The 57,411-nt window shown below is 71.9% G+C and carries 47 protein-coding genes and 3 pseudogenes (1 of these 50 cut by a window edge); 28 read left to right on the top strand and 22 right to left on the bottom strand.

The annotated features are described in order from the left end of the window. Window positions 1-1,256 carry the 3' portion of a flavin-containing monooxygenase gene (locus IE277_RS22860; protein ID WP_189955265.1) on the top strand. The gene continues 280 nt to the left of window position 1, outside the view, so the window shows 1,256 of its 1,536 coding nt (coding positions 281-1,536); its start codon lies beyond the left edge, outside the window; its stop codon occupies window positions 1,254-1,256. A 156-nt stretch (window positions 1,257-1,412) separates the two neighbouring features. On the opposite strand, the gene IE277_RS22855 is transcribed toward IE277_RS22860, so the two are convergent. Beyond that, on the bottom strand, window positions 1,413-2,027 hold the full coding sequence (locus tag IE277_RS22855; RefSeq protein ID WP_373310851.1) for a TetR/AcrR family transcriptional regulator: 615 nt from the start codon (window positions 2,025-2,027) through the stop codon (window positions 1,413-1,415). 86 nt (window positions 2,028-2,113) lie between these two features. On the opposite strand from IE277_RS22855, the gene IE277_RS22850 reads away from it, so the two are divergent. Further along, window positions 2,114-2,935, top strand: a complete 822-nt coding sequence (locus tag IE277_RS22850; RefSeq protein WP_189955261.1) for an NAD(P)H-binding protein — start codon at window positions 2,114-2,116, stop codon at window positions 2,933-2,935. A gap of 115 nt (window positions 2,936-3,050) precedes the next feature. After that, window positions 3,051-3,602 carry a universal stress protein gene (locus tag IE277_RS22845; protein WP_189955259.1) on the top strand — a complete coding sequence of 184 codons (552 nt, stop codon included), beginning with the start codon at window positions 3,051-3,053 and terminating at the stop codon, window positions 3,600-3,602. Between the two features lie 45 nt (window positions 3,603-3,647). Here the strand turns inward: IE277_RS22845 and IE277_RS22840 are convergent, their stop codons facing one another. Together IE277_RS22840 and IE277_RS22835 are read right to left on the bottom strand one after the other, a co-directional pair. Further along, window positions 3,648-4,037 carry a RidA family protein gene (locus tag IE277_RS22840; RefSeq protein ID WP_189955257.1) on the bottom strand — a complete coding sequence of 130 codons (390 nt, stop codon included), beginning with the start codon at window positions 4,035-4,037 and terminating at the stop codon, window positions 3,648-3,650. A gap of 188 nt (window positions 4,038-4,225) precedes the next feature. Beyond that, on the bottom strand, window positions 4,226-5,392 hold the full coding sequence (locus IE277_RS22835) for an acyl-CoA dehydrogenase family protein (RefSeq protein WP_189955256.1): 1,167 nt from the start codon (window positions 5,390-5,392) through the stop codon (window positions 4,226-4,228). 340 nt (window positions 5,393-5,732) lie between these two features. Here IE277_RS22835 and IE277_RS49595 point away from each other — a divergent pair. Continuing rightward, window positions 5,733-5,825: pseudogene (locus tag IE277_RS49595) on the top strand (sugar ABC transporter permease); the annotation flags it as partial. Window positions 5,826-5,857: 32 nt separating this feature from the next. Here IE277_RS49595 and IE277_RS22830 read toward each other — a convergent pair. Next, on the bottom strand, window positions 5,858-6,640 hold the full coding sequence (locus IE277_RS22830) for a VOC family protein (protein ID WP_189955254.1): 783 nt from the start codon (window positions 6,638-6,640) through the stop codon (window positions 5,858-5,860). 371 nt (window positions 6,641-7,011) lie between these two features. Here IE277_RS22830 and IE277_RS47365 point away from each other — a divergent pair. Continuing rightward, window positions 7,012-7,242 (top strand): annotated as a pseudogene (locus IE277_RS47365) (hypothetical protein); the annotation flags it as partial. On the opposite strand, the gene IE277_RS22820 reads toward IE277_RS47365, so the two are convergent. Continuing rightward, window positions 7,216-7,836 carry a hypothetical protein gene (locus tag IE277_RS22820; RefSeq protein ID WP_189955252.1) on the bottom strand — a complete coding sequence of 207 codons (621 nt, stop codon included), beginning with the start codon at window positions 7,834-7,836 and terminating at the stop codon, window positions 7,216-7,218. The pseudogene IE277_RS47365 and the gene IE277_RS22820 sit on opposite strands and share 27 nt — an antisense overlap. 230 nt (window positions 7,837-8,066) lie before the next feature. Here IE277_RS22820 and IE277_RS22815 point away from each other — a divergent pair, with 230 nt between their 5' ends. The 4 genes from IE277_RS22815 (at window position 8,067) to IE277_RS22800 (ending at window position 14,424) form a co-directional block, all read left to right on the top strand. Beyond that, window positions 8,067-10,061 carry a glycoside hydrolase gene (locus tag IE277_RS22815; RefSeq protein WP_229881913.1) on the top strand — a complete coding sequence of 665 codons (1,995 nt, stop codon included), beginning with the start codon at window positions 8,067-8,069 and terminating at the stop codon, window positions 10,059-10,061. A gap of 83 nt (window positions 10,062-10,144) precedes the next feature. After that, window positions 10,145-11,443: an alpha/beta hydrolase family protein gene (locus tag IE277_RS22810; protein ID WP_189955250.1), complete on the top strand. Its 1,299-nt coding sequence runs from the start codon at window positions 10,145-10,147 to the stop codon at window positions 11,441-11,443. Window positions 11,444-11,706: 263 nt separating this feature from the next. Continuing rightward, on the top strand, window positions 11,707-12,675 hold the full coding sequence (locus IE277_RS22805; RefSeq protein WP_229881912.1) for a trypsin-like serine peptidase: 969 nt from the start codon (window positions 11,707-11,709) through the stop codon (window positions 12,673-12,675). Window positions 12,676-12,777: 102 nt separating this feature from the next. After that, window positions 12,778-14,424 carry an APC family permease gene (locus IE277_RS22800; protein WP_189955246.1) on the top strand — a complete coding sequence of 549 codons (1,647 nt, stop codon included), beginning with the start codon at window positions 12,778-12,780 and terminating at the stop codon, window positions 14,422-14,424. A gap of 25 nt (window positions 14,425-14,449) precedes the next feature. Here the strand turns inward: IE277_RS22800 and IE277_RS22795 are convergent, their stop codons facing one another. After that, on the bottom strand, window positions 14,450-15,448 hold the full coding sequence (locus IE277_RS22795; protein WP_189955312.1) for an SDR family NAD(P)-dependent oxidoreductase: 999 nt from the start codon (window positions 15,446-15,448) through the stop codon (window positions 14,450-14,452). A gap of 98 nt (window positions 15,449-15,546) precedes the next feature. Beyond that, window positions 15,547-16,713, bottom strand: coding sequence for a UDP-N-acetylglucosamine--N-acetylmuramyl-(pentapeptide) pyrophosphoryl-undecaprenol N-acetylglucosamine transferase (locus IE277_RS22790; RefSeq protein WP_189955244.1), 1,167 nt, complete (start codon window positions 16,711-16,713; stop codon window positions 15,547-15,549). Between the two features lie 64 nt (window positions 16,714-16,777). On the opposite strand from IE277_RS22790, the gene IE277_RS22785 reads away from it, so the two are divergent. From IE277_RS22785 to IE277_RS22770, 4 genes are all read left to right on the top strand, one after another. After that, complete coding sequence (locus tag IE277_RS22785; RefSeq protein WP_189955242.1) at window positions 16,778-17,497, top strand: response regulator transcription factor; 720 nt, start codon at window positions 16,778-16,780, stop codon at window positions 17,495-17,497. Further along, complete coding sequence (locus IE277_RS22780; RefSeq protein ID WP_229881911.1) at window positions 17,494-18,927, top strand: HAMP domain-containing sensor histidine kinase; 1,434 nt, start codon at window positions 17,494-17,496, stop codon at window positions 18,925-18,927. The genes IE277_RS22785 and IE277_RS22780 overlap by 4 nt, the downstream gene beginning before the upstream one ends. Before the next feature lie 260 nt (window positions 18,928-19,187). Beyond that, window positions 19,188-22,100: a lectin gene (locus IE277_RS22775; protein WP_229881910.1), complete on the top strand. Its 2,913-nt coding sequence runs from the start codon at window positions 19,188-19,190 to the stop codon at window positions 22,098-22,100. A gap of 67 nt (window positions 22,101-22,167) precedes the next feature. Continuing rightward, window positions 22,168-23,340 (top strand): PP2C family protein-serine/threonine phosphatase, encoded by a 1,173-nt coding sequence (locus IE277_RS22770; protein WP_229881909.1) that lies wholly within the window; start codon window positions 22,168-22,170, stop codon window positions 23,338-23,340. A 25-nt stretch (window positions 23,341-23,365) separates the two neighbouring features. On the opposite strand, the gene IE277_RS22765 is transcribed toward IE277_RS22770, so the two are convergent. Both IE277_RS22765 and IE277_RS22760 read right to left on the bottom strand, forming a co-directional pair. Beyond that, window positions 23,366-24,181: a maleylpyruvate isomerase family mycothiol-dependent enzyme gene (locus IE277_RS22765; RefSeq protein ID WP_189955240.1), complete on the bottom strand. Its 816-nt coding sequence runs from the start codon at window positions 24,179-24,181 to the stop codon at window positions 23,366-23,368. Between the two features lie 84 nt (window positions 24,182-24,265). Continuing rightward, the gene (locus IE277_RS22760; protein WP_189955304.1) at window positions 24,266-26,725 is read right to left on the bottom strand and encodes a SpoIIE family protein phosphatase; all 2,460 of its coding nucleotides are present in this window, start codon (window positions 26,723-26,725) and stop codon (window positions 24,266-24,268) included. A gap of 182 nt (window positions 26,726-26,907) precedes the next feature. Here IE277_RS22760 and IE277_RS22755 point away from each other — a divergent pair, with 182 nt between their 5' ends. Together IE277_RS22755 and IE277_RS22750 are read left to right on the top strand one after the other, a co-directional pair. After that, on the top strand, window positions 26,908-28,974 hold the full coding sequence (locus IE277_RS22755) for a SpoIIE family protein phosphatase (protein WP_189955238.1): 2,067 nt from the start codon (window positions 26,908-26,910) through the stop codon (window positions 28,972-28,974). Window positions 28,975-29,085: 111 nt separating this feature from the next. Next, complete coding sequence (locus IE277_RS22750; RefSeq protein WP_189955236.1) at window positions 29,086-31,029, top strand: glycoside hydrolase family 5 protein; 1,944 nt, start codon at window positions 29,086-29,088, stop codon at window positions 31,027-31,029. Here IE277_RS22750 and IE277_RS22745 read toward each other — a convergent pair. Further along, on the bottom strand, window positions 31,006-31,617 hold the full coding sequence (locus IE277_RS22745; protein ID WP_189955234.1) for a TetR/AcrR family transcriptional regulator: 612 nt from the start codon (window positions 31,615-31,617) through the stop codon (window positions 31,006-31,008). The two genes, IE277_RS22750 and IE277_RS22745, sit on opposite strands and share 24 nt — an antisense overlap. Window positions 31,618-31,709: 92 nt before the next feature. Between IE277_RS22745 and IE277_RS22740 the strand changes: the two genes are divergently transcribed. Continuing rightward, on the top strand, window positions 31,710-32,501 hold the full coding sequence (locus IE277_RS22740) for an SDR family NAD(P)-dependent oxidoreductase (RefSeq protein WP_189955232.1): 792 nt from the start codon (window positions 31,710-31,712) through the stop codon (window positions 32,499-32,501). 6 nt (window positions 32,502-32,507) lie between these two features. On the opposite strand, the gene IE277_RS22735 is transcribed toward IE277_RS22740, so the two are convergent. After that, a complete protein-coding gene (locus IE277_RS22735) occupies window positions 32,508-33,074 on the bottom strand; it encodes a dihydrofolate reductase family protein (protein WP_189955230.1) in 567 nt (188 codons plus the stop codon). 426 nt (window positions 33,075-33,500) lie between these two features. Between IE277_RS22735 and IE277_RS22730 the strand changes: the two genes are divergently transcribed. Further along, window positions 33,501-34,256 (top strand): GNAT family N-acetyltransferase, encoded by a 756-nt coding sequence (locus IE277_RS22730; RefSeq protein WP_189955229.1) that lies wholly within the window; start codon window positions 33,501-33,503, stop codon window positions 34,254-34,256. Between the two features lie 51 nt (window positions 34,257-34,307). Here the strand turns inward: IE277_RS22730 and IE277_RS22725 are convergent, their stop codons facing one another. Beyond that, window positions 34,308-35,156, bottom strand: a complete 849-nt coding sequence (locus IE277_RS22725; RefSeq protein WP_189955227.1) for an alpha/beta fold hydrolase — start codon at window positions 35,154-35,156, stop codon at window positions 34,308-34,310. A gap of 133 nt (window positions 35,157-35,289) precedes the next feature. Between IE277_RS22725 and IE277_RS22720 the strand changes: the two genes are divergently transcribed. Continuing rightward, window positions 35,290-35,889 carry a TetR/AcrR family transcriptional regulator gene (locus IE277_RS22720; RefSeq protein WP_229881908.1) on the top strand — a complete coding sequence of 200 codons (600 nt, stop codon included), beginning with the start codon at window positions 35,290-35,292 and terminating at the stop codon, window positions 35,887-35,889. Between the two features lie 18 nt (window positions 35,890-35,907). Here IE277_RS22720 and IE277_RS22715 read toward each other — a convergent pair whose 3' ends face one another. Continuing rightward, window positions 35,908-36,534 (bottom strand): DinB family protein, encoded by a 627-nt coding sequence (locus tag IE277_RS22715; protein WP_189955225.1) that lies wholly within the window; start codon window positions 36,532-36,534, stop codon window positions 35,908-35,910. 120 nt (window positions 36,535-36,654) lie between these two features. Then, entirely contained in the window at window positions 36,655-37,620 is a 966-nt protein-coding gene (pip, locus tag IE277_RS22710) for a prolyl aminopeptidase (RefSeq protein WP_189955223.1), read from the bottom strand. A gap of 211 nt (window positions 37,621-37,831) precedes the next feature. On the opposite strand from pip, the gene IE277_RS22705 reads away from it, so the two are divergent. The 6 genes from IE277_RS22705 (at window position 37,832) to IE277_RS22680 (ending at window position 45,481) form a co-directional block, all read left to right on the top strand. Continuing rightward, window positions 37,832-38,626 (top strand): polysaccharide deacetylase family protein, encoded by a 795-nt coding sequence (locus tag IE277_RS22705; protein WP_189955221.1) that lies wholly within the window; start codon window positions 37,832-37,834, stop codon window positions 38,624-38,626. A gap of 187 nt (window positions 38,627-38,813) precedes the next feature. Further along, a complete protein-coding gene (locus IE277_RS22700; RefSeq protein WP_189955220.1) occupies window positions 38,814-40,022 on the top strand; it encodes an EfeM/EfeO family lipoprotein in 1,209 nt (402 codons plus the stop codon). Beyond that, window positions 40,019-41,254, top strand: coding sequence for an iron uptake transporter deferrochelatase/peroxidase subunit (efeB, locus tag IE277_RS22695; RefSeq protein ID WP_189955218.1), 1,236 nt, complete (start codon window positions 40,019-40,021; stop codon window positions 41,252-41,254). The genes IE277_RS22700 and efeB overlap by 4 nt, the downstream gene beginning before the upstream one ends. 176 nt (window positions 41,255-41,430) lie before the next feature. Then, on the top strand, window positions 41,431-43,257 hold the full coding sequence (locus IE277_RS22690) for a phospholipase C (protein ID WP_189955217.1): 1,827 nt from the start codon (window positions 41,431-41,433) through the stop codon (window positions 43,255-43,257). A gap of 119 nt (window positions 43,258-43,376) precedes the next feature. Continuing rightward, a complete protein-coding gene (locus IE277_RS22685; protein WP_189955216.1) occupies window positions 43,377-44,378 on the top strand; it encodes a phosphotransferase in 1,002 nt (333 codons plus the stop codon). Window positions 44,379-44,464: 86 nt separating this feature from the next. Continuing rightward, entirely contained in the window at window positions 44,465-45,481 is a 1,017-nt protein-coding gene (locus IE277_RS22680; RefSeq protein ID WP_229881906.1) for a hypothetical protein, read from the top strand. Window positions 45,482-45,486: 5 nt separating this feature from the next. Here the strand turns inward: IE277_RS22680 and IE277_RS22675 are convergent, their stop codons facing one another. Next, on the bottom strand, window positions 45,487-45,669 hold the full coding sequence (locus IE277_RS22675) for a hypothetical protein (protein ID WP_189955215.1): 183 nt from the start codon (window positions 45,667-45,669) through the stop codon (window positions 45,487-45,489). Between the two features lie 190 nt (window positions 45,670-45,859). On the opposite strand from IE277_RS22675, the gene IE277_RS22670 reads away from it, so the two are divergent. Then, complete coding sequence (locus IE277_RS22670) at window positions 45,860-46,249, top strand: VOC family protein (protein WP_189955214.1); 390 nt, start codon at window positions 45,860-45,862, stop codon at window positions 46,247-46,249. Window positions 46,250-46,354: 105 nt separating this feature from the next. On the opposite strand, the pseudogene IE277_RS22665 reads toward IE277_RS22670, so the two are convergent. Together IE277_RS22665 and bla are read right to left on the bottom strand one after the other, a co-directional pair. Continuing rightward, window positions 46,355-47,335, bottom strand: a pseudogene (locus tag IE277_RS22665) (right-handed parallel beta-helix repeat-containing protein); the annotation flags it as partial. A 125-nt stretch (window positions 47,336-47,460) separates the two neighbouring features. Next, a complete protein-coding gene (gene bla, locus IE277_RS22660) occupies window positions 47,461-48,387 on the bottom strand; it encodes a class A beta-lactamase (protein WP_189955213.1) in 927 nt (308 codons plus the stop codon). Window positions 48,388-48,516: 129 nt separating this feature from the next. On the opposite strand from bla, the gene IE277_RS22655 reads away from it, so the two are divergent. Beyond that, window positions 48,517-49,509 (top strand): LysR family transcriptional regulator, encoded by a 993-nt coding sequence (locus tag IE277_RS22655; RefSeq protein WP_189955212.1) that lies wholly within the window; start codon window positions 48,517-48,519, stop codon window positions 49,507-49,509. Continuing rightward, window positions 49,506-50,441, top strand: coding sequence for a serine hydrolase (locus IE277_RS22650; RefSeq protein WP_189955211.1), 936 nt, complete (start codon window positions 49,506-49,508; stop codon window positions 50,439-50,441). Before IE277_RS22655 ends, IE277_RS22650 begins: the two co-directional genes overlap by 4 nt. Before the next feature lie 123 nt (window positions 50,442-50,564). On the opposite strand, the gene IE277_RS22645 is transcribed toward IE277_RS22650, so the two are convergent. After that, window positions 50,565-51,218, bottom strand: a complete 654-nt coding sequence (locus IE277_RS22645) for a response regulator (RefSeq protein ID WP_189955210.1) — start codon at window positions 51,216-51,218, stop codon at window positions 50,565-50,567. Beyond that, entirely contained in the window at window positions 51,215-52,411 is a 1,197-nt protein-coding gene (locus IE277_RS22640; RefSeq protein WP_189955208.1) for a sensor histidine kinase, read from the bottom strand. Before IE277_RS22640 ends, IE277_RS22645 begins: the two co-directional genes overlap by 4 nt. Window positions 52,412-52,624: 213 nt before the next feature. Between IE277_RS22640 and IE277_RS22635 the strand changes: the two genes are divergently transcribed. Continuing rightward, window positions 52,625-53,209, top strand: coding sequence for a GlcG/HbpS family heme-binding protein (locus IE277_RS22635; RefSeq protein WP_189955206.1), 585 nt, complete (start codon window positions 52,625-52,627; stop codon window positions 53,207-53,209). A 227-nt stretch (window positions 53,210-53,436) separates the two neighbouring features. Here the strand turns inward: IE277_RS22635 and IE277_RS22630 are convergent, their stop codons facing one another. The 3 genes from IE277_RS22630 to IE277_RS22620 form a co-directional block, all read right to left on the bottom strand. Beyond that, the gene (locus tag IE277_RS22630; protein WP_229881905.1) at window positions 53,437-54,228 is read right to left on the bottom strand and encodes a DUF4232 domain-containing protein; all 792 of its coding nucleotides are present in this window, start codon (window positions 54,226-54,228) and stop codon (window positions 53,437-53,439) included. A 190-nt stretch (window positions 54,229-54,418) separates the two neighbouring features. Beyond that, on the bottom strand, window positions 54,419-56,638 hold the full coding sequence (gene katG, locus IE277_RS22625) for a catalase/peroxidase HPI (RefSeq protein WP_189955204.1): 2,220 nt from the start codon (window positions 56,636-56,638) through the stop codon (window positions 54,419-54,421). 44 nt (window positions 56,639-56,682) lie between these two features. Beyond that, window positions 56,683-57,120, bottom strand: a complete 438-nt coding sequence (locus IE277_RS22620) for a Fur family transcriptional regulator (protein WP_189955202.1) — start codon at window positions 57,118-57,120, stop codon at window positions 56,683-56,685. Window positions 57,121-57,411: the final 291 nt, after the last annotated feature.

Raw genomic sequence — 57,411 nt, 5'->3', positions numbered from 1 at the left:
CGACCGCGGCAACGCACGGCGCTGACAAGGTCATCCGCTACGACACCGAGGTGCTGAGCAGCCGCTGGGATCGGGAAACGCACCGCTGGAGCCTGAAGACCACGTCGGGCACCTACACCACCCGCGCCGTGATCGTCGCCACCGGCCCTTGGCATCGGCCCCGCCATCCCGACGTGCCCGGCCTGGGCACCTTCCCCGGCACCGTCTTCCATTCCGCGCGTTGGAACCACGAAGTCGACCTGACCGGACAGCGTGTCGCAGTGGTAGGCACCGGAGCGTCCACCGTCCAGTTCCTGCCCGAGATCCAGCCGAAGGCGGCGCATGTCGCCGTCTTCCAGAGCACACCACAGTGGGTACTTCCGAAACCTGACTACCCCCTCCCTTCAGGTCTCCACGACTTCTTCGCACACCACCCGGCAGCACGCCGTGCACTACGCGGCCTGCATCGCTGGACCCAGGAAGCCATCGGAGTACCGCTGCGTCACCCCCACCTGCTGGGGCCCCTGGAGGCTCTGGCCCGCTTCCATCTGCGTACCTCGGTACGGGACCGCGTCCTGCGCCGGGCTCTTACTCCTGAGTACCGCTTCGGCGGCCGCCGTCTGATCACCTCCAGCACCTACTACCCCACCCTCACCCAGCCCAACGTGCGGCTGCATCCCACCCGTGTGACGGCCGTGAAGGGCTCCGACGTCATCGGCGCCGACGGCACCCGCACCCGCGCCGACATCATCGTCCTCGCGACCGGGTACCACATCGGCGACCTCCCCCTGGCCCCCCATCTGCACGGCACCGACGGAACACTGGCTCAGACCTGGGCCGACAACCGCAGGGCCTACCTGGGCACCAGTGTCAGCGGATACCCCAACCTCTTCCTGCTCCTCGGGCCGAACCTGCTCACCGGCACCACGGCCGTCCCCACCGTCCTCGAGGCCCAACTCCGCTACATCACCGCCGCCCTCAACCACCTGCGCGCCAGCGGGGCATCCGCGCTGGACGTCAAGCCCGAGGCCGAAGCGGCCCATCAACGGGCCCTGCACGAGGCACTGCGCACCACCGTCTACAACGCCACCGGCACCAGCTACTATTTCGGCCTCCCGGGCATCAACACCTTCTGCTGGCCCTGGTCGACCGCCAGGCTCATCAAGCGCCTGACCGCCTTCAACCCGGACATCTACGCCTGGACAATGCCACTACCGACCCAGACCGGCACTGAACGGGACGCCCTGCCGACCCGCCCGTCGAGCCGACCCGGGTAAATCCCGGTCACGCACCCGTCGGCGACGCGATGGTGATGGCTTCGCCCGCCACCTGCCCAAGATCCGGACCATACTCGGACCCGATGTCGGCCAGTCCACCAATGTCGGCCAGTTCCTGGCGTGAACTACCGGAGACCGGATCCGCATGGTCCGGCTCTACTGTTCCGCGATCCCGTCGATCCAGGACGTGAGGCGTGCGCCCTGGGCGGCCATCAGGCCGGGGTCGCGCAGGGTGTTGGTGAGGAGGGACATGCCCTGGTAGGCGGCGACGAGTTCGACGGCGAGGTCGGCGGCGTCGGGACGGCCGAGCTGGGCGAACTGGGACTCCACCCAGTCGAGCAGCGCCCTCATGACCTTCGCGGCGTCCCGGTCAAGCCCGTCGTCACGCTTGTCCAGCTCGGTGACGAGAGTGCCGAAGGGGCAGCCGAAGCGGGCCGCGGTCTCGCGCTGGTCCACCCAGCCGGCGACGAGCGCCTTCAACCGCGCCGCCGGATCCGGGACAGTGTCCAACCGGGCGGTGAGTGTGTCGAGTTGCTCGCAGTGGGCGTCCACCGCGGCCTCGACGAGTTGGTCCTTGGCCTTGAAGTAGTAGTAGACGTTGCCGAGCGGCACCTCGGCGGCACGCGCGATGTCCCCGAGTGTGGTCTTCTCGACGCCCTGCTCATGGAAGACCTGGACGGCCGCCCGCACCAGGCGCTCACGCTTGCCACCCCGGCCGGATCGGCTCGGCCGCGCGCCCTCGGCCGTCACCCCGGCATCTGAGTCAGTCACCTGACTAAGGATAGACATCGAACGCCGCGTTGGACTAATGTCTCGACTTAGTTAGTCAACTAACTCATACGGGGAGAGCTGCTGCCATGATCGTTGTCACGGGTGCCACGGGGAACGTCGGCCGGGCCCTGGTCGCCGGATTGACGCAGGCCGGGGAAACGGTGAGGGCCGTCGCCCGGCACATCGGGACGGAGGACGTGCCGCCGGGTGTGCGGGCCGTCCCTGCCGATCTCGCCCGGCCGCACAGCCTCGCGCCCGCACTGGAGGGCGCCACATCCCTGTTCCTGCTGGTCGCCGGCGAGGATCCGGCCGGCATCCTGCGCCAGGCAGCCGCGGCCGGGGTCGCGAAGGTGGTGCTGCTGTCCTCGCAAGGTGCGGGGACCCGGCCGGAGACGTACGCGCACGCGGCGGGTTTCGAGGCTGCCGTGGCCGCGTCGGGACTGTCCTTCACCGTGCTGCGCTCGGGCGGGCTGGCCTCCAACGCGCTGGCCTGGGCGGAGCCGATCCGGCTGCACCGCACCGCGGCGGCGCCGTTCGCCGATGTGGCGCTGCCGTTCGTCGACCCGGACGACGTCGCCGCGGTGGCGGCGGTCGTCCTGCGCGGGGACGGACACGACGGTGCCACCTACACGCTGACCGGCCCGGAGGCGACCACCCCTCGCCTGCGGGCCGCCGCGATCGCCGACGTACTCGGCGAGCCGGTGACGTTCGTCGAGCAGAGCCGCGAGGAGGCCCACGCGCAGATGGTCCGGTTCATGCCCGCGGCCGTCGCCGAGGGCACGCTCGCCGTCCTCGGCACTCCCGCCCCGGAGGAACAGGCGGTCGGCACGGACGTCGAGCGGCTGCTCGGCCGCCCCGCGGGTCCCTTCTCCACCTGGGCGGCACGGAACGTGGCGGCGTTCCGCTGAGTGTCCCTCTCTCTCCCCCCGGCGGACGACTCCGCAGATCAAGGCCACATTTCAAGGCCACTTTTCTTCGATTGGACTTTGTCCGGGCGGGGTTGCCGTTCCTAGCGTGGGCGACATGACCGCACGTGGGGTGTCAGGTGGCAGGCCGGTCGGAGCCGTGGTCGTCGGGGTGAGCGATTCACTCGCCGGGTTGGCCGCGCTGCGCCGCGGCATCGTGGAGGCCCGCCGCGGCGCGCGCACGCTGGTGGCCGTCCGGGCCTGGGAACCACCGGAGGGCGAGACCCTCTTCCGCCGCTGGCCCGAGCCCTCGTGGGCCCGGCTGTGGGCCGACGAGGCATGGCAGCGGCTGGAGCGGGCCTTCGAGCTGGCGGCCGGCGGGCCGCCCACGGATCTGCGGATCGTACGACGGGTCGTCGAAGGCCCCACGGGGCCGGTGCTGTGCTCGATCGCGTCGTCCCCGGACGACCTGCTGGTCATCGGGATGGCCCGACCGCGCGGCCTGGCGGCCCTGCTGCACCGTCGGCCGGTGCACCGGCACATCCCGGCGCGGGCCGCGTGCGAGGTCCTCGTCGTGGCCGGCCCCCGGCTGCTGCCACGCGAGACACGGATCCTGCGGCGCGGTGAACTCGTGGACGGGCCGGGCCGGTTGACCGGCCTGATGCCGTGAACTCGTGGTGACACCACGGGACCCACGGCGGCGTCCTCGGCCGGATCAGCGCGCCCCGCGGCGGGCGTACACCTCGATCTCGATCTTCATACGAGGGTCGGCCAGGCCGCACTGCATCATGGTGGCGGCCGGCCGGATCTCCCCGAAGCAGCGTCGCAGCACGGGCCAGCAGGGCTCGAAGTCCGCGCGGTCCGGGAGGAGATAGCGCACCCGCACCACGTCGGCGAAGGTGCACTGTGCCTCGGCGAGCGCGGCCTCGATGGTGCGCAGGCACTGCTCGGCCTGCTCCACCACGTCGTCCGAGATCGTCATGGTCGCGTAGTCGAACCCGGTGGTCCCGGACACATGCACCCAGTCGCCGTCGACCACGGCACGGGCGTACCCGATCTGCTCCTCGAAGGTCGAGCCACTGAGGATCGCGCGTCGCTCTGTCATGCGCGGAAACCTAGGTGACCAGCGGCGATACGTCCAATGCGCGCAGGGGCAGGGAGTGGTGCTCGGGGACGGGGCGGTTGACCAGCTCCACCAGGATGAAGACGCGCCTCGTGGCGCCGGCTGGGGGCGGCAGGCCGGCCTTCCCCCGGCGTCGGGCACGCGGATGCCTGTGTCCCGCACGCGGATGCTCACACGTCGAGTCCGCCACGCTTGACCAACTGCCGTGCGATGACGTTCCGCTGGATCTCGTTGGTGCCCTCTCCGACGATCATCAGCGGGGCGTCACGGAAGTACCGCTCCACGTCGAACTCGGTCGAATAGCCGTAACCCCCGTGGATGCGGACCGCGTTGAGGACGATCTGCATCGCGGTCTCGGAGGCGAACAGCTTCGCCATGCCCGCCTCCATGTCCACCCGGCGCCCGGCCTGAGCCTCCCGGGCCGCGTACAGGGTCAGCTGACGGGCCGCGGTCAGCGATGTCGCCATGTCGGCAAGGTAGTTACCGATGGACTGGTGCTGCCAGATCGGCTTGCCGAACGACTCGCGCTCCTGGGCGTAGGCGAGCGCGTCCTCCAGCGCCGCCCGGCCCACTCCCAACGCCCGGGCGGCGACCTGCAGCCGGCCCGTCTCCAGACCCTTCATGATCTGCGCGAACCCCTTGCCCTCGACCCCGCCGAGGATGGCGTCCGCCGGAGCCCGGTAGTCGTCGAACGACACCTCGCAACTCTCGACGCCCTTGTAGCCGAGCTTGGGCAGATCGCGGGAGACCGTCAGCCCCGGTCCGTGCTCGGCCAGGAGGACGGAGATGCCCCGGTGCGCCGGGCTCGCGTCCGGGTCGGTCTTGCACAGCAGCGCGATCAGCTGGGAGCGCCGGGAGTTGGTGATCCAGGTCTTGGCGCCGTTCACCAGATATCCGTCGGCGTCCTTGCCGGCCACCGTGCGTATCGCCTGCAGATCCGAGCCGCCGCCCGGCTCGGTCAGGGCCATGGTCGCGCGGATCTCACCGGTGGCCATCCTCGGCAGGTACCGGCGCTTCTGCGCCTGGGTACCGAAGCGCAGCAGGAGTGTGGCGACGACCGTGTGGCCGCCCATCGCACCGGCCAGGCTCATCCAGCCGCGGGCCAGTTCCTCGGTGATCAGTACGTAGCAGGGCATCGAGACGGAGGTGCCGCCGTACTCCCCGGGGACGGCGAGGCCGAAGATGCCGAGCTGCTTCATCCGCCCGATCAGGGCCTCGGGATAGGTGTCGCTGTGTTCCAGCTCCCGGACGACGGGTTTGACCTCCCTGTCCACGAAGTCGCGCACCGTGCGGACGATGAACTGCTCCTCCGCGGACAGGATGCCGAGTGTGCTCATGCCGTGCCTCTCTTCCTCAACATGGATGAGGTGCGCGTCTCGTCGACATGGATATGGCCATGGAGATGGACCTGGACACGGACATCGACGTGGCGCGCGACGAAGACTCTGCCCCTCCCCAGGGACACGATGCCCATGCCCGCCTCCCTCGCCTCCTGTGTGGAGTCATGACAGGTACGGCCGCACCTGCGTGGTCGAGGAGCGGGACATCGTCTACCGCTCGGGCGCCGGTGCCGGCTCGCGGCATCCGGACGAGCCGGACTACACGGCCGCAGCCACGCCCGAAGGGCCCTGGCAGCTGCGTCTGCGGCCGGCCGAGAGCTTGCTGTTCCGGTTCAGCGCGCTCATCGGGTACGGGACGGCCGTGGCGCTGATGCTGTTGCTGGTGGGGGCGGGGTTCTCGACCGGCTACCTGCGGTTGATGCGGGAGAGACCTGAGGGGCACCCGCCCCCGGGGTCAGGCGGCTACTGCTGCGGCGGCTCCGGCTTGAGCACGGCGAACGGCGCCCCGAACGGATCCGCCAGCCAGCACATCCGCCCCACACCCGGGATGTCGGACGCCGGCATCAGGACCGAACCCCCGGACTCCTGCGTCCTGGTGACGGTCTCGTCCACGTCGTCCACCGAGAAGTACGGGATCCAGCGCGTCTCCTCCGCATCGCCCTGCAGCCCGGCGACGCCGCCGAAGGATGCGTCCTGCTGGTCCCCCTCGCCCGTGGAGAGCACCGTGTACGTCATGCCCGGCATGTCCATCGCCTGCGAGCGCCAGCCGAACACCGCCTTGTAGAAGCCGAAGGCGCCCGCCGGGTCCCCGGTGTGGAGTTCCGCCCAGCACAGGGCATCGGACTCGGAGGCCTTCTCCAGGCCCTTGACCGCGGCCGGCTGCCAGACGGCGAAGTCCGCGCCACCGGGGTCGGTGAGCTGGGCCATCCGCCCTGCCTCGAAGACGTCGAACGGCGCGCTGCGCACCCGCCCGCCGTGCTGCTCCACGGCTTTGGCCGTGGCGTCCGCGTCCGGCGTCTGGAAGTACACCGTCCAGGCCGAGCTCGCGCCCTCCTCCATGAGGGGGCCGAGCGCCGCGACGGTCTTGCCGTCCTTCTGGAAGAACCCGTAACCACCGGAGTCGGGACCCGCGGACTGGAACTCCCAGCCGAAGACCGCGGCGTAGAAGGCAGCGGCCGCATCGGTGTCGGGGCTGCCCAGGTCGAGCCAGTTCGGCGAGCCGGTGACAAAGTCTGTGGTGAGCATGGTGGAGTGCTCCTTCGACTGATTCGCGCCGGTTCCCCCGGCGTGAATCAGTCTGGCATCTGCCACTGACACTCGGGCGGCGCGCACGAGGCAGGCAGGGGACGGCCGGGCAATCCATCCGAACGGGCTAGAGCCTTTCCCGACCCATCGACACCCGGCCGATCGCGTCCCGGGTTCTGCCGGGTTCGTCGCAGGAGACCGGCGGGCGGGTGAGCGGGGGACCGTGGCGGGGTCGCGGCCGATCTCCGTGAAGCAGCAGTCCGGCAGCGCGCTGCGGCGGGCGAGGTCGTCGATGTCGGCGCCCCCGGGGACGTTCCACAGGTCGGCGTGCTCGGAGTCGTGGAAGGGCAGGCCGTGTGCCGCGTACTCGCGCCGGCGGCGAGATCCACCCCGATCCACATCTGCATCTGCATCTGCATGCCTACCAGCTCATGCGCGGTGTCGGGAACCCGTGCATCGGCGCGGACAGCAACCCCCGGTACGACGCCCGCCGACTGGTCGAGCTCCTGGTCGCGGGCCTGCGTGCCGACCACGCCGACAGCGTCGCCCGTCGGCCCGGCAACCGCAGCTGCCGGTCAGAACCAGATGCGGCAGGACAGTAGCCCCAGGCCCGCTGCCGCGGCCTGTCTCCACACCCGCAGCGGGTGGTCGAGGATGCCGACGGGTTCCTTGTCCCCGGGCCAGTCCTCGATGCGCCGGAGGACCAGCTTCCGCTCCGCTCCGGACAGCGCGAGCACGGACTCGACGGCCTCCAGATGGTGACGCACCTCGGCGGCGGTCAGTACCGCGTCGCCCGCCCAGCCCGGCAGCACTCGGGCTCGCCGCGGACCCAGGCCGTGGAACAGCGCTGCCACCGGATTGTCCTTGCGTACAGAGGTTATGGACGGCTCGACATCCTCGTCGAACCGCTCCCACCACTCCATGATGTGCAGTGCGCAGGAACCGTCCAGGGCGTCGAAGGCCGAGGCGTTGACCATGTCGTACAGATGCAACGCCTCTTCGGTGTTGTAGCCGTCCGGCCGCCAGACCGGCACCGCCCCGTCGCCCCGGGCCGCATCGCGCTCCCACCGCGACCAGGCGTCCCGTGCCGACGTGCTCTCCCCCATCTCCCTGATCACCGGGCCCGCGACCGGAGCCAGCTCCGCCACCTCCTCGTCGCTCAGCGCTCCCACCGCCCACCAGCTGGACAGACCCATACCGCTCGCCCTTCCCCCGTGTCCGACCGCACCGATCCCGGCTCCGCCAAGCCACGGCCATGGCCGGGCTAGGGAGCCGTACACACATGATGGCAACCGGCACTGACAACGCCCGGACCGGGTGCCCGCCCGACAGCGGACATGAACGGCACCGGCCGTGCGGCACCGGTGCCGTGACGCGGGGTCGGCTCTCACATCTTTCTTAGATTCGGTCGTAAGAGTCCGTGGCCGTGAAGGCGAGGAAGCTCAAGAAGACGAAATCGCAGACGAAGTTCATCGCCGCGGGCGGTGCGCTCCTGATGGTCGGCGCGATCGGTACGACCGCCGCGTTCGGCACCGGTACGGCCGAGCCCCGGCACATCGAGGCGCACGGGACCCAGCTCTCCGTGCCGGTCACCGGTGGCCGCGCCACGGTGGACATGACCTCCCTGGCGGTGCGGGCCCGAGCGGACGACGGCAGCAGCTGGCAGCTCTCGGCACCGGCCTCCGGCGATCTGGGCACACCGGGAAAGGTCACCATCCATGAGGGCAAGGCCAGTTGGCGCTATGACGACAAGGGGCTGACGGTGACGGCGTCCGCGCGGGACGGGCGCCTGGCCGTCACCGTGCGCTCGGCCCGGCAGTCCAGTCTGACCTGGCCGGTCTCCGGCACGGACCGAATGACCGCCGAGTTGCAGGTCCCGCGCGGCGAGGGCCTGGCCGTTCCGGTCGCCGACCGCTGGTGGAACTCCGCCTCGGCAGGCCTGGCCGGCACCGAAGCCGACATGGCCGAGGGCCTGACCATGCCGTTCTGGGGCATCAGCCGGTCCGGACGGCACGGGGCGAGCTACATCGTCGAGTCCGACATCGGCACGACCCTCGCATTCGTCTCCGCCGGCGGACGTCTGCACACCGAGGCCAAGCACATGTTCGCCCCGCAACAGGGCACGGGGAACTACACCGTGACGTTCGCGCTCACCGACGGATCGCCCGTCGCCGCGGCGCGCGACTACCGCGCTTGGCTCCAGGGCCACGGCGGCATCACCACGCTGCGCCAGAAGATCGCCCGCAATCCCGAAGCCGCCAGGCTCGTCGGTGCCTTCCACGCCTACACATGGGGCCAGGCACGTACCGCCGAAGGCGTACGCCGCCTGCGGGAGCTGGGGATCGACCGGATGTGGCTCGGGTACGACGCCGACGGCAACCCCATGGCTCGCAAGGCGACACACCTTGCCCAGCAGGCCGGTTATCTCGTCGGGCCCTACGACTCCTGGGCCAACGCGCAGGACCCGGCATCGGCGGACACCCCGGTGTCCGCCTGGCCCGCCCCGGTGTGGCAGGACGCCTGTGTGCGTCATGCGGACGGCACGATCGTCACCGGTTTCGGCGACCGCGGCTGCTATGTGAGTTCCGAGGCGCTCCGGCGCACCGAAGCCTCCCGGCACTACCTGGCCGACCGCACCCGGACGATGACCGCCAACGGCGCCACGAGCTACTTCCTGGACGTCGACGCGGCGGGCGAACTGTTCACCGATCACTCTCCGGCGCATCCCATGACCAAGGCGCAGGACCGGCGCAATCGGCTCCAGCGCATGGCCTGGCTGTCCGGCGACCGTCACCTGGTACTCGGTTCGGAGAGCGCGGGTTCCTGGGCGAACGGTGTACTGTCCTTCAGTCATGGCTCGGGCACACCCGTGGACGACCGGCTGTGGAAACTGGAGAAGGACCGCCCGACCTGGGGCGGCTACGCTCCCTACAACGCGCCGGCGGTCTACTTCAAGCCCGTCCGTCTGCCGGCCGACCTCGCGAGGACGATGTACGACCCGAGGTACCGGGTGCCGCTCTATCAGACGGTCCTGCACGACTCGGTGATCAGCACCGAGCGCTGGGAGCTGTCGTGGTCGAAGCTCCCGGACCAGAGCCGTACCCGGGCCCTGCTCGCGATGCTGTACAACGTGCCCCTCAACCTGGTCCTCGACCGGGACGAACTGGACCGGCACGGCAAGCAGATCGCCCGGTTGCAGAGGTATTTCGAGCCACTGCACAAGGCGGCGGCGACCCAGCCGATGACCGGCTTCCGCAGGCTGACGGGCGACGGTCTCGTGCAGCGGACCACGTTCGGCAAGGGTGTGCTGACCGTGACGGCCAACTTCTCCGCCAGGACTCATGACGGACTGCCTGCCGGATGTGTCGACGCGGTGATCAAGGGCGGTGCCAGGCAGCGGCTGTGCCCGACGGGTCTGTGACGAGCCCCTAGGGATACCCTGAGGCGCAATATCGGGGGCGTCCCCGGATGTGCGGAGAGGCGACGAGTCGTCAGCCTTGATCCATGACGCACCCTCTTCCGCACGACCGCGGCAGGAGCACCCGTCGGCGAGCCCTCGCCGTATGTGCCGTTGCCGCGCTCTGCACGCTGACCGCCGCTTTCCCCGCCGGCGCGGCCGCGGATACCGCCCGCGACGCCCTCACCCGTTCGTCCCCGCCGTCCGCTCGCTCCCTCTCCCTTCCCGACCCGACCGGCCCGTACCGGGTCGGGGAGGTGGGGTTGCATCTGGTGGACCGCTCACGGCACGACCCATGGCATCCCGGGCAGGACCGGCGCGAGCTGATGGTCAGTGTGTACTACCCCACGACGCACACGGCCGGCCGACCGGCGGCCCCGTACATGCTGTCCAAGGCGGCCGAGCACTTCGACGCGGTCACAGCGAACCAGTACCTCTCGATGCACATCCCGGCCGGCCGTACGGACTGGTCCCGCACCGTCACTCACGTGGCCCAGGGCGCCCCGGTCGCCGCCGGTCACCGTGGGCGGCTCCCCGTGGTCCTCTATTCACCGGGGCTGGGCGAACCGCGCACCTGGGGCACGAAGGCGGCAGCCGATCTGGCCAGCCGCGGCTACGCGGTCGTCACCATCGACAACACCTACGAGTCACCCGAGGTCCAGTTCCCGAACGGCTCGCTCGCCACCGTGTCCCTGCCCTCCGAGCCCCCGGACCACGGCGACGCCTTCGTACGCAAGGCACTGGCCGTCAGGGTCACCGACGCCGGCTTCGTCCTGGACCAGCTCCAGAAGCTGGACAGCGGCCGGAATCCCGACGCGGACCGACAGCCGCTGCCGCACGGACTGGCCGGGGCGCTGAATCTCTCTGAAGTGGGCATGTTCGGCCCCTCCATGGGCGGCACGGCCGCAGCGCTGGCGATGGACGCCGACCACCGGATCATCGCGGGCATCAACATGGACGGCAATCTGACCTACGTAGACGGTTCGCTGATGCCGGTCGCCCGGCACGGCCTCGACCGGCCCTTCCTGCTCATGGGCAAGGACGGCAAGACCGACACCGGACCGGGCTGGCAGGCCTTCCGCGCCCACACTCCGGGCTGGAACCGTCAGCTCACCCTGCTCGGTTCGGAGCACGCCTCGTTCACCGACGCGGAGGCTCTGGTGCCGCAACTGCATCTGAAGCCCCGCGTGCAGCGCAAGGACATCGGCTCCATCGACCCGGCCACCGCGATACGCACCAACGAGGCCTACGTTTCGGCCTACTTCGACCACTGGCTGCGCGGCGGCAGCGGCCGACTCCTGGAAGGACCGTCCCCCGAGTACCCGGACATGGCGTTCGAGAAGTAGGCACACCCCACTCTCGCCCCGGGCGACCCGAGGGCTTCCGGCTGACCGAGGACGGCCTCGCGAACGCCGACGAGATGCCGACCGTACCCCGCTGCGTCCAACGATGTGACGAGACGTCATACCTCAGATGTAGCCCGGAGTTTGCCGGTGGCTCGTAGAGCCGGTACGGCCGCGTGCGCTGTGCTGGTCGCGGTCGGCGGCTTATGGTGAGCCGTCACTTGCGTCCGTTCTGAGGGGAACCGATGGAGCCCAGGACCAGGATCGTGAGATACGCCGCCGTCTGTGCGGCAGCCCTTCTGCTCTGTGCCGGACCGACCGCCACCGCAAGCGCCGAGAGCACGCCCTCCCCGGACCCGCTCGCCGGCCGGCTCGACGCCTACTGGACCCCGGCCCGTATGGCGGCCGCGCTGCCCGCCGACACGCTCAAAGGCACCGAGACGGGTACGCCGGCATCCAGCGCGGCTCCCGCGGTGGACGGCCCCCGGCCGGGCGAGTACATCCCGCCGAGCCGGAGCTTCGACGGCATTCCCCAGGCAGGCACGTTCTTCTGGACGGACGCCGCCGGCACCGGCCGTACCTGCAGCGGCTCCGTGGTGCACAGTCCCGGCCGCGACCTGGTCCTGAGCGCGGGTCACTGTCTGAAGGGGTACGCGGGCACCTCGCCCAAGCGTCATCTGGCTTTCGTCCCGCAGTACCACGACTCCCTCAAACCGTTCGGGATCTTCCCGGTGCGGACCGACGGCGTCTATGTCCCGCAGGAGTACTACGACCTGGGCGAGCACGCGGGCGCCGCGTACGACTTCGCCTTCGCGGTCACCGACCCCAACCAGGACGGAACGCGTCTGGAGGACGCGGTCGGTGGAGTGCGCCTGCTCACCGGGACGGGCTACTACCATGTCCCGGTCCGGATGATGGGCTATCCGGCGGGGGCGGAGAAGCCCCTGGAGTGCTGGAGCTGGACCACGCGGTGGGACAGTGACGACCCGGCCGACCCGGGCACGTTCCCGCGCATCGCCTGCGACGCCTTCGTGGGCGGCACCAGCGGTGGCCCCATGCTCGTACCGTGGCCGGGAGGATGGGCGGTCATCGGAGTGATCGGCGGCTATCACACCGGCGGCAACACCCCGCAGGTCTCCTACAGCGCGTACTTCGGCTCGGCCACCCGGAGCCTGTACGACGCGGCGGTGGGCGGAGCCCCGCCCGCCGGTCCCCATCCCTCCGACGGCTTCTGAGCGAGCGGACGCCCGGGAAACTGCTCCGGCACGAGCACTGCCAAGGCCGCGTCGGCGTGGCACGATAGTGATGCACATCACCCAACTGAGGGGGTGTCGGCCATGGCCGTGTCAGAGGCTGAACCCGGTCCCAAGACTCACAGACCTGGGCTTCGTCGTGAGATCGGCTTCATCGGGCTCATCTGGGCCTCGGAAGGGTCGATCATCGGATCCGGGTGGCTCTTCGGCGCCCAGGGCGCCCTGGCGGCCGCGGGGCCCGCGGCGATCATCTCCTGGGCCGTCGGCGGCCTGGCCATTCTCATCCTGGCGCTGGTGCACGCCGAACTCGGCGGCATGTACCCGGTCTCGGGCGGCACCGCCCGCTTCCCGCACTATGCCTTCGGCGGCGCCGCCGGTGCGTCCTTCGGCTGGTTCTCCTGGCTGCAGGCGGCCACGGTGGCGCCCATCGAGGTGCTGGCGATGATCACATACGGCCAGCACTACTCCTGGGCGAGCGGCTGGGAGAAGGTGAGCGGCGGCGAGCACATCCTGACGCCGCCCGGTATCGCCGTCGCCGTCGGGCTGATGGCCGTCATCACGGCCATCAACTTCCTCAGCATCCGGCTGCTGGCCCGCACCAACAGCGCCGCCACCTGGTGGAAGGTCGGCATCCCACTGCTGACGATCTTCGTGTTCGCCCTCGCCCAGTTCCACACGAGCAACTTCACGGCGGCCGACGGCTTCGACCCGTACGGGGCGAAGGGCATTCTGTCCGCCGTCTCCACCAGTGGCATCATCTTCGCGCTGCTGGGCTTCGAGCAGGCCGACCAGCTCGCGGGCGAGAGCGCCAACCCCAAGCGGGACATCCCGCGCGCGGTCATCGGATCGATCATCATCGGCATCCTGATCTACATCCTGCTGCAGGTCGCCTTCCTCGCTGCGCTGCCCGCCTCCCAGATCGGCAGCCACTGGGCGAACTCCGCGTTCACCACGCTGAGCGGGCCTTTCGCCCAGGTCGCCACGCTCATCAGCCTGGGCTGGCTGGCCACGGTCCTCTATCTCGACGCCGTGATCTCCCCGGCCGGCACCGGTCTGATCTACATCACCGGCTCCTCCCGCGTGTCCTACGGCCTGAGCCGCAACGGCTATGTGCCCTCGGCGTTCGAGGCCACCAACCGGCGCGGTGTGCCCTGGGTCGGTCTGATCACCGCCTTCGTCATCGGCTGCGTCTGCTTCCTGCCCTTCCCGAGCTGGCGCTCGCTGGTCGGCCTGATCACCAGCGCCAGTGTGCTGATGTACGCCGGCGCCCCACTGTCCCTCGGGGTGTTCCGCAGCCGGCTGCCCGACGCCCACCGCCCCTACCGGCTGCCGGGCGCCGTCTGGCTGTCGCCGCTCGCCTTCATCGTCGCCAACCTGCTGATCCTGTGGTCGGGTTGGACCACCGACTGGAAGCTGGGCGTGGCCATCCTTATCGGCTATGTCATCCTCGTCGCCAACCGGTTGTTCAAGATGAATCCCATCACCCCCCAGCTCGACCTGCGCGCCGCGCAGTGGCTGCCGGTCTATCTGGTGGGCATGGGCCTCATCGTCTACCTCAGTGACTTCGGGCCGCTCAAGCACCCCTGGTTCCCGCTGTGGTGGGACATCGGGGTCGTGGCCGTCTTCAGCCTCGTCATCTACTACTGGGCCTTGGCGGTCGCCCTGCCCACGGACCGGATCCAGCATCTGATCGACCAGGTCGTGGTGCCGGAGGAGGAGAGCATCCTCTGACATTCCCTGACGTGCTGACGCTCCGTCAGACGGCGTATCGGCCCGGCGCGAACAGGCGGAGGTTGGCGCGGATCCAGTCCGAGGTGCGGCTCAGGCCTTCGTCCAGGGTGACCTCGGGCTTCCAGGAGGCCCAGGTACGGGCGCGGGAGTTGTCGGACAGCAGCCGGTGCACCTCGCTCGCCGCCGGGCGCAGCCGGGCCTCGTCGACGACGATCTCCGCGTCCTGTCCCGAGACGGCGATCAGCCTGCGGGCCAGGTCGCCGATGGCGATCTCCTCGCCGGCGCCGAGGTTGACGACCTCGCCGAGCGCCCGGTCGCACTGGGCCACGGCGAGGAATCCCCGGGTGGTGTCGGTGACATAGGTGAAGTCGCGGGTGGGGGTCAGCGAGCCGAGACGTATCTCACGGGCGCCGGAGTGCAGTTGGGCGAGGATCGTGGGGATCACGGCGCGGGCGGACTGGCGGGGGCCGTAGGTGTTGAAGGGGCGGACGACCGTCACGGGCAGGTCGAAGGCGTGGTGGTGGGAGAGGGCCATCATGTCGGCGCCGATCTTCGACGCCGAGTACGGCGACTGCGGCTGGAGTGGGTGGTCCTCGGCGATCGGGACGGTCAGGGCGGTGCCGTAGACCTCGCTGGTGGAGGTGTGTACGAGACGGCGGACGTGGTGACGCCGGCAGGCTTCGGCGATGTTCTCGGTGCCGGTCACGTTCACGGCGACGTAGGCGCCCGGCGAGTCGTAGCTGTAGGGGATGCCGATGAGGGCGGCGAGGTGGAAGACGGTGTCGCAGCCGGCGACGGCGTCCAGCACGCGGCCCGGATCACGCACGTCGCCCGCGATCACCTGCACCTGGGGGTGGTCCAGGAGGTGGGCGAGATTGCCCTTCTCCGCGTAGGGCTTGTAGTGGACCAGGGCGCGGACCGTGGCGCCCTCGCGGACGAGCAGATCCACAAGCGTCGAGCCGATGAACCCCTCGGCTCCGGTGACGAGGACGGTACGGCCGTGGAAGAAGCCGGGTGCGTGCATGGCGGTGCCTTTCTGGAAAGTGGAACTCTCGGTGCCGGTCGCTTGGGCGTAGGTCGGTTCGGTGCCGGGCGATTCGGCGTGGGTCGGTTCGGTGTGGGTCACCGTGGGCCGGGGACGGTGGTGCGCATGGGTTGTCCGGCCAGTTGGAGCACCTTGACGGCCAGCCGGTCCGCGGCGCCGCGGTGGTGGGTGCCGACGCCCGCCGCCGCGGCGGCGCCGGACATCGCGCGCAGCCGGACCGCGTCGTCGAGCAGGGAGCCGGCCATGGCTTCGAGGGAACCGGCGGTGGTCTCCTCGTCGCGCAGCAGGACCCCCGCGCCGATCCCGGTGAGGGCGCGGGCGTTGTGGGTCTGGTGATCGCCGGGCGCGTGCGGATACGGCACGAGCACGGCGGGCAGCCCGATGGTGGCCAGTTCGGCGACGGTCGCCGAGCCGGCACGGCACACCACCAGGTCGGCCGCGGCATAGGTCTGGTCGATACGGTCCAGGTAGGCCACCGCGTCGGCGACCCGGTCGGCGCCGGTGGCGCTCAGCCGGGCGCGGGCCGCGTCCAGCCCCGCCGGCCCGGTCTTGATCAGGAGTCGTACGTCGGTGCGGTCCCGCCAGCGTTCGGCCAGGCCGAGGGCCGCCTCGGTGAGCCGGGCCGCGCCGAGACTGCCTCCGTTGACGAGCAGCAGCCTGGTGTGCGACGGGACGCCCAGCGCGTGGCGGGCGTCGGCGCGTTCGGTGTCGCGTTCGAGGGCGGCAAGCGGCCCGGACAGCGGCATGCCGACGAGTTCGGGCCGGCAGGACCCGGGCAGATGGGCGCCGCCCTCGGCGAAGGCGAGCGCGACATGCGGGGTGAGCCGGGCAGCGAAGACGTTGGCCCGGCCGGGTACGGCGTTGGACTCGTGGACGAGGCTGGGCAGCCCGGCGAGCCGGGCGCCGAGGATGACGGGGGCGCTCGGGTAGCCGCCCATGCCGACGGCGATGTGCGCACGCTGTTCGCGCAGGATGGTCCGGCACTGGCCGGCGGACTTCAGCAGGGCGGCGGGCAGGGTGAAACGCCGGGCGCCGAGGGAGCGGTCGAAGGGGATCATGTCGACGGTGTGCAGGCGGTATCCGGCCTCGGGGATGAGTCTGGTCTCCAGGCCGCGCTCGGTGCCGACGAACGAGATCACCGCGTCGGGCACCCGGCGGCGCAGCGCGTCGGCGAGCGCCAGTCCGGGGTAGATATGGCCGCCGGTGCCCCCGGCACCGATCACGACGGAGAGCGGAATGTCCATGCCGAGCACGGTCCCGGTCTGTTCTAAGAGGTCTTTAAGAGCGCCGTTTGGCAGGCTTGGCCCCATGAACGATGCAGGTCAGGACCTATCCCCCGGCGGCGCTGCGCGTGTGCTGGTCGTGGACGACGATCCCGAGGTACGCGCCGCCCTGGAGGACGGGCTGGCCCTGGAGGGTTTCACCGTCCTGGGCGCGGCGGACGGGCATGCGGCGCTGTCGGCCGTGGCGGACTGGGAGCCGGACGCGCTGGTGCTGGATGTGATGATGCCGGTGGTGGACGGGCTCGCGGTGTGCCGGCAGTTGCGGGCCCTCGGCGACCGCACCCCGATCCTGGTGCTGACCGCGCTCGACGCGGTCAGCGACCGGGTGGACGGCCTGGACGCGGGGGCGGACGACTACCTGGTCAAGCCGTTCGCGCTGGACGAGCTGGCGGCGCGGCTGCGGGCCCTACTGCGTCGTGCCGGGCCCGGCGAGCCGGTCCCGTCCGCGCAGGTGCGCTTCGCCGATCTGGTCGTGGATCCGCAGACCCGCACGGCGCGCCGCGGCGGGCGGCGGCTGGAGTTCACCCGCACCGAGTGGAGCCTGCTGGATCTGCTGCTGCGCCATCCCGGCCAGGTGCTGGAACGGGAGACGATCATGCGCTGGGTGTGGGGCCGGGACCTCGGGCCGGACTCCAACTCCCTGGCCGTCTACATCGGATATCTGCGCCGCAAGCTGGAGGCGGGCGGCGATGCGCGGCTCGTCCACACCGTGCACGGCGTGGGCTACCGGCTGGACGAGCGGTGACCCGGCGTCGGCCACCGGCCGGCCGGGTGCCCCGGCCGCGCCGGCACCGGCGCCCTCCGCTGCGCCGCCGGCTCGCGCTGACCGCGTCGGCCGCGGTGGCGGGGGTGGCGCTGGCGGTGTGCGCGGGCGCGTACGCCGTCACCGTCTACACGCTGCACCGGCAGTTCGACCTGCAGCTGACGCAGGCGGCCACGCTGGCCGTGCAGCAGCACCAGGACGAGGGTCCGGGCGTACAGGCCGGCGAGTGCCGGTATCTGGCCGCACCCGCCTGCGCCCAACTGGTTCCCGAGTCCTCGGCGAACGACCCGCGCCAGCCCTATCTGCTGCCCGTCACCGACGCGGTGCGCGAGGTCGCCGGCCGCCATCGGTCGCCGTACTACAGCACGGCCTCGGTGGCCGGGCATCCGGTGCGGGTGCTGACCACGCCGGCGCGCAAGGGGCTGGCGATGCAGGTGGCGCTGCGCTCGGACGGGGTGCGACGGGCCGAGCGGCAGGCGGCCTGGCTGCTGGCCTTGATCGGTGGGGCGGGTGTGCCGGTCGCGGCGCTGCTGGGCTACTGGGTGTCGCGTTCGGGGCTGGCTCCCGTGACACGGCTGACCTCGACCGCGGAACGCATCACGGCGACGCGGGACGCCGGGCTCCGTATCGAGCTGCCCACGGAGCCCAGGGGCAGCGAGGACGAGATCACCCGGCTCGCCGTCACCTTCAACACCATGCTGGACGCCCTGGAGGAGTCGCTGGCCGCGCAGCGCCGGCTGGTGGCCGACGCCTCGCACGAACTGCGCACCCCGCTGACGGCGTTGCGGGCGAACGCGGAGATCCTGCTGCGTGCCGAGCAGCTGACGCCGCGCCAGCGGGAGCGGGCGACGGGGGCGCTCACCCGTCAGCTGCGGGAAGTGACCACGCTGGTCAACGATCTGATCGACCTGGCCCGTGACGAAGAGCCACAGCAGGCGCTGGAGTCGGTCCCGCCGGTTGTGCTGCTGGAGCACGTGGTGGCGGCCGCCCGCGATCACTGGCCGAACGTCCCGTTCGTTCTCGACACCGACCCCTCGGCCGCGTCCGCCCTGACCGCGGCGGTGCCGAGCCGGCTGACGCGGCTGTTCTCCAACCTGCTGGACAACGCGGCGAAGTTCTCCCCGCCCGGCGGCCGGGTCGAGGTGGCGGCGCACCGGTCACCGGACGGCACGCGTGTGGAGATCACCGTCCGCGACCACGGTCCCGGCATCGACGCGGCCGACCTGCCTCATGTCTTCGACCGCTTCTACCGGGCCCGAGCCGCTCGTGCCCTGCCCGGCTCGGGCCTCGGTCTGGCCATGGCCCGGCAGATCGCCCATACCCATCACGCCGAACTCACCGCCCACCAGGCCCCGGGTGGCGGGGCCCTGTTCCGGCTGATACTGCCCGTGGACTCACCGGCAGGCGCATGACACCTCACCCCAAGGGGAACGTCCGGGCCGCCGACTCGTAGCCGGTGCACGGCGCGAAGTAGCAGGCGGTGGCGAGGCCGACCGCGTCCATGTGCCCGTTGCCGCCATGTGTCCGTTGCCGGTGTCGGCCGCTGTGTTCTCGGCGTTGCCGTGTGTACGAGATATGACGTTACGTCAGTCGGGCGGCTGGTTCTGCACCGCGTGTCCTTGACAGCAGGGGTCGAAGGGACCACTTTTCGGGACATCGTTGTCGAAGGGACATGGTCACGATGGTGCCGTTCCGACTTCTGTCCGTGCTGGCCGCGGGCGCCCTGGCCCTGGGCGCCGCCTCGATCCCCGTCCACGCCGATCCCGTCACGCTCGCGCCGGTCACCGATCCGGCCTCGCTCGTGAACCCGTTCATCGGAACCACACACGCCGCCGACGACTTCCCGGGCGCCGACACCCCGTTCGGGATGGTCCAGTGGAGCCCCGACACCAGCCCCCACCGGCCGGACGGCGGTGGCTACGAGTACACCGATTCGGCCATCACCGGATTCGGTCTGACCCACATCGCGGGACCGGGCTGCCGGGCCGCCGGCGACATCCCGGTGCTGCCGACCGTCGGCGCCGTGGACACGGCCGCCACGGACACCTTCTCGCACGACAACGAGTCCGCCTCGCCCGGCTCGTACACGGTCTCGCTGGACAACGGGGTGAAGACGGAGCTGACCGCCACCACCCGCAGCGGCATGGCGCGCTTCACCTTCCCGTCCACCGGCCAGGCCAACCTGCTCTTCAAGCTGACGGCCAGTGAGAACGGCGACACGGCAGCCGAGTTCGACGTGGTGAACGACACGGAGGTGCGAGGCAAGATCACCAGCGGCAACTTCTGCGGCGAGGGCAACTCCTACACCGTCTACTACGACATGGTCTTCGACCAGCCGTTCCGGCACAGCGGTACCGCGCTGGCCGCCGCCACGCCCTCCACGCCCAGGACCGACGCCTCGCCCAACGCCCCCGAGGCGCCCAACAGACCCGTGCTGCACGGTGCCATGCCGCGCACGCCCCGCGCCTTCGGTCCCCGGGCCAGCGGCTCCGACGGCTACGTCACCTTCGACACCACCACCCACCAGGCCGTTCAAGCCAAGGTCGGGATCTCCTATGTCTCGGCCGCGGGCGCCGTGGCCAACCGCCGTGCGGAGAACCCCGGCTGGAATCTGGCCAAGGTGCAGGGCGCGGCGCGCGCCACCTGGACGTCCCTGCTCGGCCGGGTGCGGATCGCAGGCGGCACACCCGACCGGCAGACCGTCTTCTACACGGCGCTCTACCACTCGCTGCTGCATCCGAACGTGATCAGCGACACCGACCGCCGCTATCCCGGCTTCGACGGCAGGATCCACACCGTCGACAAGGGCCACGGCGCCGCCTACGCCAACTACTCGGGCTGGGACGTCTACCGCTCGCAGGCCCAGCTCGAAGGTCTCCTCGCCCCGCAGGTCGCCTCCGACACCGCCCAGTCGATGGTCGACGACTACCGGCAGACCGGCCTGTTCCCCAAGTGGTCGGAGAACAACGGCGAGACCCATGTCATGGTGGGCGACCCGGCGGACGAGATCATCGCCGACTACCACGCCTTCGGGGCCCGGAACTTCGACACCGCCGCCGCGCTCAAAGGCATGATCGCGGGCGCCACCGTCCCCAACGACAACCGACCCGGCCTCGCCTACATGCAGCAGCTCGGCCGGCTGCCCAGCAACGGCAAGTACGGCTGCTGCAACTTCTACGGCCCGGCCTCCACCACGCTTGAATACAACTCGGCGGACTTCGCGATCTCGGCCTTCGCCGGCGCGCTCGGCCACACCGCTGATCAGCAGCGGTTCGCGAACCGGGCGCAGGACTGGCAGAACCTGTTCCACTACAGCAGCGGTTTCGTCCAGCCGCGCGACGCCTCGGGCACGTGGACGGGCGGGTTCTCACCCACCTCGGGCAGGAACTTCGTGGAGGGCGACTCCTGGCAGTACACGCCGATGGTGCCGTTCAACCTGCACGGACTGGCCACCGCCATGGGCGGCGACGCGGCCATGGCCACGTTCCTTGACACGGACCTGTCCTCCCTGACCGGCGCCGGCGGATACACCGACCTCGGCAACGAGCCCAGTCTCAACATCCCCTGGGAGTACGACTACATCGGCCGCCCGTACCAGACGCAGAAGGTCGTCCGGCAGGTCCAGGACCAGATCTGGACCGACGGTCCGGCCGGGCTGGCCGGCAACGACGACCTGGGCGAGATGAGCTCGTGGTACGTGTGGTCCGCACTCGGCATGTACCCCGAGACCCCCGGCACCGCCGATCTGGCGCTGGGCAGCCCGCTCTTCCCGCAGGCCGTGCTCACCCTGCCCTCCGGCCGCACCCTGACGATCGACGGCACGGGTGCGGCGGACGACGCCCCCTACGTCCAGTCCGCCACCTGGAACGGCGCCGCGTGGAACGCGGCCCACGCTCCCGACGGCGCCCTCAGCGGCGGCGGCACCCTCACCTACGTCCTCGGCACCTCCCCCAACACGTCCTGGGCGTCGGATGCGGCCGCCGCACCGCGCTCCTACCCGGGCGCGCCCACCTACAGCGGCGTCGGCACGTCCGGCGACACCGCCGCGGCCTCGGCCAACTTCGACGGCGCCGGCTTCAGCTACTCCGCGCACGCCCTGGCCACCGCCGGAGTCACTCCCGGTGCCGAGGTCACCGTCGGCGGGGCGGCGTTCACCTGGCCGGACGTGGCGCCCGGCGCCCGGGACAACTACGAGGCGAACGGGCAGACGGTACGGACCTCCGGCTCCGGCAGCATCTCCTTCCTGGGCGCCGCCAACAACGGCCCGGTCTCCGGCACCGCCACCGTCACCTACACGGACGGCACCACCCAGCCGGTCACGCTCGGCCTGTCCGACTGGACGCTGAGCGCGGGCGCCGGCTCACCGCTCGCCGACAACACCGTCGCGGTGACCCTGCCGTACCGCAATCACGCGGGCACCGCGTCCGACCCCACCACCACCTATGTGTTCGCCACCACTCCCGTGGCACTGACCCCGGGCAAGACGGTCAGCGGGGTGCGCCTGCCGTCCGACGTCGCGTCCGGGGGCCTGCATGTCTTCGCGATCGGCTTCGGCGGCACGGCCTCGGCACGGGGCCACCGCTGACCGGCGGAACATGCCGTTGAGTGGAGCAATACCGGGGTAAGGCGGCGCGGCGCACCAGGCTGGTCGGGTGAAGGACGAAAGGACCGGCCCGGAGCCGGAGGACGCCGCGCTCCGGCACCGGCTGCCGGCGCCGCCACTGTGGCTGCGCTGGCTCCCGGTCCTCTATGTCGCGGCCGTGCTGCTGCTGGAGCCGGCCACACCGGTGGACTGGCCGGTGAGCTTCGCGCTGATCTGCGTGCCCGTACTGGCCGCGTTCGCGCTCGGGCCACTGGGCGTCGCCGCCGCCACGGTGTTCGCCGTCACCCTCGAAGGGGTGCTGGCGGGTACGCCGTGCTGCGCGGGCCGGTCCGTCGGCTATCTGTGGGACCGTCACTACGTCGCTTCCTACATCTGTACGGCCCTGGTGGGCGGCCTCGGCGCGATCCTGGCCGCCCACCGGATCCGGCGGGAACGCACCCTCGCCGATGTGCGGTTCGTGGCCGAGACCGCGCAGCGCGTCCTGCTGCGGCCCGTGCCGCACCGCATCGGCCATCTCCGCCTGGAGAGCCTCTATCTCTCGGCCAGCGCGGAGGCGCGCATCGGCGGTGATCTGTACGAGGCGGTCCCGACCCGCTTCGGGGTCCGCCTCCTCATCGGCGACGTCCGCGGCAAGGGGCTGCTGGCGGTCGAGACCGCCGCCACGCTGCTGGGCGCGTTCCGCGAGGCGGCGTACGACGAGCCCGACCTGCTGGCGCTGGCCGGCCGGGCGGACACGAGCATGAGCCGCAGGGCGGCCCAGCTCGGCGGGACGGAGACGGGCGAACGGTTCGTCACCGCGGTGTTCGCCGAGATCCCCGCCGACGGCCGTCTCGTCCGCATCGTCAACTGCGGCCATCCGCCGCCGATCTCGCTGCGCGCCGGCGAGGTGTGCGAACTGGACAGCGGACGGCCGAGGCCGCCGCTGAACCTCGGCATGCTGGTCGAGGACCCGTACCACGTCGACGAGTACCCCTTCCGTCCCGGCGATCAGCTGCTGCTGTACACGGATGGTGTCACGGAGACACGGGACGCGGCGGGCGTCTTCTATCCGCTGCTGCAGCGCCTGAGCACCTGGGGCCCGCTCCCGCCGAAGGAACTGCTCCGCCGGCTCCACGACGACCTGCTCGCCTACAGCCACGACAGCCTGCAGGACGACACCGCGGCGCTCGTGGTCTGCCTGGTCCCCGAGCAGCCGCCGTCGGCCGCGTCACCGGCGGGGTGAGCGCGGCCCCCGGGCCGGCGGCGGGTCAGAAGGCCGTGTGCGCGAACCAGTTGTCCAGGACCGCGGCCTCGCCCGAGACCTCGAAGACCGGGTCCTGGTACGACCGGCGGCCGTACAGGAGCAGCAGGAGGTCTCCCGCGTCGCCGTGCACCGCCGCCGTGACCGGCGCGGAGGCGTCGGCCTCGATCTCTGCCTGCGGAACCGGGCGGAAGCCGTCCGGCTCCAGCCGTACCCGCCACTCCTCGGCCCTCGCGTCGGCGGCGTCCCGGCACCGGAAGGCGAGGGTCTCGCCGTCGCCGCGCAGCTTCGTCACGCCGGGCGCGAAGAGACCCGCGTAGGGCAGGTTGACGAGGAACTCGTCCACGCCGTCCGCCGCGAGCACGGGGTCGATGTCCGAGGGCAGGCCCACGGCACGCTCGGCGTCCACCCGGTGCACCAGCGTCTCGAAGAGCATCCGGCGGGCCCAGAACCGCGCGTGCCGGTCCTCGCCCCAGACCCACATCGCCGCGTCGGGATCCGTGTCCCGCAGCACGGCCGCGACCTCGGGCACGCCCGCCGCCACCCAGTCGGGGTACTCCTCCGCGGTCTCCGGCAGTCCCAGCTCGATGTCGCGGCTGCGCGGAGGCTCCTGCACCAGCTGCGTCAGCAGGGTGGAGAACCAGCGCTGCAGCGCGCCCACGTGCCGGGTGAGGTCGGCCAGGGTCCAGCCGGGACAGGAGGGCACGGCGCCCGCCGGGTCGGCGCCCTTGACCACCTCGGTGAGGCGCAGGGTCTCGCGCGCGACGGCCTCGCGGTAGGTGTCGTACGGCAGGGGGTGCCCCGCCCCGTTCGTCGATGCCATCGGCCCTCGTCCTGTTCTGTGTCCGCCTCGGAATCCGTTGTCGCCAGTCTGGCTGCTGGAGTCCACTCGAAGGCAAATCGGGACTCAGGGTATCTCCTGCTCGGCCCAGATGATCTTGCCCTCGGCGGTGTACCGGGAGCCCCAGCGGTGGGCGAGCTGGGCCACCAGGAAGAGCCCACGGCCGCCCTCGTCCATGCTCCTGGCGTGTCTGAGCCGGGGGGCCGTGCTGCTGGCGTCGGAGACCTCGCAGGTGAGGCGGGCGTCGCGGAGGAGTCGTAGCCGCAGGGGCGGTGTGCCGTAGCGGACGGCGTTGGTGACGAGTTCGCTCACGATGAGTTCCGTGGTCATGGCCGCTTCCGCGCCGAGGCCCCAGTCCTCGACCTGGCGGGTGGCGCGGGCGCGCACGGCGCCGACGGCGGCCGGGTCGGGCGGTACGTCCCAGGAGGCGACCCGGTCGGCGCCGAGCGCGCGGGTGCGGGTCAGGAGCAGGGCGATGTCGTCGGACTGCGGGACGGGTACGAGCGTGCGCACGGCGGAGGAGCACAGCTCTTCCAGGTCCTGGCCGGTGCGGGTGAGGGCCTCGGCGAGCCGGGACATGCCTTGCTCGACATCGTGGTCGAGCCCCTGGATGAGGCCGTTGGTGTAGAGGCCGAAGAGGCTGTTCTCGGCCAGTTCGATCTCGGTGGCCTCGAAGGCCATTCCGCCGAGCCCGAGCGGGGGCCCGGCCGGGATCGCCGGGAAGGAGGGGCGTCCGCGCGGTGAGACGACGACGGGCGGCGGGTGTCCGGCGCGGGCCATCGCGCAGCGCCTGGTGACCGGGTCGTAGACGGCGTAGAGGCAGGTCGCGCCGATGAAGGTGCTCCGGGCGGCCGTGCCGGCCGCGGCCTCCTCGTCGCTCAGCCGGAGCACGAGGTCGTCGAGATGGGCGAGCAGCTCGTCGGGCGGCATCTCCATGGCGGCGAGGGTCTGCACCGCCGTGCGCAGCCGGCCCATGCCGGCCGCCGCCGTGATGCCGCGGCCCACCACGTCGCCGACGACGAGGGCCACGCGGGCACCGGACAGCGGGATCACGTCGAACCAGTCGCCGCCGACACCGCCGGAGGGGTCCGCCGGCCGGTAGGAGGAGGACACCTCCAGGGCGGTGCCGCCGGTCAGGACCGGGGGCAGCAGGCTGCGCTGGAGGGTGACCGCCGCCGTGTGCTCCCTGGTGTAGCGGCGGGCGTTGTCCACGCACACCGCCGCGCGTGCCACGAGTTCCCGGGCCAGCAGGACGTCGTCGGTGCCGAAGGAGGAGGGGTTGCGGGAGCGGGCGAACGTGGCGAGGCCGAGGACGGTGTTCCGCGCCCGCATCGGCACGAAGATCAGCGAGTGCAGCCCGAACTCGCGGATGCGTGCCACGCGCAGGGGTTCCCGGGCGGCCCACAGGGCGTCGTCGGGGTCGAGGACCGGGATGAGCAGCGGTTCGCCGTCGATGAGCAGGCGCGCGTCGTGTGTCGGCGGGAGGAAGTCGACCGGGTCGCCGACCTGGACGACGGCCTCGGGGGTGCCGTCGCGCACCGAGCGCAGTGCGGCACGGCGCATGGCCGGCCTGGCGGGCGCGGGTCCGGCGTCGCTCAGCCACGCTCCGTGGCCCTCGGTGCTGAGCACGGGTTCCAGCAGGTCGACGATGACGAAGTCCGCGAAGCGGGGGACGGCGAAGTCGGCGAGTTCCTGGGCGGTCCGCATCACGTCGAGGGTCCTGCCGATGCTGGTGCCGGCCTCGTTGACCATGGTCAGCAGCTGGCGGGCGTTCCACCGCTCGGTGACGTCCTGGACCATGTAGCAGACGCCGGTGACGGCGTCCGCGACGTCGACCAGCGGGAAGAACGAGGTCGCGTAGGCGTGCTGGCGGTGCGGGTCGGCCCAGCTCCAGCCCACGTACTCGTAGTCGGTCACCGGCAGCCCGGTCGCGAGCACCTTGCGCATCAGGCCCTCCAGGGCCTCCGTCTGCAGCCCGGGGAGCAGTTCGCTCAGCCGCTTGCCGAGCCGCTGGTCACGGGGGACCCCGCCGAAGCGTTCCAGGGTGTCGTTCAGCCAGATGTAGCGCAGCTCGGTGTCCATGACGGCCATGCCGACCGGCGAGCGGGTCAGAAAGCCGTCCAGGACCGACTGGCCCATGGTCCACGGCCGCCACTGTTCGCGGGCCGACAGCAGAAAGCACTCGGTGCCGCTCATGCGGAACGGGGCCGAGACCCGCAGCTGCAGGTCGAGGCGGTGGCCGTCCCGGTGCCGTACGGCGACCTGCCCGCTCCAGCCGTTGCCGGCGCGGCAGCGGGCCACGACGCCGGCGAGCCGTGCCGGGTCCTCGGGCACGGCGAGCAGGCGCGCGGCGGAGGCACCGACGACGTCCGCTGCCGCGTGCCCGAGGAGCGTCTCGGCGCTGCGGGTCCAGCCCACCACGACGCCGTGTTCCGATATCACCGCAGCCGCGTCGGTGGACGCGTCGAACAGATCACCCGGTCCCCCGGGTGTGCCTGCGGCGAAACCCTCTCGCACGGATTCCATCATGTACACCCTTACACCACTATGGTCCCGTTTGGCCGGTGATGTTCAGGGAACTACGGGAGCCATGCCGGCTCCGTCCGGACGCGGCGCCGTCCGGTTGGGCCGGGCCGCGGCGGGAGCGACCATGGAGGGACCGGCCCCTCAGCGCGGCGTGCCCGCCCGGCCGGTGGAGGTGAACCGGCATGGCAGTGGACTCCTTCGCAGCCGGCCACGACGAGCAGCGCGCCGGGCTGCCCCGGCCGACCGGGCTGCTGGATGTGCTGAGCGTGGCGGCGGTGGCCCTGGACACCCGCGGCCGCATCGTCTTCTGGACCCCGCAGGCCGAGGAACTCTTCGGATACTCCTCGCAGGAGGCCCTCGGCAAGCACGCGGCGCGGCTGCTGATCCACCCGGAGCATCTGCAGGCCGTGGTGAGCCTGTTCACGGAGGTGCTGGAGACCGGCCGGGGCTGGGCCGGCGCGTTCCCGGTCCGGCACAAGGACGGCAGCAGCCGGCTGACGGAGTTCCGGACCATGCGGCTGCTGGACGACCTCGGGGACGTCTACGCCCTGGGCATCGCGGCCGACCACACGCTGCTCCAGCGCGTCGAGACCGATCTGGCGCTGTGCGAGCAGCTGATCAACCAGTCCCCGATCGGTCTGGCCCTCCTCGACCCCGATCTACGGTATCTGCTGGTCAACCCGGCGCTGGAGCGGATCGACGGCACTGCCGCCGAGGAGCACATCGGCCGCCATCTGCGGGAGACCCTGCCTTTCCCGGACGTCGACACCGTGGAATCCGCGCTGCGCCAGGTGCTCACCACCGGTACGCCGCTGCTGGACCAGTACCACGTCGGCCGTCCCCCGGCCGATCCCGATCACGAGCATGCCTGGTCGCTGTCGTTCTACCGGCTGGAGGATCCCGGCGGGCGGGTGCTGGGCGCGGCCGCCTCGGTCGTCGACGTCACCGAGCGGCACCGGGCGGCGGCCGAGGCCGACCGGGCGCGGCGGCGCCTGGCGCTCATCGCGGACGCCTCCGCGCGGGTCGGCACCACCCTGGACGTGGAGCAGACGGCCCATGAACTGGCCGAGATCGCCGCGCCCGCGCTGGCCGACGTGGCGGCCGTGGACGTCCTCGACGCCGCCTTGTCCTGCCGCCGCAAGGGCAGACCGGACAACGGCCCGGAGCTGTTCCGGGCGCTGGCCCTGAAGGCCGCGCACCCGACGGTCGCGCTGCGTGCCGCCGACCCGCCCGGCGATGTCGCCGCCTACGCGGGCGACCGTCTGGTCACCCTGTGCGTGCACTCCGGTCGGCCGGTCCTGGTGCGCCATGTGGGGCCGCACGATCTGCCGCGCATCGCCCGGGACGCCAGCGCCGGCACCCTGCTGGCGCAGGCCGGCGTCCACTCGTATCTCGCCGTTCCGCTCATCGCGCACGGCGAGGTGCTCGGCGCCCTCGATCTCAAGCGGACCCGCAATCCGGCGCCGTTCGACGAGGACGACGTGCTCCTTGCCACCGAACTCGCCGGCCGGGCCGCCGTGGCCATCGACAACGCCCGCTGGTTCCAGAGCGTCCGCAACACCGCCCTCACGCTGCAGCGCAGTCTGCTGCCCGACCACTCGGCCCACCACACCGGCCTGGAACTCGCCTCCCGCTACCAGCCCGCGCAGGCCACCAGCGAGGTCGGCGGCGACTGGTACGACGTCATCCCGCTGGCCGACGACAAGACCGCGCTGGTGGTGGGCGACGTCATGGGCAACGGCATCGACGCGGCCGCCACGATGGGCCGGCTGCGCACGGCCACCTGCGCCTATGCCGATGTCGACCTCGCCCCCGGCGCGGTGCTCCAGCATCTCGACAAGATCACCTGCGATCTGGAGCACTACATCGTCACCTGTCTGTACGCGGTGTACGACCCGCGCACCGGGCGGTGCAGCATCGCCAACGCCGGACACATGCCGCCCGCGCTCGCCCGCCCCGGCGACCCGCCGCGGCTTCTGGAGCTGCCGGCCGGGGCGCCGCTCGGTGTCGGCGGCGTCCGGTTCGAGACCACGACGGTCGCGCTGCGCCCCGGTGACCTGCTGGTCCTCTACACCGACGGTCTCGTGGAGACCCGGCAGCACGACATCGACGACCGGCTCAACGCCTTGCTGGACCTGCTCGACGAACCGCACCGGCCGCTGGAGGAGACCTGCGACGTCCTGCTGTACGGGCTGCGCAATCCCGACGACCACGACGACGTGGCCCTGCTCGTCGCCCGCGCCCTGTAGCGGGCCTCTTCCCCGAACCGTGCCGGGTGGTGGACACTCCGCCCACCGGACCGACATCGTCACCCTGGTCGCCCCACCCTCCCCCGCCCCCTACCGTCAAGGGCTCCCCAGATGCCGATCGCACCTGCCGCCCCGCGTCTGGCCGTCGCAGTCGCGGGCTTCCTGCTCGTCGCCACCACGTCCACCGCTGCCGCCCCGACGGCCGCCGCCCAGGACGGAGGAACTCCCCTGGCTTCCCGGACAGTTGGTGCCACGGTCCCGGCCCCGGCCTCCTGGTCTCCGCCGCTGTCCACACAGGGCCGCTTCATCGTCGACAGCCAGGGCAGGCGCTTCCGTCTGAAGGGCGCCAACTGGGACGGCGCACAGGGCTCCTGGACGGGCAGCGGCAGCGTCGACGACCCCGCCGACCATCACGCCGGCCAGGACTCGCACGGGATACCGCTGGGCCTGGACCGCGTACCGCTGGATCAACTGACGGTCGACTTCCACCAGTTGGGGATCAACACCATCCGGCTGCCGTTCTCGAACGAGATGATCCACAGCACGACCCCGGTGCCCGACAGCGCCGTCGCCGCCAATCCCCGACTGCGCGGCAGGACACCGCTGGAGATCTACGACGCCGTGGTCGGCGCGCTCAGCGACAGCGGGTTCGCCGTGATCCTCAACAACCACACCAACACCTCGCGCTGGTGCTGCGGCATCGACGGCAACGAGCGCTGGAACAGCTCGCAGTCGACACAGGCATGGGCCGACGACTGGGTCTTCATGGCCCGCCGTTACGTCTCCGTCCCCGGCGTCGTGGGCGCGGACCTGTACAACGAGGTGCGGCGTGACGTCCTGGACGATCCCAACTGGGGCCTGGGCGACGGCCACGACTGGTATGCGGCGGCCCGGCTCGCCGCCGACCGCATCCTCACGGAGGCCGACCCACGTCTGCTCATCGTCGTCGAGGGCATCAACTGGACCGGCGTCCCCGCGGACGGACTCCCCCACGGCCGGCCGATGCTGACCCCCACCAACACCCTGTCCCACACCCTCGTCGACGCCCACAAGCTGGTCTACTCGGCGCACTTCTACGGCTACACCGGCCCCCGCCACAGCGGCGCGACCGGCATCGGCGAGACCCACGACCCCCGCTACCAGGACCTCAGCCGCGACGACCTGTACACGGCGCTCCGGGACGAGGCGTTCTTCGTGGAGGACACCGGCCGGCACTACACCGCCCCCGTATGGGTCAGCGAATTCGGCATCGGCGCGAGCGAGACCAACGCGGCCGCCCGCACCTGGTTCGGCAACATCACCGACTATTTCGCCGACCACGACACCGACTTCGCCTTCTGGCCGCTGGTCGGCTTCACGGGCCACGACGACTGGGCGCTGCTGCGGTACGACGAGAGCGGGCATCGCTCCGGCATCCTCGACCCGGGCGACTGGCGGGCTCCGGCCTGGCAGCGCCTCATGACCGCGCCGAGCGACAGCGGTCCGGTGCCGGCGGTCCCCGTCTGGCGGATGCTCGCCGTCGACCACGGTGACGCGGTGGAGTCGGTGCGGGTGCGGGCGACGGGCGACTGGGATCCGGGGGCGTACAAGGCCGCCTGCCCCGACGGGCTGCGGCTCATCGGCCTCGGCCGCACCAGCGGCCGCGGCCTGTGCACCGACAGCACCGGCGGCGGCCCGGCCGATCTGCGCGCGGCCGCCGCCGGGCAGACGGTCGTCACGGACGAGCGCTATGTCCCGGCCGGCGGCGACTGGGCGTCGGGATACACCAAACTCCAGTGCCCCGGGGGCAGTTACCTCATCGGCTACAGCGTCCGCGGCGAGCGGGTGTCGGCGGCCCTGTGTGTGCCCGCCCGGTCCGTCCTCGCGGGAGCGGGCCGCACGGTCTGGTTCGACCGGTCCGACAACCGCCCCGGCGCCGCGTCCGGCGGCGACTTCGCGTACGGCGACTACAAGGGCCAGTGCGGCGGCGACGAGTACGCCGCCGGGATCGCCTACACCACCCGGGTGGGCAGCCGTCCCGGGCCCGCCGCCCTACTGTGCCGCAGGCTCCCCTGAAGCGGCCGCGGACGGCCGGTCGGCGCCCCCTCGCACCAGCAGCAGGAGGGCGTCGACCAGGTCGTCCGCGGGACTGCCCGTGGCCAGCCGGCGCAGTTGCAGGCCCATGACGAGGGCGACGGTCGTGGCGGCCAGGCGCTGTGCGTCCGGGACGCCCAGTGCGGTCAGGATCCGGGCGGCCAGCAGATCGTAGGCCGAGAACGCCTCGGCGGCCGCCTCCCGCAGCCGCTCGTCGCGCCCGGCGTGCAGGTACAGCTCGAACGGCGCGAGATGGGCGCTGTCCAGCGCCGAACCACAGGCGACCTGCCCGGCCAGGGAGGCCGCGTCCTCGACGGCGAGGCCCTCCGTCTGGCACTGCTCGGCCAGTTCGGTGAAGTGCCGCGCTTCCTCGCGCACGAAATACAGCAGGCTCTCGCGCAGCAGCTCGTGCTGGGTCTCGAAGTGGTAGGTGACCGAACCGAGGGAGACGCCCGCTTCCTTGGCGATCCGCCGGTTGGTGACGGCCGCGACTCCGTCCTCGCCGATGATCCGCAGAACGGCGGTGATGATGCGCTGGCGCGTCGGGACGGAAGGGGCGGCATGCGACATGGCGTGCATTCTTCCATCACCGGTGGACAGGGCTGTCCGGGCTCCCTATTGTTCGTTCGAACGAACAGTCAGAGAAATGCGGGAGGGCAGTCGTGCGCATTGCCGGGTCAACCGTTCTGCTCACCGGCGTCACCGGCGGCATCGGCGGTGCGCTCGCCGCCGAGTTGTCCGCCCGTGGCGCCCGTCTCGTGCTCACCGGCCGGCGGGTCGAGGCGCTCGAACCGCTCGCCGAGCGCTACGGCGCCCGCACGATCGCGGCCGATCTGGCGGACGCGGACGATGTGCGCCGGCTCGCCGAAGCGGCCGCCGGCACGGACATCCTGCTCGCCAACGCGGCCCTCCCCTCCAGCGGTGACGTCCTCGACTACACACCGGAGCAGTTCGACCGTGCTCTCGCGGTGAATCTGCGCGCCCCGGCGATGCTCGCCCGGCTGCTGGCCCCCGGCATGGTGGCCGCCGGCCGCGGCCACCTCTGTTTCGTCGGGTCGCTGTCCGGCATGGCGGCCACCAGGTCGTCGTCCCTGTACACCGCGACCAAGTTCGGGCTGCGCGGCTTCGCGCTGGCCTTCCGGCAGGATCTGCACGGCACGGGCGTCGGTGTCTCGATCGTCCAGCCGGGCTTCGTCCGGGAGTTGGGCATGTTCGCCAAGACCGGTTCGTCGACGCCCGGCCGGGTCCGCACCGTCTCCCCGCAGCAGGTCTGCAAGGGCGTGGTGCGGGCGATCGAGCGCGATGCCGCCGAGATCAATGTGGCGCCGCCCGAGCTGCGCTTCCTCACCAAGGTCGCGTCGCAGTTCCCGGGCTTCGCGGAGCGGGTCCAGCGGCTCGCGGGGGCGGAGCCGACCGTGCGGGCGATCGTGGCCGCCCAGCGCTCCAGCCGCTGACCTCGCTCAGCGCTGACTCGCCGGGCTGCCCGGCAGGGGGGACCTGCTGCCCTCGCAGGAGTAGACGATCTCCACGGATCCGCCCGGCAGGGCGCGCTCGCGCCGGAAGGTGAGCCCGATGGCCGGGTCGAGCCCGGGCGTCAGCCGCGTCCCGCCGCCGAACAGCAGGGGCGCGATGACCAGTTCCAGTGTGTCGAGCGCGCCGAGGGCGTGAAAGGTCTGGATCGTGCGCGGGCCGCCGACGAGGTGGACGTCGCCCCCGTGGTCGGCCGTGCGGATCCGCTCCAGGAGCCGTACCGGATCGCTGTCGGTGACGACGTGGTCCGGGGTGCCGGCGGGGCGGTGGGAGCCGAGCACGAACACGTCGAGCTTCGGCCAGGGCCAGCGGTTGTTGGTCAGCGCCGGCTCGAAGGTGGTGCGGCCCATCAGCGCGGCCTCGCAGCCGTCGAGGAACTCCCGGATGCCATGGCTCTCGCCGGACGCGAAAGCGGGGTCGGCCGTCTGTGCCGGCCAGCCGGTCGGCGTGGTCACATAGCCGTCGGCGCTCATGCTCACTCGGGCACGGATCTTCATGGCGTCTCCTTCGGTCAGGTCCTGCGGTCGCGCGCCTCCACCCAAGCGTCGAACGAGCCGCACGCGCTTCGACACGCCGCCGGGAGAATCCGCTGCCTGCCGGTGATCGCTTGTCAGCCCGTCCCCGGCTGTGGCAGGCTCGCCCTGATCGAACAAGCATCCGCGCACGGGATGCGGCCCCTCCTCATGAAGGACTGAAGTCCATGGTTCCGGCGTCCCCCAGCGGCCGCCGTCGGTACTGAGCCGTCTGCCCCCGGGCAGCGCCCTGCGGTACCTCTCGCGTCTCCTCACGGCGGTCCGACGACGCGGTGTCCCGCACACCGCCCGCCTCCTCGCAGAGGCCGTTTCATCGGCCGGTCACGCTTGTGCCCGGTCGCATCCCGGCCCGCCACGGTCCCGTGGCTCCTTCACCGTGAGGTCTTCGTCTTGCGCACCGACGTCCAGAGCTTTGCCGTCGCCCACCTGCTGCGCCGTCCGGCGGCGCGTGAAGTCGGCGGCTTCGTCGTGGGGTTGGACCCCGCGACGACGAGTCCGTACATCAACTACGCCACCCCCTTCCCCGGTGCCACACCCACCGACCGGGACGTGGCCGACCTGATCGCCGTGTTCCGTGAGCGCGGGCTCAAGCCCCGCCTGGAGTTCGCCCCGGACACCGCCCCCGCGGTCGAACCCGCGCTGCGCCGGGCGGGATTCGGCACGGAGGCGGTGCACGAGTACCTGGTCTGCACCCCCGCCACGCTGACCGCACCCGACCCGGCCACCCCGGTCGAGGTGGTGGCACCGGACGGCGAGGCGGACTATCTCGCGCTCGACACCGCGCTGGCCGAGGCCTTCGGCAACGAGTGGGAGCCTTCGCCGCAGGGCGCGGCACGGCTGCGGCGGACCGAGGAGAACGGCGGGGCCGTCCGGTTCGTGCGGGCGTCCGGCGGCGGCTGCGCCGGCGGCGCCCTCTGCTCGGCCCCCGCCGAGGGCACGGCCGAACTCGCGGGCGTGGGCACCCTGCCCGCCCACCGGGGGCGCGGCATCGCGGCCGCGGTGACCTGGACCCTCGCCGGGACCATGTTCGCCCGCGGGGCCGGGTCGGTGTGGCTGGAGTACTCGGGCGAGGGCTCCCGAAGGGTGTACGAGCGGGTCGGCTTCCGGTCCGGCGGCACCCGCCTGTACGTCTGCCTCGAAGAGTGACCCCGTCCGGCCGGCGGGAATGCGGGTCCCGTCTCCGCCGGCCGCCCGGCGTCAGTTCTCTCCGGGCAGCGGATGGTCCCGGACGAACCTGCGGATCTCGTCGCTGAGCGCGGCCGGGTTGTCCAGCTGCACCAGGGTGCGGGCGTCGGGGATCTCGACATAGCGCGCGTTCGGCAGCAGTTCGGCCAGCCGGCGGCCCGTCGCGGGCGGCATCATACGGTCCTCGGCACCCCAGGCGACCAGCGCGGGCCGGGTGAACCCCGGCAGGTTCCGGGCCGCCCGCAGATAGCAGTCCTTGCGTGTCGTACGGAGGAACTTGGCGAGGTCCCGCCGGATATGACGATTCGTCAGCAAGGGGCCGTACCAGCGCGCGACGAGTTCGTTCGGCAGCCGCCGCTTCGTCATGCCGCCGAGCGAGGTCTGCATCCGGGCGAGAGCGGGGAACCGGAAGGACTGCAGGAGGAGGAAGGTTCCACCGGGGATCTTCGAGGTCACGGACAGGATCCGGCCCTGGATGCCGGGCGGGTAGTTGTCCAGGGCCTCGCAGGAGGTCAGGACGAGCCGGGCGATGCGGTCGTCCCGGACGCCGACGAGGAGTTGGGCCGTTCCGGTGTCGTTCTGCACCAGGGTGACATCGCGCAGGTCCAGACGGTCCATGAACTCCGCCAGGAGACGGGCGACGCCGTGCGCGGAGAGGTCCGCGTCCGGGCGCATCGGACGCCGGTGGCTGCCGAGCGGCAGGACGGGGACCAGGACGCGGAAGTCGGGGCGCAGGGCGCGGACGACGGCGGCCCAGACCGACTCGTCGAAGCCGAGGCCGTGGGCGAGGACCACGGCGGGGCCGTCGCCTCCGGTGTCCTGGTAGTCGATGGTTCCCGCGCTCAGCTCGATCTCCGGCATGTCCACGCCTCCACCCAGGTCACCCGGCCCGGCCGTCGGCCCAGCCGCGGGTCTTCCACTTGATAGAACGTTCTAGTGACAGAATAGGCGCCGACCGCCCCTGGGCAACGGCGGCTCCCCGGAGGTGCCATCCGTGAGCGAAGGCAAGGCCATCAGCACCCATGAGACCCGGCGGCGCATCGTGCACGCCGGCACCGAGCTGTTCCGGCGTGCGGGCTACACCGGCACGGGGATGAAGCAGATCGCCGAGGCGGCCGGTGCGCCCTTCGGCTCGATCTACCACTTCTTCCCCCGCGGGAAGGCCCAGTTGGCCGAGGAGGTCGTCCGCACCTCGGGCGCCGTCTATCTGGAGCTCATCAGCGCGCTCATGTCGCCGTACGAGGACCTGGTGGCGGCCACCTCCGACGCCTTCGCGGCGGCGGCCGGCACCCTCGCCGAGCTGGACTTCGCCGACCCGTGCCCCATCGCGACGGTCGCGCTGGAGGTCGCGAGCACCAACGAGCCGCTGCGGCAGGCCACTTCGGAGGTGTTCGACAGCTGGATCGACCGTCTGGCCGCCTACTACGCCGGGGGCGGCATCCCCGAGCCGGCCGCCCGGGAGACGGCCGGCTCGGTCATCGCCCTGCTGGAGGGCGCCTTCATGCTCGGGCGGGCGGCGCGCAGCACCGCACCGGTGCTGGCCGCGGGCACGGCCGCCGCCGCGATCGTACGAGCGGCGCTGGCCGGGGAGTGAAGGGGCCGGCGCCGGCTCTCAGGTCTGCCGGTGGGTTCGGTAGAGGTCGCGGAGCAGGGCGATCTCGGCTCCGTGGTGCAGTACTTCCTGGTTGACCCACCACACGATGTCGAGGAAGGGCTCCTCGGCGTCGCTGCCGTAGGGGTAGGCGCAGTACCCCACCGTGTCCAGGGCCGTGTCGTCGGCGCTCAGCAGTGCCCGCCGCCAGGCGGCGGCGCCGGTCCGCAGGGCCGCGACCGCTTCGGCGGCCGCGCCGCTGACGGGATACGCCTCCCGGGTCGCCGAGCGGGTGCCGGCGGTGTGGTCGGCGCGCAGGGCCAGCATCTCGGCCAGGTGGCTCAGCCGCCAGGCGAGCGTCGTCACGGGCGGCGGCCACGGATGCGGATACGGTGCGGCGTCCCGGCCCCACGGGCCGGCGCCGGCCAGGAAGGTGGCCCGTGGCCCCGGCCCGTCCGCGCGTCGTCTCACCGTCCAGCAGCCGGGGACCGGCGCCCAGAAGTACTCGTCGTCGGTCAGGGACTCGACCCTGGTCCCGGTGCCGTCGCCGCTGTCCATGGCGGGCCCGGTCAGCCGGCGCAGGAGCCGCTCGCACGCGAAGTCGAACTGGGCCAGCAACGGGCGCAGCCGGGGCGGTGCTGTCGTCATCGGACACTCCTGGGGACGAGGACCGGTGTCTGCCGGGCCTGCCGGTGCGAAGGGCTGCCGACGGACGAGCCTGGCACAGCCGGCCCGCACACGCGCCCCGGTTTTCCGGCGCCGCGGCGGTCAGCCCCGGGCCGCGTACCGGTCGGTCGCCGCGATCAGCGCCTCCGCCATGCCCGGCGCCCCGCTGTCGTGTCCCGTGTCGTCGACGATCACCAACTCGCTGTCGGGCCAGGCCTGTCGGAGCCGCCAGACGATGCCGAGGAGGTTGCCCAGGTCGAGGCTGCCCTGCACAAGGGTGCCGGGGATCCCCTTGAGCAGAGGCGCGTCGCGCAGTACCACGCCCTCGTCGCCGGCCTCGCCCAGGAAGTGGCCGTTGCCCCAGTAGTGGGTGACGGTGCGGGCGAAGCCCATGCGGAAGACGGGGTCCTCGTAGCGGGCGACCGAGCGCGGGGGCGCCGGGATCGTGGCCGTCTCCCAGTCGGTCCAGGCCCGCGCGGCCCGCTCCCGCACCTCGGGGTCGGGGGATTCGAGGAGCCTGTTGCAGGCAGCGGCGAGGTTCCCGCCCCGTTCGCCGGCCGGCAGCGCGCAGCAGAACCGTTCGAAGGCCTCCGGGAAGATCCGGCCCAGCCCCCTGGTCAGCAACTCGACTTCGGCGTCCGACCCGGTGGCGACGCCCGTGAGGACCAGTTCGGAGACGACGCCCGGATGGGTCTGCGCGTAGCGCAGCGCGAGCACGGACCCCCAGGACACGCCCCATACCAGCCATCGTTCGATGCCCAGGTGGGCGCGCAGCAGTTCCAGGTCGGCCATGAGGTGCGCCGTGGTGTTGACGCTCATGTCGGTGTCGTGACGGCTCGCGTGCGGGGTGGACCGGCCGCAGCCGCGCTGGTCGAGCAGGACGATCCGATAGGCGGCCGGGTCGAACAGGCGCCGGGGGTAAGGGGTGCAGCCGGATCCCGGTCCGCCGTGCAGGACGACGGCGGGTTTGCCGTCCGGATTGCCACAGGTCTCCCAGTGGACGTGGTTGCCGTCGCCCACGTCGAGCATGCCGTGCGCGTACGGTTCGAGTTCCGGGTAGAGGGCCATCCGGGCACCGTACCGACTCCCTCGCCCTGCGTCCCCCGCCCCGTCCCACCTGCCGCGTGTGTCCTCTGGCGGGAAACCACCAGGGAAATGTCCGTGATCCGTAACAACTGGATCCACGTTTGAACCCCCTCGCAAACCCTGCCGTCCTGACAGGTGCACAGAACACGGGGTGCACACGACTTATCGGACACGGCACAGATCGGGGCGGGACATGGCGCGGCACAGCGGGCGGGGATGGTACGGCCGGGTGACAGCGGCGGCGGTCGGCGTCACGGCGGTGGCGGCCGCCGCGTCGGTGTGGACCGCGCAGGCCAACCAGTCGAGGGGCGAGGGCGACTCACCCCGTGCGGGCGTCTCGGCCCCGCTCGCCCAAGGCACCGCCCCGAAGGCCGCGCCCGCATCCGTGTCCGCCGACATCGCGCACGACTCGGACGGGGGCGCGCACGCGGTGAACATCACCATCGACGACGGGCCGGACCCGGTCTGGACCCCGCAGGTGCTGGACCTTCTGCGCGCGGGCGGCGTCAAGGCGACGTTCTGCATGATCGGCCCGCAGGCCCAGGCGCATCCCGACCTGGTCCGCCAGGTGGTGGCGGCCGGACACCGGCTGTGCGACCACACGGTGTCGCACGACACCACGATGGACAAGAAGTCCGAGGCCTACCAGTCGCAGCAGATACTCCAGGCCGAGGAGCAGATCACCAAGGCCTCCGGTGGTGTACGGCCGTTGTACTACCGGGCTCCGGGCGGGGCCTTCACCCCGTACAGCCGGCAGCTGGCGGCCTCGCACGGGATGCGTCCGCTCGGCTGGAACGTGGACTCCAAGGACTTCGAGCGGCCGGGCACCGCCGCCATACTCGCCACGGTGAAGCGCGAGCTGCACCTGGGACCCACGCTCCTCTTCCACGACGCGGGCGGCGACCGCTCGCAGACCGTGGCCGCGCTGCGCACCCTGCTGCCGTGGCTCAAGCAGCAGGGCTACACCTTCGGTTTCCCGGTGCGCTGAACCGGCCGCCGCCCTGGGGCAAGGGCCGGTCGGCGACCTGGTCAGGGGCTCGCCACGGACCACGTGCCGGTGAACCCAGGGAGAATTTTCGGCCACCAACAGCCACCAACACCTTTGGACGGGTGTTCGGATCCGGAGCGCCGCCTACCATGAGGCCGTTGCGTACGTCGTTCCGGAAAGGCTCGCCATGCCGTTGCCTCGCCTCGGCACGCGGTCCGTTCGTCCCCGGACGGCTCCCGCGGTGTTCGTCGTCCTCGCCGTGGCCCTCGGGGGCACCCTGCTGGCGTACTCGCCGGAGGGGCCACGGCCCGGCCGGGCCGCCGGCGCCCCGTCGGGCCACATCGTCATCGACGTCTCCGAGAGCCACTGCGGCAGTGGCTGGACCCGGCCCGAGCCCGGGGTGCGGACCTTCGATCTGCACAACTCCTCCGACGGCGCCGCCGAGGTCTATCTGGAGGACCCGGGCACCCAGGCGGTGTACGGCGAGGTGGAGGGCATAGGGCCCGGCACGACACGGGAGCTGACCGTCCGGCTGGGCACGGGGGCGTACGCCTTCAAGTGCGTGCCCGACGACGCCGACGCGGTCACCGGACCCACCGTGCACCTGACCGGCGGCACACGCGGCCCCGGTGCCGCGCCCGTCACGGTGCACGACCTGATCCCGCCCGCCCTCGCCTACCAGAAGTGGGTCGGCGGCGGCCTGGACGACGTCGTCCGGCTGACGGCGCGGCTCAAGGACGCCGTCGACCGGGGGGACCTCGCGGCCGCCCGGACGGCCTGGCTGCCGGCCCACCTCCAGTACGAGCGGCTCGGTGCGGCGTACGACGCCTTCGGGGACGCGGACGGCGCGATCAACGGCACCGACGCCGGCCTGGCCGACGGGGTGCGCGACAAGGACTTCGCCGGGTTCCACCGGATCGAGTACGGGCTGTGGCACGGCGAGTCGACCGCCGGGCTGCGCGCTCCTGCCGAGGCCCTGGTGAAGGCGGTGACCGGGCTGCGGGACAGCTGGTCGCAGACCCGGATGGACCCCGCCCAGCTGGGTCTGCGCGCGCACGAGATCCTGGAGAACACCGTGCAGTTCGAGCTGACCGGCCGCACCGACTACGGCAGCGGCAGCAACCTCGCCACCGCCCGCGCCAACCTGGACGGCACCCGTGCGGTGCTGTCCCGGCTGCGCCCGCTGCTCACCACCCGGTACGCCGATCTGCCGGGCCTGGACAAGGAGTTGGACCGTGCCCAGCACACCCTCGACGGCTTCCGGCACGGCGACGGCTGGACCCCGCTCGACGCACTGAGCCGCGCCCGGCGGGAGCAGGCCGACTCGGTGCTCGGCGGCCTGGTGGAGAAGCTGGCCTCGGTGGCCACCCTGTGCGACCCGCGGAGGACCGTGTGAACAGCGCCGAACGACCCGACGGCCTGGCCCGGCGCGGCTTCCTTCGCGGTGCCGCCCTGGCCGGCGCCGGCCTCGCCACCAGCGCCGCCGCCCCCACCGCCCCCACCGCCACCGAGCCGGGCACCACGGATTCCGTCGTCCCCTTCCACGGCGTCCACCAGGCCTCGGCGATCGCGGCCCCGCGCCGCACCAGCGTGTTCGCCTCCCTCGATGTGACCGCCGAGAGCCGTGCGGACCTCGCCGACCTGCTGCGCACGCTGACCGAGCGGGCCCGCTTCCTGACCTCCGGCGGGATACCGGCCCCGGCCGGCATCACCGCCCCGCCCGCCGACTCGGGCGTCCTCGGCGACCGCCTGCCCTCCGGCCGACTGGCCGTCACCGTGGGCGTCGGCGCCTCGCTGTTCGACGACCGGTTCGGACTGGCCGCGCTGCGGCCCCGCCGGCTGACCGCCATGCCCGAGTTCCCGGACGACGACCTCCAGGCGGACTGGTGCCACGGCGACCTCAGCCTCCAACTGCACGCCGACGAGCCGGACACCACCCTTCACGCCCTGCGTGACATCGCCCGGCACACCCGGGGCGCCGTGCAGGTCCGCTGGCGGCTGGACGGCTTCGCCAGCCCGCCCCGGCCCTCCGGGACTCCGCGCAATCTCATGGGGTTCAGGGACGGCACCGCCAACCCGGACACCGCGAGCGCCCGCGAGATGGACCGGCTGGTGTGGGTGGCCAAGGGCATGGGCGAGCCGGACTGGGCGGTCGGCGGCAGCTATCAGGTCGTACGGCTGATCCGGATGCTGGTGGAGTTCTGGGACCGGGTCTCGCTCAGTGAACAGGAGCGGATGTTCGGCCGCGCCCGCTCCTCCGGCGCACCGCTGGACGGCGACCACGAGCACGACACGCCGAAGTACACCGATGACCCCAAGGGCGATGTCATCCCGCTGGACGCGCATATCCGGCTCGCCAACCCGCGCACCTCCGCCACGGCCGACCAGCGCCTGCTGCGCCGCGCGTACAACTACGACCGGGGCATGGACGCCAACGGCAACCTGGACATGGGCCTGTTGTTCTGCGCCTACCAGCAGGATGTGAAGCGGCAGTTCGAAACGGTGCAGCACCGGCTCGCCGGTGAGCCGCTGACGGACTACATCAGCCCCTTCGGCGGCGGCTACTTCTTCGCGCTGCCCGGCGTCCGGGACGCCGAGGACTGGTACGGGCGTGCCCTGTTCGGCTGAACCTGTCCGGACAACTGCTCACCCGAAAGTGTCAATACATCGTCAAGAATTGACCCAGGATCCCTGACTCGGTGTTCATCTGCACGCCATCATGGCTCCGCCGACGCGCCCCGCAACGGGCGCAGCATCCGTGCTCGTACGACGCACAGACGTTCTGTCCGGAGGGGTAGACCACCATGGCAAGCAGAGGAAGACAAGCCGCGATGCGGAGCCTGGGCGCACTGGCGGGGGCCGCCGCGCTCACCGTGCTCGGCAGCAACGCGCCCGGCTGGGCGGCCGCGCCCGCCACGGCGCAGGGCGGGCACTCCTCGACCGCGACGCCGATCAAGCACGTCGTCGTTCTCTTCGACGAGAACATCTCCTTCGACCACTACTTCGCCACGTACCCGAAGGCGGCGAACACCGACGGCACGAAGTTCACCGCGTCGAAGAACACCCCGAAGGACATCGACACCCTCGCGCACGCGGGTCTGCTGAAGCACAACCCGAACCAGTACGCGCCCAAGCGGCTCGCTCCGTCGCAGGCGATGACCTGCGACCAGAACCACTCCTACGGCGCCGAGCAGTACGCCTACAACGGTGGCAAGGCCGACCAGTTCGTGCAGAACACCGAGGTCGACAAGTGCAGCGGCGGCCTGTTCGGTGAGCCCGGTCTGGCGATGGACTACTACGACGGCAACACCGTCACCGCGCTGTGGAACTACGCCCAGCACTACTCCCTGAGCGACCGCGCCTACAGCTCGGTGTACGGTCCCTCGACGCCCGGCGCGCTCAACCTGATCTCCGGTCAGACGCACGGCGCCGTATCGGTGGACCCGGCCACGGGCAAGCAGACCGCGAAGCCGGACCCGTACGCGATCCAGTCGCCCGACGCCAACGGTGTCGGCACGGTGATCAACGACCCCGACCCCGCGTTCGACGACTGCTCCGGCAAGGACCACACCAGCACCAACGCGCTGGCCTCGCTGCAGGGCAAGAACATCGGTGACCTGCTCAACGCCAAGAAGGTCTCCTGGGGCTGGTTCCAGGGCGGCTTCCGTCCGTCGACCGCCTGGGACGGCAAGTCCGGCTCGTACGCCAAGTGCGACACCGCGCACACCAACGTGGGCGGCGCGTCCGTGACGGACTACAGCCCGCACCACAACCCGTTCTCGTACTACAAGTCGACGGCGAACCCGCACCACCTGGCGCCGAAGTCCGTGTCCGAGATCGGCCACAGCGGTCAGGCCAACCACAACTACGACCTGACCGACTTCTCCGCCGCGCTGAAGGCGGGCAAGCTGCCGGCCGTCAGCTACGTCAAGGCCGGTGAGTACCAGGACGGCCACGCGGGCTACTCCGACCCCACCGACGAGCAGCACTTCCTGGTGCAGCAGATCAACGCGATCCAGAGCTCGCCGCAGTGGAAGTCCACCGCGATCGTCCTCGCCTACGACGACTCCGACGGCTGGTACGACCACGCCTACGTCACGCCGAAGAACGGTTCGGCGGACACCGCGACCGGTTCCAACGGCAAGGCCACCGACAGCCCGGCCTGCCAGAAGGGCCCGAAGGCGTCCGGTGGTTACGCGGACCGCTGCGGCCCGGGTACCCGCCAGCCGCTGCTCGTCGTCTCGCCGTTCAGCAAGGTGAACAAGGTCGACCACACGCTGACGAACCAGGCGTCGATCACCCGGTTCATCGAGGACAACTGGCGTACCGGACGGGTCGGTGACCACTCCTTCGACGCGACGGCCGGCTCGCTGTCGGGCATGTTCGACTTCCGGCACCCGAACAACAAGCAGGTGCTGCTGAACGCCGACGGCTCGGTCCAGCACGTCGGCCCGATCAAGCACGTCGACCCGGTGTCCACGAGCATCACCGGCGGCGCCATGCAGAACACGGCCGCGACGACCGACGCCTCCGGCTTCCCGACCCTGCCGGTCGGCCTCGGCGTGGGTGCCCTGCTGGCCGCGGGTGCGACCGGCACGTACCTGACGATGCGCCGCAAGCAGCGCGCCTGATCCTCCCCGCAAGGAACGCGCCCCCCGGCCCACGGCCGGGGGGCGCGTCTGTGCCGCTCGCGCTCGGCTGAACGGGAAAAGGGCTGGCCGGTGCCCGGTCGCGATGGTGAGATGGCGCGATGCGCCATGAGGGTTCGATCGTCGTGGACCGCGGCACCTACCAGTACGCGCCGACCCCGTGGGAACAGCGGGCGTGGCGGGACGCGGCGCTCGGCTGGGTGGCCGGGCGGCTCGCCGCGCTCGGCCTGCGCGGGGGCGGTGACCTGAGTGTGCGGCTGCGGCCGTGGTCCGTGCTGGTGCGGGTGCCCGTCGAGGGGCGGGACGCCGTCTGGTTCAAGGCGAACCCGCCGGCCGGCTCCTTCGAGGGCCCGTTGACCGCCGCGCTGGCCCGCTGGGTGCCGGAGCAGGTGCTTCAGCCGCTGGCCGTCGACGCCGAGCGCGCATGGATGCTGCTCCCCGACGGAGGCGAGTTGTTCCGCTCCGTGCTCGCGCGCGCACCGGTGGAGCCGGGGACCTGGGAGGAGATGCTGCGGCAGTACGCGAGCGTGCAGCGGGCCGTGACCGGGCATCGGCACGAGATCGAGCGGCTCGGCGTGCCCTGCGTCCGGACCCTCGGTCTGCCCGAGGCGTTCGACAGACTGCTCATGGACAACACCGCACTGGACGCGGGGGACCACGCCCGGCTGGAGCGGCTGCGGCCGCGTCTCGCGGACTGGTGCGCCGAACTGGCGGCCGCGGGCGTCGAGGACACCCTGGACCACGCGGACCTGCACGACGGCCAGCTGTTCCACCCGGCACCGGGCCGGTTCACCTTCTTCGACTGGGGCGACGCGGCCGTCACCCACCCGTTCTGCAGCCTGCGGATCCCCGCCGAGAAGGCCCGCGCACGCTACGGCCCGCAGGTTCTGGCCCGCCTCCTCGACGCCTATCTTGAGCCCTGGACGGGGCCCGGCCGCACGGCGGCGGACCTGCGGCGCGCCGCACGCCTGGCCTGGCGCCTGAGCGCCCTGGGCCGCGCCGCCTCCTGGGGCCGCACGTTTCCCCACCCGCCGGGACCGGCCCCGGGCGACGGGCACAGCGCCGCGTCCCTCCTGGAGATCCTCAACGACCCGCCGTTCTGAGGGGGTCGGGGCCGTGGGGCCGGCGGACGCTCTTCCCCCGGTATCCGCGGTGGCCTGTGCGGTGCCGTCCGGCGGACACTGGGCCCATGACCTCACCGAGCCCGGTGAGCCGTGCGGATGCGCCCGCCGCTTCGCCGCCCGGCCGCCGTACCGTGCTGGGCGCCTTCGCCGCGGCCGCGCTCGGCGCGGCCGGCTGCTCCGGTCGTGCGGCACCGGCCGGGCATCCACGTCAGAGCGCCCCGACCCGCGGCGGATCGCCGTCGCCCTCCCCCGGTCTGCCGCGCACCACGCCGTGGCGACCGACGGCAGCCGAGGTCCAGCCGGCGGCGAAGCTGCGCGCCGTGCGGCTGGTGGAGGCGATCGGCGCGTGGGGAGCCGGGCACGGCGGTGCGGCGGCGGCACGGGCACGGGTCGCGGCGCTCGGGCTGCCGACCGCTCTCGTGGACCGGGCGGAGCCGCTGCTGCCGCCGGCCGACGAGGCGGCGCTGCAGGTCGTGGACGCGCAGTACGGCGGGATTCTGTCGCGGTCGGCCAGTGTGCTGGTGGTGTGCCGGCAGTGGACCCGCGGCGCCGGGACGACGCGGGCGGGCGGCACGACGGTCGATGTGCGCCTCTCCCGGTCGGGGTCCGCCTGGACGGTCGGCGCGCTGTATCCGGCGCGTCCCGGGCCGGCCGTCCGGTCGCCGGCGCCGGACGTCCGGGCCGTGCTGTCCGACGAGCGGATCGTGCTGCCGCCCGCCGCCGTGGCGGACCTGCGCAGCGGTCAGGTGCACACCGGCGTGGCCAGGGCGATGCTCGCCCTGGCGCGGACGTACCGGCTGGAGGTGAGCGTCGTACGCTCCGGGCATCCGCTGGACGTGTTCGGTACGAGCCGGCCCAGCGACCATCCGCGCGGCCGTGCCTTCGACGTGTGGCGGATCGACGGTCACGCGGTCGTCGACCCGGCGACGTCTCGTGGTCTGATCGAGCGGTTCATGCGGGACGCGGCGGCCGCCGGGTCGTACAACGTGGGCGGGCCCGTGCTGCTCCCGGGCGGCGGCCCGGGCCAGTTCTTCAGCGACGCCACCCATCACGACCATGTGCACGCCGGCTTCCGCGGCTGAGCCGGTCAGTCCGTCGTCGCGTGCTGTCCTCCCGACCGCAGGTGCTCCCTGCGGGCGTTGTTGTAGATCCGCAGGAGATGCTTGGCGACGGCACAGGCCGCGCCGTCGGCATGGCACTGACGGCACGTCCGCATGTGCTGGTCATAGGTGAGGCGCGCGTTTTCCAACGCGTCGGTGAGAGAAGACATGGTGATCTCCGGGCCGGGCGCGTCCTGGGACAGCGCCTAGTTGACTGACTGGTACACCCAGAGCCCAAGGTGATCATGTTACTTGCGGTACTGGGAAACTCGTCCGTCCGGCTAAGATCGACAGTGGCATCGCGTGCCGGTCACCGGCTGGGTGAGGCATGGAGGTGCCGGGACATGACAGGAGGATTCCTTGTCAGTCGAGTTGAACCACACCATCGTCCACGCCCGGAACAACCGGGAGTCCGCGGACTTCTTCACCGAACTGCTCGGTCTTGAGCCCGCCAAGGAGTGGGGCCCGTTCGTCGCGGTCACCCTCAGTAACGGAATCACGCTGGACTACGCCACCGCCCCCGAGGACCGGATCACGCCACAGCACTACGCGTTCCTGGTCTCCGAGGAGGAGTTCGACGGCGCGTACCGCCGGATCGTCGAGCGCGGCATGCAGCACTGGGCCGACCCGCACCAGACACAGCCCGGCACGATCAACCACAACGACGGTGGCCGCGGCGTGTACTTCCTGGACCCGGCGGGCCATGCCCTGGAACTGATCACCGTCCCCTACGGCGGATGGCCGTTGTAACCGGGTGACCGCGCCCCCCTGAGACAGTGCGGAAGCGGCTTCGGGCGGGACGCCACCGTGCGTGGTGTCCCGCCCGAAGGGTGTCGTGCGCCGGCCATGCCGCCCTTACGGCGTCACGACCTTGCCGCCGAAGGTCACCACGAGATGACCGTCCGAGGCGAAGGACCAGCCGAGGGCCCCGGAGTACGCGGAGCAGCGGGAGCCGTTGGTGCCGGTCCAGGTGCCGGAACACCGAAGTTCCCTTGTCGAAGGCGAAGTCGCGATCGGTGTTGTCGACGCTCACGTTGTGGGAGACGGCCATCGTGCCGGGGTTGCTGTTGTAGGTGAAACCGTGATGGCCGTTCCTGTAGGCGATGTCGTGCCGCACGAGGTGATTGACCGCGATGTCGTCGCCGCCGAGCTTGTAGCCGTTGCGGTCGCCGTTCTTGTTCTGGGTGCCGTCGCTCAGCGTCCCGTTGCCGTACGACAGCGCGTACTCGATGGCCACCGGTCCGATGGCGCCCGTGTCGGTCTTGGTGTAGAGGTCCCAGCCGTCGTCGATGTTGTTGTGGGAGACGTCGTAGCGGAAGACGTTCCCGGTGCCCGTGGTGAGCTTCGAGGCGAACCCGTCGGCGTTCTCGCCGGTGGAGTCCTTGGTGTCGTGCGACTCCGAGCTGACGACCAGGTTGTTCGAGGGCCACTGGCTGCTCGGTGCGCCGGAGGAGATCCGGCCGAGCTGCAGTCCGGTGTCCCGGTTGTACGCCGTCACCACCCGCTCGATGACGTTGTTGCTGCCTGCGACATAGATGCCGTTGTCCGCGGCGTGCTCGACGGTGAGGCCGTACAGGTGCCAGTAGTCCGCGTTGAGCTGGATCCCCCGGTTCGACGAACTCTCGCTCTGGCCGGAGAAGTTCAGGACCGGGCTCTCGCCGGGGTAGGCGGAGAGGGTGGTGCGGGCGCGCTGTCGCTGCCGCTCGGTGACACGTACAGCACGGTGGCCGCGGCGGCCTGTGCCGAGGTGCCGGACAGCGCGCAGAGCGTGCCGGCGAGCAGACCGGCGCATGCGATGGCTGATCTCAGGTGCATGGGCTTGTCTCCAGTCGTGGCATGGTGACAGCAGAGGGAAAGCGCTTTCCCTCCTGATTGCCAACCGACCGTAGAGAGCCGACATGGGCACGTCAATGCTCGCGTACATGATTCTCATTCAGAACAGTGAATAGCGCGGGAGGTGTTCACTCCCCCGGCGCCAGGACGCGGGCCACGATGCGGGCCGCCTCCGCGACGAGCGCGTCGTCCGCCGTCCCGTCCTGGGCGGCCTGAGCCGACAGCACGGTCAGCAGGACCGGCGTCCCACGCGTCGTCCAGGCCACGCCGATGTCGTTGGCGGTGCCGTAGTCACCGGTGCCGGTCTTGTCCGCCAGTACCCAGCCGTGCGGCAGTCCGGCGCCGAACCGCGCGGCGCTGGTGGTGTTGCCTTTCAGCCAGGTGACGAGCCGTTCCCGGGCGGGGCGGGCGAGCGCGCGGCCCAGGGTCAGCCGCGCGAAGCCACGCCCGAGCGCCTCGGGAGTCGTGGTGTCGCGCGGGTCGCCGGGGATCGCGGTGTTCAGCTCCGGCTCCCACCGGTCGAGCCGGCTCGTGCCGTCGCCGAGCGAGCGCAGGAAGCGGGTCAGTCCGGCGGGGCCGCCGATCTGGCGCAGCAGCAGATTGCCCGCCGCGTTGTCGCTGTACTGGATCGCCGCGGCGCACAGGTCCGCCACCGTCATGCCGGTGGCCACGTGCTCCTCGGTGCGCGGCGAGTGGGGCAGGATGTCGTGCGGCGGGTAGTGGATCACCGTGTCCAGAGGTGTACGGCCGCCGTGGCCGCGCAGGATCGCCGCCGCGGCGAACGCCTTGAACGTGGAACACATCGCGAACCGCTCCCCCGCCCGGTGGGACACGGTCCGCCCGGTGCGGACGTTGCGCGCGTACACGCCGAGCCGCGCGCCGTGCCGCCGCTCCAGCGCGGCCAACTCGGTCTCGGCTCCCCGCTGTTCGGCCTTCGAGGCCGCCGACGCGGTGGACGCCGAGAGCGTGCCGGCCGCGACGGCCGCGGTGGTGGCGAGGCCCGCCCTGAGCAGTCCGCGCCGGGCCGGAGAAGTGGGGTGAGGGGGGCGGGTCATGGGCACAGTCCTCCGGTCGTTTCGATGCGTGGCATGTGGATCTTCGGCCTGGACAGCGAAGCACCCCGGCGCCATTCATGTCCAAGAGGGAACTTTGAACATCCCATGCCTTATTGATATGAGTGCGGGATGGATCTGCTCGCGCATCTGGAGGCGTACGTCGCGACGGCCGACGAGACGAGCTTCTCCCGGGCCGCCGACCGGCTCGGCATCGCCCAGCCGCTGCTCAGCCGCCGCGTCAAGACTCTGGAGGAGCATTTCGGCGGCCTGTTGTTCGACCGTTCGCGGCGGCAGATCACGACCACGGAGCTGGGGGTGCTGCTGCTTCCGTACGCGCGCGACGTACTGGACCGGGCGCAGCGGCTGCGGCAGGCCGCCGGTGCGGACGGGCGGACGCGGACGCGGACCGTCGGCGTGCCCGCGCACTGCGCCCCGGCGGCACTGGCCCGCGCGATCCGCGCCGCCGCCGAGCACGGGATCACCCTCGGCATGTGTGAACTGCCGCCCCTGGACAGGGATTCCGGGCTGGCCGACGGCTCGCTCGCCTACGCCCTGGTGCGGGTTCCCGCGGAGCGGGGCGCGTATCGGGTGCCGCTGGGCCTGGCGTCCGCGGCGGAGCCGGAGGCGGCGGACGGGCAGCGGGCTTTGGTGCTCGCCGGCGCACGGCGCGCGGTCCGGTTCGAGGACCTGCGGCCCCGTCGCGGCCGCGGCGCCGGGTCCGCCGCCGTACTGCCGGTGCTGACGCTGCCGGAGGATCAGGTGCCCGCTCATGAGGACCGGCTGGAGCGTGCGGCGGCCCGGGCCGGGCTGCCCCCGGCCCGGTTCCGGCCGGCCGGGTCGGCGGCCGGCGCACTGGCCGAGACGCTGGCCGGGCGGGCCCTGCTGCTGTGCGCCGAGCCGTTCGCCCGGCAGCACGGGGCGCGATGGGCGCCCCTGGGCGACCGGTCACTGCACCGGGGGTACGACGTGCGCGCCGCCCCGGACCGGACGGGTTCCGCGGAGGTGCCGCACTGGCTGGTACCGCTGCTGGCGTCGGCCGTGGGAGCCGCCCGTGGGCCGGCCGCGGCACGCTCCGGGACCGGCGCGGAGGATGCGGCGGCACGGCTGGCGGCACGCGGATGAGCGCGGCGCAGGCGCACCGCCCGGTCCACGTCGGGGACGACGGCGCGCTCCGGGACGTCGCCGAGGCGATCTCCGCAAACTGGGCGGCCCTCGGCGTGCGTGGCTCCTTCCTCGCCCGGAATCTCGACACGGGCGAGCAACTCGGCTTTGATGTTGAGGAGTTGATGCCGCTCGCGTCCGTGGCGAAGGTGCCGCTGGCCCTCGTCGTACTGGACCGGATCGCGGCCGGGGACCTCGACCCGGCGACCCCTGTGACGGTCGACCCGGCGCGCAGCAGCGTCGGTCCCACCGGGCTCGCGGCGTTCCGGCACCCGGCCACCGTGGCCGTCGGCGATCTGCTGGTGCTGATGCTGTCGGTGAGCGACAACGCGGCGGCGGACACCCTGCTCGGTCTGGTGCCGGTGGCGGTGGTGGACGCACGGTTGCGCGCCTGGGGGTGCGGGGAGATCAGGCTGCGGCACCGGATGAACCACATGTACGAGTGCGCCGCCGGTGCCGCCGGCAACGACTTCTCGCTCGCGCTGGAACTGGCCCTCCGCGACGAACGGACGGGCCGGCACACCATCGAGACCCTGGACCCGGCGTACGCCAACGCCGGCTCGGCCGTTGCGCTCGTCGAGCTGCTGCGGCGGGTGTGGTGCGACGAGATCTCCGTTCCGTCGGCCACGGCGGAGCTGCGGCGGCTGATGGGGCTGCAGGTCTTCACCCAGCGGCTGGCGAGCGAACTACGGGCGGACACGCTGCGGTGGAGCGGCAAGACGGGCACGTTTCTGCATCTGCGGCACGAGATCGGCGTGGTGGAGGCGGAGTCCGGCGACCGGGTGGCCGTAGCCGCGCTGACCCGGGCTGATCGCCGCGCGGGGCTTGCGCCGGATGTCGACCTGGCGATCGGGGCGGCGGGGCGGGAGGCGTTCGAGGTTCTGCGCCGGTGAAGGGGGCGTTCGCGTCGGCGCCGAGGGGGTTGCGGTCGTCGTACGGCCGCGGGTGCGTTGTGGCGGGTCGCGGGTTCCCCGCGCCCCTGGGCAGCCGGCGGCGCGCGGCAGGTGCGCATGCCCTCAGGGCAGCAGGCGTTGTTCCTTTGCCACGGCTACCGCGCCGGCTCGGGTGTCCACGCCGAGTTTGTCGTAGATGCGGCGCAGATGGGTCTTGACCGTGGCCTCGCTGATGTAGAGGGCGCGGGCGATGGCGTGGTTGGGCAGGCCCTGGGCGAGGTGGGCGAGGATGTCGCGTTCGCGTGGGGTGAGGGTGGGGCGCGGGTTGCGCAGGCGGGACATGACGCGGTCGGCGACCGGCGGGGAGAGCGCCGGGCGGCCCTGGGCGGCGGCGTGGATCGCGGTGAAGAGGTCCTCGGCGCGTTCCGCCTTCAGGAGGTAGCCGGTGGCACCGGCCTCGACGGCCCGGGTGACGTCGGCGTCGGTGTCGTAGGTGGTCAGGACCAGCACATGGGGGGCGGGTTCGAGGGAGCGCAGCCGACGGGTGGTCTCCACGCCGTCGATTCCGGCGCCCAGCTGGAGATCCATCAGGACGACGTCCGGGGCGGTCCTGCGGGCCAGCGCGAGGGCCTCCTCACCGCTGCCGGCCTCGCCGACGACCTCGATGCCGGGCGCGCTGTGCAGCAGGGCGAGCAGGCCGGCGCGTACGACGGCGTGGTCGTCGCAGACGAGGATGCGGATCGGGCTGCGGCCGGGCGGCCCGGGCGGATGGGTCATTGGGGCTCCAGGGGGATCGCCGCCGACAGGGCGGTGCCCTCGCCCGGTGCCGACTCGACGGTGAGGGTGCCGCCCAGCTGGCGCAGTCGGGCGCGGATGGCGGGCAGACCGTGGCCGCGCGAGGCGCCCGCGGGGGCCTCGGGGGCGGCCGGTGTGCGGGGGTCGAAGCCCCGACCGTCGTCCGTGACGTCCAGCACGATCTGGTCGTCCAGGCAGGTCAGGGTGAGGATGGCGGTCGTGGCGGCGGCGTGCTCGCGGACGTTGGCGAGGGCGCCCTGCGCGATGCGCAGCAGGGCCGACTCCACGGGTGCGGGCAGCGGATCGGGCGGAGTGCCCTCGGTGTGGACGCGGACGGTGAGCGTGGGGGTGGTCTCGCGCTCGGCGACGGCGCGCAGGGCCTGGAGCAGGCCACCGCCCTCCGCGAGGTCGGCCGGGGTCAGATCGTGGACGAAACGGCGGGCCTCGGCGAGGCTGCGCTCGGCGATCGCGGCGGCGCTGCGGACATGGTCGCGTGCGGTGCCGGGAGCGGTGTCCCACAGCCGGTCCGCGGCCTGGAGCAGCATCCGCTGGCTGGACAGGCCCTGGGCGAGGGTGTCGTGGATCTCCCGGGCGAGCCGTTCGCGTTCGGCGAGGGTGCCCTCGCGGCGCTCGGTGGCGGCGAGGTCGCGCCGGGTGCGCACCAGATCGTCGATCAGGGCGTCCCGGCGGGCCGCCTGGCGCTGCATGACGACGAACACCGTGGTGGCGACGGCGGCGACGGCCGGCGGTGCGACCAGCACATTGGGGTCGGGCCAGCCGGCGAGACCGAGCTGGGCGGCCACGGCGAGCGCCGTCAGCAGCGCCACCAGCGCGATCGCGGCGCGCGGCGGGAGGGTGCGCAGGCCTGTGTAGAACAGCGGGACCGCGCACCAGGCGAAGCTCGGGGCCAGGACGACGAGCAGTGCCCAGGCCGCGACGACGAGACCGAGCCAGGTCAGCCGGCGTGGGCCGGGCCGGGTGCCGACCGCGGGACCGAGGACGTAGAGCACGGCGAGCAGCGCGGTGAGGGCGATGATCCAGGGGGTGTGCGGCCCGCCGGCGTGCCGGGCCAGATAGCGGGCGAGGGACGCGGAGAGCAGCACGAAGAACGCCGTGTGCATGACGACGGTGAGGGCGCGGGTGTCCTCGCGCTCGGGTGCGGGCACCGCTGACACCTCCCTGGCAGCCGCGCTGAACTGGGCAAACACCCTCCATTGTTCCCCGGCCCGAGACACCCGGGGTCATCCGATCGGATGACCCCCAGGGCAACCGGTCCGGCGACGGGAAGCGGGCGGATCCGGGCCCAGGATCGATGGCGGAAGCGACTTCGGAAACGACTTCGGAAGCGACTTCGGCCCGACTCATCCGCACCAGGAAGGTTCCTCGTCATGACCAGCCGCAAGAATCCCGCCCGCCGTGTCCGTGTCCTCGTCGGCGGTGCCGCCCTGGCCCTCGTCGGCGCGGGAGTCGTCGGGACGGTCGCCGCCAACGCCGCCGACTCCACGGGCAGCGCGCCCGCCGCCGCCCCGGTGGCGGCCCGGAGCGGCAACCTCACCCAGAGCACGCATCTCACCCTGGACGCGGCGACGAAGGCGGCGCAGGCCGCCGTGGACGCGGCCGAGAAGGACGGCCGGCAGGTCTCCGTGGCCGTCGTCGACCGCGACGGCAACGCGCTGGTCACCCTGCGCGGGGACGGGGCGGGCCCGCAGTCGTACGAGTCCGCGGAGCGCAAGGCGTTCACCGCCGTGTCCTGGAACGCGCCGACCTCGGAGCTGGCCAAGCGGCTGGAGCAGGCGCCGACCCTCAAGGACATCCCGGGCACGCTGTTCCTCGCGGGCGGCGCGCCGGTGACCGCCCAGGGTGCGCCGGTCGCGGGCATCGGGGTCGCGGGTGCCCCGTCCGGTGATCTGGACGAGCGGTACGCGCAGGCGGGTGCGGCGGCACTGGGACACGTGTCGGGTCGTGATCAGTGAGCGGGTTCTCCCCCCGTTCGCCTTGACCGCGGGACAGGCCCGGCCGGAGGCCGGGCCGCCTTGGATCGATGGCGTCAGGCGGGCTGCGGGGCGGGCGTCGCCGGAGCGGCCGCGACCTTGCGGGTCTCGCGCGCATGATCAGCAGGCCGTGGACCACCCTCGGCGTGGGTGGAGCGGGCGGCCCCGGCCGCCGTCTTCGTCGGGGCCGCCCGCTGGTCGAATGACGGTCAGGAAGGCTTCGCCGCCGAGACCGCGGTCGCGGTGACCGTGTTGTCGCACTCGGCGAACTCACCGTCCGAGAGGGCGACTTGGTGCGCGCCCGAACCGGGCAGTCCGACCACGAGCGTCGGGGAGACGACGGGCTTCGCTCCGGACACGCAGTATCCGTCGGCCTCGCCCTGGACCTGGTGGAAGGTCAGCTTCACCCATGCCTTGCCGCCCGGCGCGAGGGGCACGGCCGACGCGATGCCCGTGGGGGTCACCTTCAGCGGGCTGTTGTGCTCGGGGGAGCCGTTGCCCGCCGTGGCCACCGTAGGGTGGCCCCGCAGGACGCACGTGTGCCCGGAGGTGTTGGTGAACTCGACGATCGCCGCGCCGGTGCCGGTGCCGTCCGGACGGACGGCCGCCTGGTAGGCCGTCGCCGCCACGGCCGTCAACGGGCATGTGGGCGTCGTACCGGCGGGGGTGCCGGACACGGGGGAGGCCGGGGCGCCCGGAGCGGTCGATGTGCCGCCGCCGGCGGGTCTTGAGGCCGACGGGGCCGTGGGTGTGTGGCTCGCGGCGGCGGGGGCGGCGTGCGACGGAGCGGTGGGGGCGGCGTGCGAGGGGGCGGCGGAGACCGGGGCCGGGGAGGACGTCTTGGCCGCCCCGGCGTCGCCGCCCGACGTGCACGCCGTCAGCGACAGTGCGGCGGCGATCACGGCTGTCGCCGACGCGGCGAGGCGGGTGGTGTTGCGGTGGTGCATGGGGTCCCCCGATTCCGGTGTCCATGGCGCGACCGGCTCCGTGCCGGTGCTCACGGTCGGAGACAGAGCGGAAGGACCCAGGGTTTCCGCTGTGGCTCGCCTGTGACGATCGTGGATCACCTGTGACGATTCCGTGAGGGAAGGGTTCTGCCCCGCCCGCAACGACGAGGGCGTCCGGGCCGACCTGTGCGGGTCGGCCCGGACGCCCTCGAAGCGGTGATCAGGTGGTCAGGTGGTCAGGTGGTCACACCAGGTCGTACCGGTCCGCGTTCATGACCTTGACCCACGCGGCGACGAAGTCCTTGACGAACTTCTCCTTCGCGTCGTCGCTGGCGTACACCTCGGCGACGGCACGCAGCTCGGAGTTGGCGCCGAAGACCAGGTCGGCCCGGGTGCCGGTCCACTTGACCGCGCCGGAGGCGTCGCGGGCCTCGAACTCGTCCTGAGCGGAGGAGGTCGACTTCCACTCCGTGTCCAGGTCGAGCAGGTTGACGAAGAAGTCGTTCGTCAGCGCGCCCGGCCGGTCGGTGAGGACGCCCTGCTTGGACCCGTTGTGGTTGGCGCCGAGGACGCGCAGACCGCCGACGAGGACGGTCATCTCGGGCGCGCTCAGCCGGAGCAGATTGGCCTTGTCCACCAGCAGGAACTCGGCCGGCAGACGGTTGCCCTTGCCGACGTAGTTGCGGAAGCCGTCGGCGGCCGGCTCCAGCGCGGCGAACGACTCCACGTCCGTCTGCTCCTGCGTGGCGTCGACACGGCCCGCCGTGAACGGCACCTCGACCGCGACACCGCCGTCCGCGGCCGCCTTCTCGACGGCGGCGGAGCCGGCGAGCACGATCAGGTCGGCCAGCGAGACCTGCTTGCCGCCCTTGGCGTTGAAGGACTCCTGGATGCCTTCCAGAGCGCGCAGCACATGGGCCAGCTCGTCCGGGTTGTTGACCTCCCAGCCGCGCTGCGGCTCCAGGCGGACACGGCCGCCGTTGGCGCCACCGCGCTTGTCGCTGCCGCGGAAGGAGGAGGCGGCCGCCCACGCCGCGGAGACCAGCTGGGAGACCGTGAGGTCCGTGCCGAGGATCTGCTCCTTGAGGGAGGCGATGTCCGCGGCGTCGATCGGCTCACCGGCGCGCCGCGGCAGCGGGTCCTGCCACAGCAGTTCCTCGCTGGGGACCTCGGGGCCGAGGTAGCGGACGACCGGGCCCATGTCGCGGTGCGTCAGCTTGTACCAGGCGCGGGCGAAGGCGTCCGCGAATTCCTGCGGGTTCTCGTAGAAGCGGCGCGAGATCGGCTCGTAGATCGGGTCGAAGCGCAGCGACAGGTCGGTGGTGAGCATCGTCGGGAGGTGCTTCTTCGACGAGTCGAACGCGTCCGGGATGATCGCCTCGGCGTCCTTGGCCACCCACTGGTTCGCGCCGGCCGGGCTCTGGGTCAGCTCGTACTCGTACTCGAAGAGGTTCTTGAAGAAGTTGTTGCTCCACCGCGTCGGCGTCTCGGTCCAGATGACCTCCAGGCCACTGGTGATGGCGTCCTTGCCGACGCCCGTGCCGTGGCTGGACTTCCAGCCGAGGCCCAGCTGCTCCAGCGGGGCGGCCTCGGGGTCCGGGCCGACGCTGTCCGCCGGGCCGGCGCCGTGGGTCTTGCCGAAGGTGTGGCCACCGGCGATGAGGGCGACGGTCTCCTCGTCGTTCATCGCCATACGGCGGAAGGTCTCACGGATGTCGCGGGCGGCGGCGATCGGGTCGGGGTTGCCGTTCGGGCCCTCGGGGTTGACGTAGATCAGGCCCATCTGGACCGCGGCGAGCGGGTTCTCCAGCTCGCGGTCACCGGTGTAGCGCTTGTCGTCCAGCCAGACGGTCTCGGGACCCCAGTAGACGTCCTCGTCGGGCTCCCACTCGTCGACGCGGCCGCCGGCGAAGCCGAAGGTCTTGAAGCCCATCGTCTCCAGCGCCACATTGCCCGTGAGGACCATGAGGTCGGCCCAGGAGATGCTCTTGCCGTACTTCTTCTTGACCGGCCAGAGCAGGCGGCGGGCCTTGTCCAGGCTCGCGTTGTCCGGCCAGCTGTTGAGCGGGGCGAAGCGCTGCTGACCGCCGCCGGCTCCACCGCGGCCGTCGCTGATGCGGTACGTGCCGGCGCTGTGCCAGGCCATGCGGATCATCAGCGGGCCGTAGTTGCCGAAGTCGGCGGGCCACCAGTCCTGCGAGGTGGTCAGTACCTCGGCGATGTCCCGTTTCACGGCCGCGAGGTCCAGGGCACCGAAGGCCTCGCGGTAGTCGAAGTCGCCGCCGAGCGGGTTGGCCACGGCCGGGTTCTTGGCAAGGATCTTCAGGTTGAGCCGGTCCGGCCACCACTGGCGGTTGCCACCGCCCTGGGTGGGGTGCGCGGCACGGTCATGGGCGACGGGGCAGCCGCCGCTCGCCCCCTCCGGCTTCGCGTCTGCGACGGTCGCGTCGTGGTTCTCGGTCATGGCAATCCTTCCGAACTGTGCGGAACTCGGTGCTCAGGAACTGCTCAGGAACTGCGGCCGGTGGAACAGTCGGGGCAGGTGCCCCAGTAGACGACCTCGGCCTCGTCGATGGCGAAGCCACGGTCGTCGGAGGCGGCCAGGCAGGGGGCGTCGCCGACCGCGCAGTCGACGTCGACGACGGCGCCGCATGACCGGCACACGATGTGGTGATGGTTGTCCCCCACGCGTCCCTCGTACCGCGCCGGGTGACCGGCCGGTTCGATACGGCGGACGAGGCCCGCCGCGGTGAGGGCGTGAAGGGCCTCGTAGACGGCTTGGAGGGAGATATGGCCTACGCGGTGGCGCACCCCGGAGGCGATCGACTCGACGCCGAGGTGGTCGCCCGCCCGGACGGTCTCCAGCAGCGCGACGCGGGCTGCCGTCACGCGCAGGCCGGCACCGCGGAGCTCCTCGGCGGTGGTCGGGGTCGGGGAGGCGGTCATGAGGCCGAACCTACCCTCATAAACACGAGGGATTCAAGAAAACGAACGATGCAATTTGAGTCGCGGGGCGTCGCCCGCCGGCCGTCTCCCGTTCCACTCCCGCACCCGCTTCCCTGCCCGCCCGAATGTTTGCGTTCACCTTTGCCTTCGTATGGGCGGGTCGGCGGGGGGATCGGGGACATGCCCGCATCATCCGGCCCCGGATCGGCGACGGCGGCGCGGCAAGCCGGACGGTCCTCCGAACGGGTGAGCCGGAGCGGCCGTGGTCCGGCGTCCGGCCGTCACGGCGTG

The sequence above is a fragment of the Streptomyces alanosinicus genome, assembly GCF_014650595.1.
GTDB lineage: Bacteria > Actinomycetota > Actinomycetes > Streptomycetales > Streptomycetaceae > Streptomyces > Streptomyces alanosinicus.
This window is presented reverse-complemented; position numbering and strand designations above follow the sequence as displayed.

Bases quoted from the DNA above. Each gene is read 5' to 3' on its own strand.
- IE277_RS22850 (WP_189955261.1), top strand. From the start codon at position 2,114: ATGATCGTTGTCACGGGTGCCACGGGGAACGTCGGCCGGGCCCTGGTC.
- IE277_RS22845 (WP_189955259.1), top strand. From the start codon at position 3,051: ATGACCGCACGTGGGGTGTCAGGTGGCAGGCCGGTCGGAGCCGTGGTC.
- IE277_RS22840 (WP_189955257.1), bottom strand. From the start codon at position 4,037: ATGACAGAGCGACGCGCGATCCTCAGTGGCTCGACCTTCGAGGAGCAG.
- IE277_RS22835 (WP_189955256.1), bottom strand. From the start codon at position 5,392: ATGAGCACACTCGGCATCCTGTCCGCGGAGGAGCAGTTCATCGTCCGC.
- IE277_RS22830 (WP_189955254.1), bottom strand. From the start codon at position 6,640: ATGCTCACCACAGACTTTGTCACCGGCTCGCCGAACTGGCTCGACCTG.
- IE277_RS22820 (WP_189955252.1), bottom strand. From the start codon at position 7,836: ATGGGTCTGTCCAGCTGGTGGGCGGTGGGAGCGCTGAGCGACGAGGAG.
- IE277_RS22810 (WP_189955250.1), top strand. From the start codon at position 10,145: ATGACGCACCCTCTTCCGCACGACCGCGGCAGGAGCACCCGTCGGCGA.
- IE277_RS22800 (WP_189955246.1), top strand. From the start codon at position 12,778: ATGGCCGTGTCAGAGGCTGAACCCGGTCCCAAGACTCACAGACCTGGG.
- IE277_RS22795 (WP_189955312.1), bottom strand. From the start codon at position 15,448: ATGCACGCACCCGGCTTCTTCCACGGCCGTACCGTCCTCGTCACCGGA.
- IE277_RS22790 (WP_189955244.1), bottom strand. From the start codon at position 16,713: ATGGACATTCCGCTCTCCGTCGTGATCGGTGCCGGGGGCACCGGCGGC.
- IE277_RS22785 (WP_189955242.1), top strand. From the start codon at position 16,778: ATGAACGATGCAGGTCAGGACCTATCCCCCGGCGGCGCTGCGCGTGTG.
- IE277_RS22775 (WP_229881910.1), top strand. From the start codon at position 19,188: ATGGTCACGATGGTGCCGTTCCGACTTCTGTCCGTGCTGGCCGCGGGC.
- IE277_RS22765 (WP_189955240.1), bottom strand. From the start codon at position 24,181: ATGGCATCGACGAACGGGGCGGGGCACCCCCTGCCGTACGACACCTAC.
- IE277_RS22760 (WP_189955304.1), bottom strand. From the start codon at position 26,725: ATGGAATCCGTGCGAGAGGGTTTCGCCGCAGGCACACCCGGGGGACCG.
- IE277_RS22755 (WP_189955238.1), top strand. From the start codon at position 26,908: ATGGCAGTGGACTCCTTCGCAGCCGGCCACGACGAGCAGCGCGCCGGG.
- IE277_RS22750 (WP_189955236.1), top strand. From the start codon at position 29,086: ATGCCGATCGCACCTGCCGCCCCGCGTCTGGCCGTCGCAGTCGCGGGC.
- IE277_RS22745 (WP_189955234.1), bottom strand. From the start codon at position 31,617: ATGTCGCATGCCGCCCCTTCCGTCCCGACGCGCCAGCGCATCATCACC.
- IE277_RS22735 (WP_189955230.1), bottom strand. From the start codon at position 33,074: ATGAAGATCCGTGCCCGAGTGAGCATGAGCGCCGACGGCTATGTGACC.
- IE277_RS22725 (WP_189955227.1), bottom strand. From the start codon at position 35,156: ATGCCGGAGATCGAGCTGAGCGCGGGAACCATCGACTACCAGGACACC.
- IE277_RS22715 (WP_189955225.1), bottom strand. From the start codon at position 36,534: ATGACGACAGCACCGCCCCGGCTGCGCCCGTTGCTGGCCCAGTTCGAC.
- pip (WP_189955223.1), bottom strand. From the start codon at position 37,620: ATGGCCCTCTACCCGGAACTCGAACCGTACGCGCACGGCATGCTCGAC.
- IE277_RS22705 (WP_189955221.1), top strand. From the start codon at position 37,832: ATGGCGCGGCACAGCGGGCGGGGATGGTACGGCCGGGTGACAGCGGCG.
- IE277_RS22700 (WP_189955220.1), top strand. From the start codon at position 38,814: ATGCCGTTGCCTCGCCTCGGCACGCGGTCCGTTCGTCCCCGGACGGCT.
- IE277_RS22690 (WP_189955217.1), top strand. From the start codon at position 41,431: ATGGCAAGCAGAGGAAGACAAGCCGCGATGCGGAGCCTGGGCGCACTG.
- IE277_RS22685 (WP_189955216.1), top strand. From the start codon at position 43,377: ATGCGCCATGAGGGTTCGATCGTCGTGGACCGCGGCACCTACCAGTAC.
- IE277_RS22680 (WP_229881906.1), top strand. From the start codon at position 44,465: ATGACCTCACCGAGCCCGGTGAGCCGTGCGGATGCGCCCGCCGCTTCG.
- IE277_RS22675 (WP_189955215.1), bottom strand. From the start codon at position 45,669: ATGTCTTCTCTCACCGACGCGTTGGAAAACGCGCGCCTCACCTATGAC.
- bla (WP_189955213.1), bottom strand. From the start codon at position 48,387: ATGACCCGCCCCCCTCACCCCACTTCTCCGGCCCGGCGCGGACTGCTC.
- IE277_RS22655 (WP_189955212.1), top strand. From the start codon at position 48,517: ATGGATCTGCTCGCGCATCTGGAGGCGTACGTCGCGACGGCCGACGAG.
- IE277_RS22650 (WP_189955211.1), top strand. From the start codon at position 49,506: ATGAGCGCGGCGCAGGCGCACCGCCCGGTCCACGTCGGGGACGACGGC.
- IE277_RS22645 (WP_189955210.1), bottom strand. From the start codon at position 51,218: ATGACCCATCCGCCCGGGCCGCCCGGCCGCAGCCCGATCCGCATCCTC.
- IE277_RS22635 (WP_189955206.1), top strand. From the start codon at position 52,625: ATGACCAGCCGCAAGAATCCCGCCCGCCGTGTCCGTGTCCTCGTCGGC.
- katG (WP_189955204.1), bottom strand. From the start codon at position 56,638: ATGACCGAGAACCACGACGCGACCGTCGCAGACGCGAAGCCGGAGGGG.
- IE277_RS22620 (WP_189955202.1), bottom strand. From the start codon at position 57,120: ATGACCGCCTCCCCGACCCCGACCACCGCCGAGGAGCTCCGCGGTGCC.